Source organism: Vibrio porteresiae DSM 19223, from assembly GCF_024347055.1.
In the GTDB taxonomy this organism is placed as follows: Bacteria; Pseudomonadota; Gammaproteobacteria; order Enterobacterales; family Vibrionaceae; genus Vibrio; species Vibrio porteresiae.
The window spans coordinates 1,903,155-1,960,825 of sequence record NZ_AP024895.1; the positions used below are offsets into that span (position 1 = coordinate 1,903,155).

Below are 57,671 nucleotides of genomic sequence, written 5' to 3' on the forward strand. Positions count from 1 at the left end.
GTTTCAGCCAATATTGACGATCTTTTTCCCAAGTTGGGGAACTCAAGTAGGCATTTTCATCACTCATCACATCAGTGAAGGCAGTAAAGGAACAGGCAGGTAAAGGATGGTCGTGGTAAAAAGCGTTATAAAGTTCAGCCACACGCTGCATAAAAAGATGACTGCCGTATCCATCACTGATGATGTGATGCACGCAATGGTAAAGGTAATAACAAGTCGGTGAGATTTTGAAAAGTACGTATGAAAAAAGAGGTCCTGTTGCCAAAGACATCTCACTATCCATGTCTTGCTGCATCAAATCCAAAGCCACGCTGTGTGGATCTGACTCGGCAGAACAATCAACAAAACGCACTGACCATGATTGGTCTAGCAAAGCAGTCTGTACTGGCCCATTGTCAGTACTTTGAAAACACATGTTGTACGCTTGAGTATCGGCAACCGCTTGACGAATGGCTTGCGAAAGAGGTGCAAAGGCGACTTCATCATTGATGACCAAGTATTCCGCGATTTTAAACACCGAATTGGCCGCCATCGGATTCATCTGCTGAGCAAACCAGATCCCCTGCTGTGCTGCAGACATGGGAAACGTGTTCATAGTGTTACCTTGGGAAGCCTCTATAGGACTTTTATTACCGTGCATAAATCCACCACTGATTTATAAAATTGTAATACCGACTTTTTGGGCAAAGCATATCCAACCCCAAAATTAACGAGGAATGAAATTGATTACATGTAAATAAGCAACCTTCAATATAATGTTACAAATGCGTTATTAACCAAAAAATATAAGCATTCGCAGAACAAATAGTTTTTTAATTCTAGAAAGTGATATTTATCCAATAAGGAATTTACGACGAATATAACAAGAAATGATAAATAAACAAGTAATGTGATATTTAATAATTAGCTAATGCATGTGATATCGCTCCAAAAACAGCATGAATCAATGCAACATTTCCTAATTTAGAAAATCATTTCCCATGTCATGAAAGTTTCAAATATAAGTTAGAGCAATAATTATTGTGTGTGTTTTTAGATATAAATCCACATATTATCTAGTGCAAAAGCTCTAATTTAACAATAGCTATCAATATATCCATTAATAATAAGAATAAACTACCCCCTCTCTATAAATATCATTAATGATAATAGTTATCACTTTCACCAATCATACTTTTGAAGATAAAAGCACCACTTAATCTAACTATATGGATTTTAATGCTATAAAAATCACCATTATCTGGATTTTGATATGGAAAAATATCAATGATTTTATCAGTAAACCTATGAGATACAGTTTGGCAAAATACGATATGGATAGAAAAAGTAAGGTCAATCTGACCAATAAATATAATATGGACAGATAACGACCCCAAAAAGGACACAATGTGCTCCATAGCAGAATTGGCATGAAAATAAATTAGAATACACTTAGAATAGCTTCATTAAATGAAATGCTATTCTTTATATTTAAATAAGATTACATTGATATTTATTTAATATTAATTATTAAATTAATTAAATTCGCAGACAAGTGTGCAGATAGTATTTGTCACTTTACGTTTATTTACATTAAAGTATTTCACTGATATTTCTTTATTCCACTTCAATATCATTTCTAATTCTTCATGAAATTCAAATGTCATCACTTCATTCTTAACATCCAGTTGAATCAATTTGACCATATCAAAGTCTAATACTTTTTTTACGCTCGGATAAATAGCTTTATAGATGCTTTCTTTGGCGGAAAACAATAAAGAGAGGAGATAGTTGAAGGGTTGGTCTAATTGAGATAATAGTGCGAGTTCTTGCGGCTTAGCGATCATCGAGGCTATCTGCTGCGCGGTGCTGGTGCTCATCACCTCTTCACAATCCACCCCAAGCCACTTGGCTGTGTGGCTAACGACCGCAATCGCCACATCATGGCTATGTGCAATCGAACCGACGACACCTGTAGGCCATAGCGGCTGACCATGCTCACCTTTACCAATCACATAGTCTTGCCCGATCGCGAGTAACTGGTTAAGTGCGCGGTTCGCACAGTAACGTCCCGCGACATACTCAGCTTGTCGCTTTATTACCGCATGCTGCACTATTTGCCTATCGACGTAACCACACTTTAGCCACTCTGGATCAAAGTGTTGTACTTGATATTGCACCATAGCGACTTGGATCTTAGCATCCACCAACAGAGCGCACGGATGCTCATTGAGAAAGGTTGATGCTCCACTTGGTGGCGCAGTAATTAGGTTGAGCATAACGATGTAATGCTCCATTAGACACATATGAAATTGGCAGCACAGTACCACTATTACGCGATAACTCGTAATCCAACCGTCTCATTTGCGCGACAAGTCTAAAATTTATGAGAAAAAGAGAGAACTAATATACCCATTAGTTATGAAACATAATTAATATTCATATTAAATTATAGGCATATCAACCATGCAGAGCAGCAGAGTAAAGCCAATGGCTTAGGAGTACAGAACACTCGAAGATAAGGTAAATAGAAGCGGATAAAGAGGCAAAAAACCATCGGCCCTACCTGATACAAAGCAGATGCCGATGGTCAGTATCAGATTTACACCGCGACAGCGTCGTAAACAGGAGTTCCGGTCAGTTGGGTCACTTCATCAATGTATTGACGCACTAACGCTGGAAACTCAATCCCTTTCACTACGGTTAAATTACGTAAGAACGGATATAAGTTGATGTCGTCATAGCTAAGACGTTGCTCACGCGCACTTGGCAACTCTAACCAGTTAAGCTTATTAAGAGCCTGATTAACTTGTGTTACGTACTCAGAGGTACGACTGAGCGCGTCTTCAAAACTCATTGAAATCAATGCTGTTTTGTTTTTGGTAAACCACGCCTTAGCTTCTTCACATTGAAACTCAGGTAAATCGATTTTTAACCAGCGTGGGTAAAGCAGTGGCGAAATAGAAGGCATAGTGTCACTTAACCACTGCTTGATTTGCGCCTCGTGTTTTGACGACGTAATGGTTGGAACAGCGCTATTCGCTTTATCCAGATAAGCCACAATATCCAAGCTTTCTGCCATATAGCTACCGTCTTCTTTTTGCAAAATAGGCACCATGTTCGCACCTACTTTGACAATACGAGCATCAACGTCGTGGTTTTGCAAAAACTCCCACTCGATATCGAGTTGTTTGTAACCAGCGGCCATCATCGCCTTGACACAAAATGGGCAGTGATGGAAAAGAAATAGTTTCATGCAATAAGTCCTTATGGGTTGAGCATGGCTTCAGTCTACCCAGAGCATAACAAGACAACAAGCCCCGCATAGGAAACTTAAGCTCTCTATCTCTCTATGCTGGCGAGTATGACTCGGTTGCGCCCCTGCTCTTTGCCTCGATACAGTGCTCGGTCGGCCAATTTCAGCAGCTCAGGAATATTTGTTGCTTGTAACGAAGAGACCACCCCAATCGTTAAGGTGATGTTGAGGTGAGTTTCACCATGACGAATCTGATTCTGTTCCACCGTATCGCGGATTCGCTCAGCCACCAGCATCGCATCGGTAGCACTAGTGTTAGGCAACAAAATATCGAACTCTTCCCCACCCATTCGCGCCAAAATATCAGGCTCTCTAAGCAGTGGTTGTACAGCGTGCACTGTCTGTTTGAGCACTGCATCGCCCACATCATGCCCATAGGTATCATTAATGGTTTTGAAATGATCAAAATCGAGAGCCAGTATTGAAAACTCATGGGGATGGTCAGGGGTGAGCTCTCTAAGCAGTTTGATTTGATCCATAAAGAAGCGTCGGTTGTAGGTTCCGGTGAGAGGGTCTGTCGTAGACTCTTTTTCTAACTTAAGCACCATCTGTTTGCGTTCGGTAATGTCGATGATCTGCCCCGACCATAAGATAGCACCATCCACCTGTTTGGCTGGCGCGGCTTGGAAAAAATACCAGTGGGTCTCACCATCACGCTCAATGCGAAACTCACTTTCCATTTCACTCATCTCAATGCTGGATTGTTCGATCAATTTTTTAATCACTGACTCATCATCAGGATGAAGCACAGCGAAGACATGTTTGGCATCTTGTTGCGCCTCTTCTGGCGACACACCAAAAATATGTTCAAACTCTTGACTCACATAAGGGAAACTCATATGGCCCTCAGCATCTTGTTCAAACTGATAGATAATGCCAGGTGGCAATAAAGAGAGGGTTTTAAAGTGCTGATTTAAGGTGACAAACTCAGATAGGTCGATAACGGATCCAACAAAATAGGACTCACCTCCATCGCCATTTTCCACATAACGTAACCGGTCAACCAGCCACACCTCTTCCCCATTCCCTTTGGTAAAACGATATTCACAATCCATGATCGGATGGTAAGCACGCAACTTGGTCGATTGAGCACAGCGACGATACTCTTTGACATCTTCATGGCGAATCCGCGATGTCCACCAATGCTGCCCACCGATCACTTCATTGGGTGAGTAACCCAATAAGCTCTCGACACCTTTGGTGATAAAGCGAATCTCTTCGTTATGATCTGCGCTCATTTTGTAAATCACCGAAGGAGACAATTCCATAACATGATCAAGCTGTTGCTGGAGTTTTTCCAATTCGAGCTGCGCCATTTTTGAGCGGTGAATATCAATACGCGCGCCAAACACCCATTCCGGTTCACCATCGTCAGTACGAGAGACCACCCGCCCAATGTCCTTTACCCACACCCATTCACCATCATGGGTTAACACGGGCGATTCAAACTCAAAGTAGCTCTCTTTTCCTCGATAATGAGCCAACAGTTTTTGTTCCAAAAGTGGTCGGTAATCGGGGTGCAGATGAGAAAGCCAAGTGGCGTAAGTCACTGGCACGATATCCGCTAAGGTGTAGCCTAGGATATTGGCCCAGCGCTCGTTAACGTGCAGCTCATCAGAACAGACATTCCATTCCCAAGAGGCAATTTGCGCACTGTCTAAGATATTGATCATTTTATCGGTCGGCGCTGCACTGTTATCGGTCGAGTGCTTCAAACTAACGATGTACTCACTTTCCCCGTCAACCTTAGTGACACGAGTAACGTTACCCGCGTATTTCTGGCCGCGAAAAACGATGTCGACATCAATACGAAATTGCTTAGTCAAAATAGGCATCAAGTCAGCGAAGGCAATCGGCGTTGTTTGCCCGCGGTAGAACAAAACGATCTCATCAACATTGACAACCGATTGGTCAATAGAATGCGTGGACGCGGTTAATTGCCCCTGTTGATTAAACAGTAACGACATGGTGTGCATAGGAATTTCTCTCGTATCGTCATTGAATGAAGTGTAGCCAAAATTGCTTGATAACGAGGAAATCACAGTAAGGAAAAGTGACAAACAAAAGGGCCATCACATATGATGGCCCTAGATAACAATCGGTTAATAATCAATTCGCTGCTTAGATTCAGTTCGTTTGCTGCTTAGAAACTAATGAAGCCATGACCTTCTCTTTATGTAGCAAGTAATCATCAAGGCCAGCTTTACGCAATTTACAAGATGGGCATTCACCGCAGCCGTCGCCAATCACACCGTTATAACAAGTGAGCGTATGAGAGCGAACCAGATCCAACGCACCGTTTTGATCCGCCAGCGCCCATGTTTCCGCTTTGTTGAGCCACATCAGCGGAGTACGAATTTCAAACTGACGATCCATACCTTGAACAAGTGCGCTGTTCATGGCTTTCACAAAATCGTTACGACAATCTGGGTAGCCAGAAAAATCGGTTTCGCACACACCGGTTATCACCGACTGCGCGCCAATTTGGTAAGCGTAGATGCCAGCAAGAGTCAGGAACAGAATGTTACGGCCTGGCACAAATGAGTTTGGCAGACCATTGGCTTGCAACTCACCAGAGACAGGAATGTCATCACGAGTCAGAGAGCTGATCGCCAACTCATTTAGTAAACCAACATCCATGACTTTGTGCGCGGTAACGCCCAACTGTTTAGCAAGCTCTTGCGCCACTTCAATTTCCAGCTTATGGCGCTGACCATAATCGAAAGTAATCGCATGAACTTCATCAAATTCTTTCAGTGCTTGCACCAAACAAGTGGTTGAATCTTGACCACCACTAAACACAACAACGGCTTTTTTCATCGACATGAATCCTTACGCAATACTGAGGTATTTATGAGTTTGAATCGACAAGCGCCAGTTACGTGCAATGCAAGTATCAATACATAGCTGAGTGGCACGAGGTTTTTGACTGATCGGCTGTAGCGCGACAACGGTTTCTGCCGACACATTGGCACGCAGTAACAGTTCATCAAGATTTTCGATATCAGAATCGGTCGCCACTGGATGCTTAATTTCATTCGCACGTTGCAGCGCACTATCCAGCACAGGCAATTTGCCTTTCATCGCGACTTTTGGTGACACTGTAACCCATGTGTTTGGTGAAGTAATCACTTCACTAGTACCACTGGTTTCAATTTGACAACGGCAACCATGGGCTTCAAAGGCTTCAGTCAGTGGACGAAGATCATAAATACACGGCTCACCACCTGTGATCACGATATGTTTCGCCGTATACCCTTGAGTGCGATATCGCTCAACAATATCTTGCGCAGTCGCAGAGCACCATGTTGGGTTGTCTGCGGTTTTCGCTAAGATGAGATCAAAAGAGCGTTCATCTTGAGGGCTGGCATCCCACGTCTGCTTGGTATCGCACCAAGCGCAACCAACTGGGCATTCTTGAAGACGAACAAACACTGCGGGAACGCCGGTAAACACGCCCTCGCCCTGAATCGTCTCAAACATTTCGTTAACTTTATACAAGGTGATTTCTGCCTAACTTATCAATTACAAAAATTGCAGGGAGCAGACCTTAATAGAAGCTTGGGTAGAGGTCAATTTAAACCTGCAAATCTGGCGTATTTTATCCCTTTTGTCGCTCACTTCCCACCCCACAAACCATGGGGAAATTGAGTCACTAATAAATAGTGAAGGGACCGAAAACGATTGCCATTGATAAGCGAACCGATTGGATAAGCACATTGGTATTGCGCGCCAATACCATGTACTATGGAAGCGTTTTCTTAACACCATAACTAGGTTGTTATTTTACGTGGTGGTTGTTTTCTTTTGTTCACAACCCTTTGATACCCTCACAATTTCGTTCAGTTTAGTTATTAGGTCTACTATGTACAAAATTATCGCTCTGGATATGGATGGCACCCTGCTTAACAGCCAAAAGCAAATTACACCAAGAACTAAAGAAGCCATTACCAAAGCACGCCAACAAGGTATTCGTGTTGTGCTTGCCACTGGTCGCCCGATTGAAGGTATTCGTGATCACCTTGCGGAACTGAATATTCAATCCAACGACGACTACGTGTTGTTCTATAACGGTTCGATTGTGCAAAACGTTGGTACTGGTGAAGTGATTCATCAAGACATCATTACTGGTAAAGATGCAAAAGACATCTACCACATTGCGCAAAAACTCGGGGTTAACACCCACGCCTTCAGCCAACCTTTAGGGCTGATTACACCCCAAAACAGCCGCTACACCGAAGTGGAAGCGACTATTAACGGTATCGGTATCACCGAAATGGATTTCGATACCCTAGAAGACGATCATCCGATCATCAAATCGATGATCATTGATGAGCCAGAAAAACTCTCTGCGGCGATTAAACAGCTCCCTGCTGAGTTTTACGAGCGCTTCACTATTGTGCAAAGCTCACCTTTCTTCCTGGAATTTTTGAACCCTAACAGCAACAAAGGGGTTGGTCTTAAAGCGATTGCCGATCACCTCAATATCCCAGCGAGCGAAGTGATCAGTATGGGCGATGCGGGTAACGATCTGCATATGTTGCACTATGCCGGTTTAGGCGTTGCGATGGGCAACGCGATGGAAGAAGCCAAAGCAGCAGCCGATGTCATCACGCTATCAAACGATGAAGATGGTGTTGCGGTTGCCATCGAAAAGTACGCCTTGGTTTAAGATTTAACCGTGAGTCCTATTACGACCAATAGGTAATGGCGATTTATCATGAAAAAAGGGGCTGCAACATCAGCCCCTCTTCTATTTATGCTTCACAACAGTGCGCTTTACGCTAAACGCTCATTAGCCAAACCAATCACACGCTGACCTGATTGCAATAAGCTATAGGCTTGAGTACCTTGTGGAATAAAAATCACCACACGGGATTCTTCTTGTTTCAGCTCAGCCAGCCTTTGGCTAAGGGTGGTGTCATCTTTAAACAGCTCTCGCTCCGCATCACGGCGACACAAATCGATGAACTCAAACGGACACTGCTTCAGATACAGCACACGCTCGGCTCGCTGCATAATGCGTAGTGCCTTAAGTGACAGACGCTCCACATCTTGAGCAAACTCAATCCACACCACTTCAAGCTCACGCGGCTTATCTTGTTTGAGCAGCTCACTATATGCTTGTTCTAACACATCGCGACTGGTTGCCTGCTTCACTTCGGTCAAGGCAAAGAAACGCTCCCAAAATTGACGACGCAAATCCACGCTCGGCAATGCCTCTTTAATCGAATTACGTTTCGATGAACCGAACTCGGCCAGTAGGCCCAAGTTACTGGGCAACACCGCTTCTATCGTCTCACGCAAGTTACGCACCAATACCGGAGAAGCACCACCACTAGAGATGGCAATTTGAATACGACCGCGGTCAATCATCGAAGGGGTAATGAAATCGCAATAGGGTTGGTCATCAACCACATTCACCAGCAAACCGCGCTGTTTTGCTTCCTTATGGACTTGATGGTTGAGCTCTGGATTATCGGTCGTCGCCCAAACCTGAACAAACGGTTGGTCCAACACGCTAGATGAATAAAAATTCTTAATCCAAACACACTTGCCATCCTTGACTAAAGACTCAAGGTAAGGCGCCACCTTTGGCGACACCACAGTGACATAAGCGCCAGCCCTTAGCAGAGCGTCGATTTTACGGCACGCCACCTCTCCTCCGCCAACGACTAAGACAGGTTTGTTGTTCAGATCCATAAACAGAGGAAAATATCGCATTTAAATTAACTCACTTCGATCATTCGCTAAAAAACTATTTCGACCAATAAAGGTGCAGTAAAACCAGAAAAAAAGAAAAATGAAATAATTTATCACTGTATTTTCACATGAATGTAGTGATTAATTCCAAATCAACACATCTTCTGTGAACTGTTCACTAAGAAAAAACTGAGCAAACATTATCCGTTCTGTTGCACCAAAATCGAGCATAATTGCACTATTTACAATAGCATAACATTTCGCCATTCTAACCACAGCGGCGGTAAGAAAGAATAAACGAAAATCTTTTTAAATTATATGTTTGAGAAAAACTAAAACCTTACCTACGCTTATAAACAGTTGATTTATCAATAGTCGTTTCTTGGTAAAAACAACGTAAATAACGAATATAACGCAACATTTTCTGAACCTTGCATCAGGGAAACCTGATCAATCATGGATCATACAGGAAGGATACAAATGGCAAATAAACTAACACTTCTAGCGTCAGCAATAGCGGCTTCTTCTGCCCTCGTTGCAACTTCGGCGTCAGCAGCAGACAGTACTTTAGATAAAGTGTTGGCGAAAGGAGAAGTAACTTGTGGTGTGAGTACTGGTCTTCCAGGTTTCTCTAACCCAAACGCCAAAGGTCAATGGGAAGGTATCGACGTTGAATATTGTCAAGCAGTAGCAGCAGCTGTTCTAGGCGACAAAACAAAAGTTAAATACGTACCTCTTACCGCTAAAGAACGTTTCACTGCACTTCAATCTGGCGAAATCGACATTCTTTCTCGTAACACCACTTGGACTCTACAACGCGATACCGCGCTTGGTCTAAACTTCGCTGGCGTAACTTACTATGATGGTCAAGGCTTCATGGTGAAGAAAACACTAGGCGTGAAAAGTGCTAAAGAGCTAGATGGTGCATCTATCTGTGTTCAATCAGGTACAACTACCGAACTTAACCTAGCTGACTACTTCCGTAAAAATGGCATGAGCTACAAATCAGTGGTATTCGATACATCTGCACAAACTGTGAAAGGTTTCGAATCTGGTCGTTGTGACGCACTGACTACTGACCAATCTGGTCTATACGCTCTACGTCTAAACCTAGCGGATCCAAGCACAGCTGTGGTTTTACCAGAAATCATCTCTAAAGAACCTCTAGGTCCAGTTGTTCGTCAAGACGACGACAAATGGTTCAACGTAGCGAAATGGGTTCTATTCTCAATGATCAACGCCGAAGAGTACGGCATCACTTCAGCTAACGCTGATGAAATGCTGAAATCTGACGATCCAAACATCAAACGTATTCTTGGTGTAGACGGTCCTAAAGGTTCTGGCCTAGGCATTCGCGACGATTGGGGCTACCAAATCGTGAAACAAGTGGGTAACTACGGTGAAATGTTCGAACGCACCGTTGGTAAAGGTTCTCCACTGCAAATCGCTCGTGGCGTAAACGCATTATGGAACGCGGGCGGCTTCATGTACGCTCCACCAGTCCGTTAATAGAGCGCTATACCTAACCATTAATGAGTTGTGGCTGTGGATTTGGCCACAACTTTATTTCAACGAAGGTATAACAGGAGTGGCCTAGCTACTCCTATATCGAAAATGGATATGAGGTTATCGTTGTATGAAACCTACTAATAGTGCGATGAGCTCGCCATCAGCCGGCTCAGGGAAAAGCACAAACCTATTCTATAATCCAACCTTTCGATCAGTAGTTTTTCAGTTTTTGACTGTAGCTGCGCTGGTCTACTTCCTCTACAGCATCATCAGCAATGTTCTGACCAACCTAGACGCACGTGGTATTGCAACCGGTTTCGGTTTCTTAGACCAACCTGCGGGTTTTGGTATTGGTTTAAGTCTGATTGATTACAATGAAACTTACTCCTACGGAAGAACGTTTGTCGTTGGTCTGCTTAATACGGCCCTAGTGTCGATTTTGGGTATTATCTGTGCGACAACGCTTGGATTTGTGATTGGTGTTGCACGTTTGTCCAACAACTGGCTCGTGAGCCGTTTGGCAGCTGTCTATATCGAAATCTTCCGTAACATCCCATTGTTACTGCAAATTTTGTTCTGGTACTTCGCCGTTCTGCAAGCGCTGCCTTCAGCACGTCAAAGTTTTCACCTTGGCGAGAGCGTGTTCCTTAACGTACGTGGCCTATACATCCCTTCCCCAGTCTTTGGCCCGGGCAGTGGTTTTGTTATTGGTGCATTTATCCTCGGTATCATCGCAACCATCGCGATCGGTATTTGGGCGAAGAACAAGCAAAAGCTCACTGGCCATCAAACGCCTATGCTGCCTATCGGCTTAGGTTTAGTGATTGCGTTCCCAGTGGTTGTTTATTTCCTTGCTGGCATGCCTATTTCAGCGGATTATCCTCATCTACAAGGGTTTAACTTCCGTGGTGGTATGGCCATTATTCCTGAACTGGTTGCACTTTGGTTTGCTCTGTCTATCTACACCGCAGCGTTTATTGCCGAAATCGTGCGTTCAGGTATCAATGCCGTGAGTTATGGTCAAACCGAAGCGGCAATGTCGCTTGGTCTGCCAAAAACGAAGACATTGAAATTGGTGATCATTCCGCAAGCGATGCGCATCATCATTCCACCATTGACAAGTCAATACTTGAACTTGACCAAAAACTCATCCCTAGCCACTGCGATCGGTTATCCAGACTTGGTTTCCGTATTTGCTGGCACAACGATGAACCAGACAGGTCAAGCCATAGAGATTATTTCTATGACCATGGGTGTTTATCTAGCCTTGAGTATTATCACCTCAATCCTGATGAACTTGTATAACCGCAAAGTTGCCTTGGTGGAGAGATAATATGAAAGCGCAGAAAGTACATCAATTTCAACCTAGTCTGCCGCCACCAGAGAACACCACCGGTGTCGTTGGCTGGCTGAAGAAAAACTTGTTCAATGGTCCAGTTAACAGCATTGTTACTGTAGTGCTGTTATTCCTTGCAGTTCGCGCTGTGTGGGCACTCCTCGAATGGGCTGTGATTAACGCCGATTGGATTGGCGCAACGCGTGATGCTTGTACTCGTGATGGAGCCTGTTGGGTCTTTATTCGCGTACGTTGGGAACAGTTCATGTATGGTTTCTACCCTGCAGCAGAACTGTGGCGTCCACGTGTGTTCTTCGCTTCATTAGCCGTGCTCATTGCTGCGATGGCTTATGAGAAAACACCAGGGCGTAAGTGGATTTTCGGTTTCTTTATTCTGATCTATCCATTCCTTATTGCTGGTCTGCTATTTGGTGGTTACGCAGGTTTACCTGTGGTTGAAACCCACAAATGGGGCGGCTTGATGGTGACCTTAGTGATTGCCTTGGTGGGTATCGTCGTTTCACTACCAATTGGCGTATTTTTGGCTCTAGGTCGTCGTTCAACCATGCCGTTGATTCGTACCCTAAGTACCGTTTACATCGAAGTTTGGCGTGGCGTGCCACTGATTACCGTGCTGTTTATGGCATCGGTAATGATTCCACTCTTCCTTAGCCAAGGTCACGATATCGACAAACTATTACGTGCGTTGATTGGGGTTGCCCTATTTAGTGCAGCGTACATGGCGGAAGTCGTGCGTGGTGGCTTGCAAGCTATTCCTAAAGGCCAATACGAAGCAGCAGACGCCTTGGGCTTAAGCTTCTGGAAGAAAATGGGACTGATCATTTTGCCACAGGCATTGAAGATCACTATTCCTTCCATCGTAAACACCTTTATCGGTCTTTTTAAAGACACCAGTCTGGTGATGATCATCGGTATGTTTGACGTACTGGGTATTGGTCAATCAGCGACTACCGACCCTGCGTGGTTGGGCTTTGCAACGGAAAGTTATGTTTTTGTCGCGTTAGTGTTCTGGGTGTTCTGTTTTGGTATGTCGAGATACTCAATTTGGCTCGAAAACCGACTCAATACCGGCCACAAACGATAAGCAAGATTCAAGGAACGTATTATGACGCAACAAGATACTCATGATTTTATGATCCAGTTGAAGGACATGAACAAGTGGTACGGTGAGTTTCACGTACTGAAAAACATCAATCTGAACGTGAAAAAGGGCGAAAAAATCGTTATCTGTGGCCCATCTGGTTCAGGTAAATCAACCATGATTCGCTGTATTAACCGTTTGGAAGAACACCAAAAAGGTCAAATCATCGTTGCTGGCAACGAACTGACTGAAGATTTGAAAAACATCGAATTGGTGCGCCGTGAAGTCGGTATGTGTTTCCAACACTTTAACCTCTTCCCTCACCTCACCGTATTGGAAAACTGCACGTTAGCGCCAATTTGGGTGAAAAAGATGCCAAAAGAGGAAGCAGAAGCGATCGCGATGAAATACCTCAAACGCGTGAAGATTCCTGATCAGGCCGACAAATTCCCAGGTCAATTGTCAGGTGGTCAACAGCAGCGTGTGGCTATCGCTCGTTCACTTTGCATGAGCCCACAAGTGATGCTGTTCGATGAACCTACCTCTGCACTTGACCCAGAAATGGTGCGCGAAGTACTCGACGTTATGGTGGAACTGGCTGACGAAGGGATGACCATGTTGTGTGTAACGCACGAAATGGGCTTTGCTAAAGAAGTCGCAGACCGCGTTATCTTTATGGATGCGGGTGAGATCATCGAAGAGAACAATCCAAAAGATTTCTTCGAAAATCCACAATCGGATCGTACGCAAAATTTCCTATCGCAAATTTTGCACCACTGATTTTGGTATGCTCCAACCAAAGAAAAGAGGCTTTATGCCTCTTTTCTTTTTGCTTATCACACGGTTAGCATTATACTGAGTGCGACAGTTTAAATGTAATACTGCCCATAAGTAGCGATAAAAATGACATATAGTGTTACAACTTGGTCATACGTTTGTTACTTGAATTTTATTATGATTAAACACATAAATTGGATGCTAAACAGGGAGCTAGGTTTTCGATAGTCGTTCACACTAGACTTGAAAAAAACATTGTTAGCCCCCATTTAATTTGGCAATCGGTGCACTTGCCTAGTCGCAGTGCCAAACTAAGACCAGCAGTAACAATCCGTTGAACTTTTTGTTATGGCACGGTCTAAAAAGTAAATGGTAAACCTTTTACGAGGAAGAATATGAATAGTCCTATGTACTCACGCTCACGCACTTATGATGGTGCTTTGCAAACGAACAAGGTGCTAAGAAACACTTATGCACTACTGTCTATGACTCTACTTTGGTCAGCGATCGTGGCAGGCGTCTCCATGGCGATGAACCTTCCTCGTCCTGGCATCATCATCACCCTAGTTGGTTTCTACGGCTTGCTTTTCCTAACCGAAAAGAACCGTAACAACGGCATGGGCTTGGTGTTCACGTTCTTGTTTACCGGCTTCCTAGGTTACACCTTAGGTCCAATCCTAAACATGTACGTGGGTGCTGGTATGGGCGATGTGGTTCTGACTGCTCTTGGCGGTACAGCGCTTGCGTTCCTAGGTGCATCAGCGTATGCCCTAACCACTAAGCGTGATTTGTCTTTCATCGGCGGCCTATTGATGGCTGGCTTCGTGGTACTGCTGGTTGGTACTGTGGTGAACTTGTTCTTCCACATGCCTGCACTTTACCTAGCGATGAGTGGTCTGTTTGTGCTGTTCTCAACAGGTGCAATCATGTTGACCACACAACAAATCATCCGTGGTGGTGAAAACAACTACATCTCTGCGACCATTACTCTGTTCGTATCGATTTATAACTTGTTCATCAGCTTGCTAAGCATTCTAGGCGTTATGAACGACGACTAAGCTTATAGCAGCATAAGAGTTGAGCAAACAGCCCAGGAATTTCCTGGGCTTTTTTATTTCCCCTAGCTTTGTTTAAATGGCTTATTTCATCCTTAAACCTAATTAACCATCTAATATGCGTTTATTTGTGGAATTTAATTCCACTCTCAATCGACTGCCACCCCATTTATCTTTACCTCAAATTTGGCGATATTAGCCGCAACACAACGCAGAGATATCCCATTCGCGGTCACCGTGACTCACATGCTCTCGCCAACCCTGAATTCAACCCAATGGTGCTCATCTAAGCATCATTTGGTCACTTTGATAAAAAGCGGAAATCACATCATGAAATTATTCTCTCCAATTAAAATGGGACAGCTTGAACTCAGCAACCGTATCGCCATGGCGCCTATGACTCGCGCTCGAGTTAACAACGAATTTGATGCAGCAGATGACGATACTGCTATCTACTTTGCCCAACGTGCTTCAGCAGGCCTGTTGATTACCGAAGGCTCACAAATATCAAAACAAGGTCAGGGATTTCTCTTCATTCCCGGAATTTACAATGAAGAACAAGTCAAGGGCTGGCAGAAAACCACCCAAGCAGTGCACGACAAAGGCGGAAAAATCTTTATTCAGATTTGGCATGTGGGCCGCATGTCACACACCTCATTACAACCAAACAATCAAGCACCAGTAAGCTCGGTTGCAGAGAAAGCCAACGGCACTTGTTTTGCTTACGATGCACAAGGTAACGCGGGAAAAGTAGAAGTATCCGAACCAACCGCATTAACGCTAGAAGGCATCAAAGCCATTAAGCAAGACTATGTAAACGCTGCGAAGAACGCGATTCGTGCGGGCTTCGATGGTGTTGAAATCCACGGTGCGAATGGCTATTTACTTGAACAATTTATCAATGCAGGTTTAAACACTCGTGATGACCAATATGGCGGTCAAACCATAGAAAACCGTCTACGTCTGACTCTAGAGGTCGTAGACGAAATTGCAGCGGCTATCGGTTCAGAAAAAACCGCGATTCGTGTTGCCCCATTTGGCCGTTTCAGTGATATGCATGCGTTCGAAGGTGAAGAAGAAACTTGGTTAACCTTAGGTGATGAACTCAATAAGCGTAATCTTGCTTATGTACACCTCAGTGAGCAAGGTACCATTGGAGATGTCTTTACCATTCCCGAAGGCTTTACCGGAAAATTCCGCGAACACTACCAAGGTATCATTATGATTGCCGGTGGTTTCGATAAACAAAGCGCTGAAGAATACCTTCAACGTGGCGATGTTGATATGGTCGCTTTTGGTCGCCCATATATCGGTAACCCAGATCTAGTCGAAAGATTGCAAAACGATTGGCCCTTGGTCGAAGCCGATCGCGCCATCTTCTACGGTGGTGACAGTCACGGGTATATTGATTTCCCAGCTTATCAGCCAGAACACGCTGAATAAGCCTATTGATTAGCCAAGCCCCTTATCTTAGGGGCTTTTTGTCATAAAATTCTCTGATTTCTACTTGAGGCTCCCCTTTCCCTTCGCTACCCTATGCACATTACGATTGGGGACACTAAAAATGATTCAATACCAAGGCAAATCAATCGAAACTGACCAAGAAGGCTATCTATTAGATTCTTCGTTGTGGGAAGAAGAGATGATTGCAGTACTTGCACAAGCAGAAGGCATCGACCTTACCGATGCCCATCGTGAAGTAATCCTGTTTGTTCGTCACTTCTATGAAGAGTTCAATACTTCGCCAGCAATTCGTATGCTCGTGAAAGCGATGGAAAAAGAGTACGGCAAAGAGAAAGGCAATAGCATTTACCTCTTTAAGCTGTTTCCGAAAGGTCCTGCTAAGCAAGCAACCAAATTGGCTGGCTTACCCAAACCCGCAAAATGTTTGTAATCCTTGTAGGGCGCTCTGCCCTACAAGATTTCAAAACCGGTATAAACGACATCGCAAGGCACCGCTTCACGAAGCACGCTCTCCACCACTGCCGTTCGTGGCCCTTTAGCCAAAAACTCATACAGGGCATCAAGTTGTTCCGGACTGCCGTGTGCCACCACTTCCACACTGCCATCAAACAGATTTTTCGCATAGCCAGTTAACCCTAGCTTCAAACACTCGTGTGCGGTGAAATAGCGAAATCCGACAGCCTGCACCACACCCGAAACAGTAAATTTCTCACAAGTCATGATGTTCCCTCATAGCCATATCCGTATGAATCCATTGCAAATCAAATTCGATCTGTTCAGTGATTCTACCTGTGACCCTATGGAAGAAACCCAATCCAGATCAAAACTTGTCCGACCTTGTTTCTTCTTTTTCTCATTCATTCGCTTCGTCTAATATTAGTCAATATTCCAGTTTTTTGCGAAATGCTAGCATATTCCTCTACTCCTAAAGAGTTAGACATCTGCACTGCTGTTTTTTTGGCCTCATGCATTAAAACAGCTTTTTTATGCGGCTCTATTTGCTTTTCCCCAGCAGTTACATGACAATATCGCCCTTTATTAAATAGCGATATTGAGTAGCGTAATGACTCCTGCAATCTATCTGGCTAAAGGCCGTGACAAATCTGTTCTACGTCGTCACCCTTGGATCTTTTCTCGTGGTATCGACAAGTTAGAAGGTGAACCTCAATTAGGTGAAACGGTCGATGTTTTCTCTCACGAAGGACAATGGTTAGCGAAAGCGGCTTATTCTCCTAACTCTCAGATTCGTGCGCGTATTTGGAGCTTTACCAAACAACCTATCGACAAAGCCTTCTTTATTGAACGCATCGAGCAAGCACAAAGCTTACGTGATGAACTGATCGCGCGCGATGGCCTAACCGGCTACCGTTTAATTGCGGCAGAATCGGATGGTCTACCAGGCATCACTATCGATAAATACCAAGATTTCTTAGTGTGTCAGCTGCTTAGCGCTGGTGCAGAATATTGCAAAGAGATGCTTATTGAAGCATTAGTGCACTGTTTCCCAACTTGCTCCATCTACGAACGTTCTGACGTTGCTGTACGTAAGAAAGAAGGTTTGCAAGAGCGTGTGGGTCTGCTGCACGGTGAATTGCCACCAAAATCCGTCGTGATTGAAGAGAACGGCGTGAAAATCAGCGTTGATATCGTCGGCGGCCACAAAACTGGCTTCTACCTTGATCAACGTGATAGCCGCTTACGTTCTATGAAATACGTGCAAGATAAAGAAGTATTGAACTGCTTCTCTTACACTGGCGGTTTTGGCCTGTATGCCCTGAAAGGCGGCGCAAAACGTGTGATTAATGCCGACGTTTCACAGCCTGCTTTGGATACTGCGAAATATAACGCCGAGCTTAACGAGTTTGATATCTCGAAAAAACGCGCTGTGTTCCTTAACGCGGATGTGTTCAAACTGCTACGTGAATACCGCGACCAAGGTACGCAATTTGACGTGGTGGTGATGGACCCACCAAAATTTGCCGAATCAAAAGCACAATTGAACGGCGCTTGCCGCGGCTATAAAGATATCAACATGTTGGCGATGCAGATCATCAAACCTGGTGGCACGCTACTGACCTACTCCTGTTCTGGTTTGATGGATCAAGTATTGTTCCAAAAAATCATTGCGGATGCTGCTGTTGATGCTGGTCGTACCGTTAAATTTGTCGAACGTTTTGAACAAGCTGGTGACCACCCAGTGGATACCGCTTACCCAGAAGGTTTTTACTTGAAGGGCTTTGCGTGTAAGGTGCTATAACCTTTATCGCACTATATTGTCTTGATATAGCATCGCCAGCGTAAAACATGTGAGGCCAAACAGAATTTAACTCTCTGTTTGGCCTTGTTTTTGTTCTAAATCTTTGAGTACCGTTTGCTGCAGCTCTTCCATTTTTTCTAACAAATAATCGATAAACAGCCGCATGCGCGGTGATTGCTCACGATGTTTAGGATAAATCACACTGATCGGCGCCGAAGCAGTTGCTACTTGGGGCAGAATTTGCACCAACCGGCCTTGCAGTAAATCTTCTGCCACATCCCAATAGGATTTCAGAGCAATCCCCAAGCCTTGCAGTGCCAATTGATGACTGATTTCCCCATCACTGCATAAGAAGTGCCCGTGCACAGCAATTCGGTCATGATCGAACTGCCAAAAGGTATCCGCGGAAATCCCCATGGTAATGCAGCGATGCGCCGCCAACTCTTTTAGCGAGTGCAGTTCGCCATACTGCTCAAGATAACTTGGAGAAGCACACAACACGCGCCGATTCGGCAACAGCTGACGGGCAATCAAACGCGAGTCTGGCAACACGCCATAGCGAATCGCCAAATCCAAATCGTCGCCCAGCAGATCTTTCACCTCATCGCTAAAATCCAACTCAAATTTGAGCTGCGGATAACACTGGCAAAACTCGGTAAAAATAGGTAACAGTCGGCGCTGACCAAAGCTTTTGGGCGCGGTCATACGAATCGTTCCCGCCACGCGTTCTTGTTTTTCCAGCATGGCCTCTTGCGCGCGATGCATCTCATCCAATATCTTGCGCGCATATTGGTACAGCATCATTCCCTCTTCGCTAACCGACATCTGCCGCGTGCTGCGATGAATCAATTGCACGCCAGCGCGCTCTTCAAATTTGGCCAAACGCTTCGAGGCTGCCGCAAGCGACATGCCCAACTCCGAAGCCGCGGCCGTCATGCTACCCAGCGACACCATCTTTTCAAATACGCGTAAACCCACCACATCATCGGTCCAATTCATACTTAACCTTTTGGAAAGAGTCATTTGCAATTATGTCCATTTAATCAAGCTTCCGACCTTCTTACAATGAAACTACACGCATTATTAACTGCAAAAGGAAGACAGCATGAAGATTAGCTTTACTGGAAAAACGGCGCTTGTGACCGCATCAACGGGTGGTATAGGTTATGCGATTGCTAAGTTATTGGGTGAAAGTGGTGCTCAAGTGATCATCAATGGCCGCTCAGAAGAGAGCGTCCATCGTGCACTGGATCGTCTCCACACCGACGTTCCCGCTATGCATGTGAAAGGTATCGCCGCCGATTTGGGTAGCGATGCAGGTTGCCAGCGCCTAATTGATGCAGCAGGTCATGTCGATGTATTGGTTAACAATGCTGGCATCTACGGTCCTTTAGATTTCTTTGAAACCAGCGATGCAACGTGGGAACAATATTGGCAAACCAACGTGATGTCCGGAGTACGTCTTTCCCGCGCCTTCTTACCCGCCATGCAACAACAAGGCTGGGGGCGTGTGGTGTTCATCTCATCCGAATCCTCACGCAACATTCCTGCCGACATGATTCATTACGGCGTGTCTAAAACCGCGCAGCTCTCCTTATCTCGTGGCCTGGCGAAACGCTTTGCCGGCACCGGAGTGACCGTCAACAGTGTCTTACCAGGACCAACGCTATCGGATGGATTTCGTGACATGGTGAAAGAAGAGGTGGAAAGAACCGGCTTAAGCGCCGAAGAGATCGCGAAAAAGTTCATCAAAGCCAACCGACCAAGCTCCATTTTGCAGCGCGCAGCCACCGTTGAAGAGGTCGCCAACATGGTGGTGTACGTTTGCTCTGAACAAGCATCCGCAACCAGTGGTGCTGCTTTACGTGTCGATGGTGGTGTGGTTGACGACATTTTGTAATTCACTTTATCAGCGAAAAGGAAGTAGAAAATGAAACAAGTAACATTAGGTACAACCGGTTTTGATATTGTGCCTTTGGTGTTCGGTGGCAACGTGTTTGGTTGGACCATCGATGAAAAAACCAGTTTTGATATTTTAGATACCTTTGTTGGGCTTGGCTTTAACGCCATCGATACAGCGGATGTTTACTCTGCATGGGCTCCCGGCAATAAAGGCGGTGAATCCGAAACCATCATTGGCAACTGGCTCGCAGCGCGTCCCGGAATGCGCGACAAGGTGAAACTCTTTACCAAAGTGGGCTCCGATTTAGGTCAACCGGGCAAAAAAGGCTTATCCAAAAAATGGATCATGCAAGCGGTCGATGAGTCACTTGCTCGCCTTAAAACTGACCACATCGATCTCTATTTTTCTCACTGGCCTGATGAAGAAACCCCATACGAAGAGACCTTAAGCGCGTATCAAGCGCTGTTAAAACAGGGCAAAATTCTCTCCATTGGCGCATCAAACCTCAACGCCGCTCAACTAGGTAAATCAATTGCTGCAGCCAAAGCACATCACCTACCCGCTTACCAAGTGCTGCAACCAGAATACAACCTATTTGACCGCGATGGTTTTAATAGCGAACTTCAAGCCCTGTGCCTCAAAGAAAACATCGGTGTAGTGACTTACTACAGCTTGGCATCTGGCTTCTTGTCCGGCAAATACCGCACTAAAGATGATCTAAGTAAAAGTGCCCGCGGTGAAGGTATTGCAAAATACCTCAACGCCAAAGGCGAACGCATTCTTACCGCACTAGATCACATTGCAGAACAGCACAACTCAGAACCCGCGCAAGTGGCACTGGCTTGGCTTATTGCAGAAAAAGCGGTGACCGCCCCAATCGCCAGCGCAACCAAACGTACTCATGTTGAAAACTTCCGTAAAGCGATCGATCTCTCGCTCACTGCGCAAGAATTAGCCCTCTTAACTGAGGCAGGAAAAGCCTAATATGTTCAAACTGGACCGTCGTACCGCCACCTCCCTTTTGGTGGCGGGTACCATGTTTATGGAAATTCTCGATTCCACAGTCATCACCACGGCCTTGCCGGTGATGGCAAAAGATTTTCATACTGCAGCTGCACACCTCTCATTGGGGGTCTCCGCCTACTTAGTTGCGTTGACCATCTTTATTCCCATTAGTGGTTGGGCGGCCGATAAGTTCGGTCCCAAACGCATTTTTAGCTTAGCCATTATTATCTTTACCCTGTCGTCCCTTCTCTGTGCCGCCTGCAGTAACCTGACTGAATTTACCTTAGCGCGAATTTTGCAAGGATTAGGCGGCGCGATGATGGTTCCTGTGGGTCGCTTAGTGGTGCTGCGCCATACCCCCAAACATCGTTTGGTGCAGGCCATCGCCATTCTCACTTGGCCTGCCCTGTTCGCCCCACTGCTTGGCCCAGTGCTGGGGGGTTGGATTGCTACGCAATGGAGCTGGCACTGGATTTTTATTTTAAATCTCCCCCTTGGTCTCATCGCTCTAATGGTGGCATGGCACATCGTCGAAGATCATCATGAACCAGTACAACGCTTTGATACGATAGGTTTTATTCTCAGTGGCTTAGGTTTTGGTATCGTGATGGCAGGCCTTGAAGCCAGCAGTCGTGACGATGTCGCACTGAGTTTGTCACTGACCTTGTTGGTCGTTGGCGTGGTGTTACTGGGCTTTACCGCTTGGTACTTACAGCGCAGCTCACATCCCCTATTTAACCTTGCGCCGTTATCCATCAACACCTTCCGTCTGTCGATTGTCGGTGGGTCGCTGTTTCGTATCGCCATCAACACCGCGCCATTTCTGTTGCCATTGATGTTTCAAATTGGCATGGGTTATAGCCCTGTGCAATCGGGGGCGCTGTTACTGTGGCTCTTTGCTGGCAACCTATGCATGAAACCATTGACCACTCGCATCATGTATCAATTTGGTTTTAAACGAGTATTGATCGTCAATGGCTTAATGGTCGCCGCAGGGTTTGTCGCGATGGCGCAAATGACCGCGCAAACCTCCTATCTCACCATCGCTATCATTCTGTTTATTAGTGGCATTAATCGCTCGATGCACTTTACCGCAATCAATACCGTGAGTTTTGCCGATATGCCACAACAGCAAATGCGCGATGCCAACACCTTGCAAGCGGTATTTTTACAAATGAATGTCGGGACAGGGATTGCCTTGGGCGCTCTGTTTCTCACCATCGCCTGTCAATGGCATGGGCGTAGTGCCATTGAACCGATGACCGCCGATTTTCGTCTGGCATTGCTCTTTACCGCGGCACTCTCACTGGTCGCCATTATTGACTGTTTTACTCTACCGAGCGATGCCGGTTCGGCCGTTCTTGCTAAGAAAAAACAGCAGTGTCAGAGTTAAAACGATCACATTCTGTTCACATAACAGCCAGTAAAACATCAACAAAGTGTTACAAAAATCTGGCTGTTACTCCTTACCTAACATTATCTTATTCTAATTTTCATACGGTTAGCATTGATCGTTATTCACCTACTCACCTATCTCCTTTCCCTTCAAATTAGAGAGATCACTCTAATCTCGCGAATTACCACCAAAGAGCGACTCTCACTTGCGGCAGAATTGTCTAAATTCAATGTTGTTAAATATTGGTTACTTTTTTAACCATAATCTCATTATTAAGACGTAATGAACGACTTGCACTGAATTAGGGAATATACGAGGTCGCTATGGCGCTGAAGAAACATGTATCGTCACAGGAATTTGCAACGAAACTCTCTACCACTCCGTCTGCATCAGCCCAACCCAAAAAAGAAGCAGATGAGCTGCGTAAACAAGCACGAACGTTAGCGCGTAAACAGCAAGCAGCAGAACGGATTGCAACCGCAACCGCTGAACTGCTCGCAGGTTTAGAAGAGAACTCTTCAGCGATGAACCAGCTGCGTTCATCAATGGAACAAATTGCGGTGGGGGCAGAAGAATCGTCATCTGCCACCAAGCAAAGTGAATCCGCTGTGTCGCAGATGAGCCGTTTTATCGGTGAACAGGCGACCTATGCCCAGCAATCGAAAACCATCATTACGTCGGTGGAACAAGAGATCATCTCTGTAGCGCAAAAAATCTCAGACATGGTCGACAACGTTCAGCTCTCCTCCGAACGCCAGAACGACTCCGTGAAACGCATGGAAGAGTTAACGCAACAAGCCGCTAAAATTGGCGATGCAGTGAAACAAGTTATTCATATTGCCGACCAAACCAACCTGCTCGCGTTAAACGCCGCGATCGAAGCAGGACGCGCTGGTAAACACGGTAAAGGATTTGCGGTCGTCGCAGATACCGTGCGCACTCTCGCTGAAAAAGCTGAAACCAACGCTGCCAATATCGAAAGCTTGATTAAAGACATTTCCGATGGCGCCTCTATGGTATCGCAAGGGGTGAAATCGAGCTCAGAAAAAGCCGCGCAAGAGGTCGAAAAAGGTAAGGTTGTGAGTAGCCAACTGACCGATATTCGTGGAGAGATGGGCGATTTGGTTCGCGATGCTGACCTGCTGCTCAATGCAGCAAAAGAGATGTCGACTGCGGCGGAATTAGCGCTTAAAGGTTCTGAGATGGTCTCCCATTCTGCTCAAGAACAATCAGCCGCCTGTGAAGAGAGCTTAAAAACCCTCGACCAGCAGCAGATGGCGCTTGATGGCGCGGTCAATGCCGCTCAAGCATTAGATGAACTGGCAGACGACCTGCGTACCTCAACTGATATGTCAAAATCGGCAGAGGAAGTGGCCTCTGCAGCAGAAGAACTGTCAGCCAGCATTGAAGAGATCAGTCGTGCCTCTACTGAAATCATGGGGGCGCTGCGTCAAATCAACGATGGCGCGAAAGTAATGTCATCCAGCGTTGAAGAAGGGATCACGAGCCTGACTCAAATCGAGCAAGGAGCCAAACTGGGTAAAGAACGTTCCACCAGCGGCCTCACCTCTTGCCGTGCCATGCTTGAAAGTATTGATAGCAACAAAAACACCGTCGATGAGATGATTCTCGCCATCACTGAGTCAACCAATGCCGCGCGTGAAAACCTGCGTGAGATGGCCAATATGGAGCGCATCTCTCGTCAAATTGACAAAATCGTCGATGGCATTTCCAACGTATCGATTCAAACCGCGATGCTGGCGGTCAACGGCGCGGTAGAAGCCGCACGAGCGGGTGAGTTCGGTAAAGGTTTTGCGGTGGTTTCTACCGACATTCAAAATCTGGCGAATGATGCAGCAGAGAACGCAGAGCAGATCAAAGACCAAGTGAAAAATATCCAAGACCAAATCAACGCCGTGCGCAAAGATTTGTCCGACATTCTCAACTCGGTATTAGAAGAAGCCAACAAAGCGGCACTCACCACCAAACAGCTCGAAACGGTCAAAGAGAGCATGAATGGCGTAGTCGATGGCAGTATGAAGATCTCCCAAAGCGCGGAAGGTATTGAGCAATCGATCATCGAAGCTCGGGCTGGCATGCAACAAATTGGCTCTGCCGCAGAAGAAGCATCGCAAGCAACCAATGAGGCCTCTGCTGCTGCAAGACAACAGAGCTCAAGCACTGACGAGCTGGCTTCCGCCATTGAAAATATTGCTGCCGTAGCTGACGAACTCCAATCCTTCTGATCGAGGTGATGTATGAAGGAACAGACTCAAGACGCGATCATGGAAAACGAAGAGCAACTCACTCAATACGTCAACTTTGTATTGGGTGATGAATTCTTCGCGGTGCCAATGACCGAGGTAGAAGAGATCATTCGCCAACCGGTGACCTTTACCGTGCCACTGACGCCGGACTATCTCACCGGTTTGTCGAACCTACGTGGTCAAATTTTGCCCGTATTGTGCTTGCGCTCCATTTTGGAACAGCCTAAGGCCGAGTTAACCGATGCCACGCGCGTTATTGTGATGAAAATCGCTCACACTCACGTGGGGTTTACGGTCGACCGCGTGCTTAACGTCGCCACACCTGACCCCAGCACGATTAAAGAAACCAATACGGCCGGTGGCAATATTGATGCAGAGCTCATCATCAATACCATTCACTCCGACAACAATATTATCCAAGTACTTAACTCGCAAAAGCTACTGGGCGATTCCATCCATGCCGAGATTGAGCGCTGCTCAAAACGCTTTGGCAATTCGGCGATGCAAGCACACGATTTGGAAGAGTTGGATGATGATGACAGCTCGATGCGCCAATTGGTGTGCTGCCTTGTTGATGGTCAGGAGTACGCTTTCTATCTTGAAGACACCAAAGAGATTGTGCGCATTCCAGAAAACATCACGCGCGTACCTAAAGCAGCCAAGTCCATTTTGGGCTTGATGAATTTGCGTGATAAAACGCTGCCGTTGATGAGTCTGCGTTCTCTGTTCGGCTTGCCGCAAATCGCGTTTAACGAAAGCCACCGTGTTCTGGTCGTGAACTTTACCAATGAGGGGCATGTGATCCCCATCGGCATTGTGATTGATGCCGTACGGGAAGTGATTCGCCTACACGTTTCCCAATTAGACCCAGTCCCAGAAATCATGAAATCCATGGGGCAATCCACCGATATCTCAGCGATTTGCAATCTCGATGAAGGCGGTCGCACCTTGAGTGTTGTGGACGTAAACAATCTGTTTGATTCCGACACCGTTGGCTCACTAACGGATGTTGTACAGCAAGAGGGCTTAGAGATGAGTGACATGGACGACGACTTGTACAGCTCAGAGGATGACAGTACTGATACCCAGTTGGTCATTTTTAAATTGGACAAAGAAGAGTTCGGCATCTCCATCCATGCCGTACAAGAGATCATTCGCATTCCATCCAACATTAGCCGCGTACCACGCACAGACGATTTTATCGAAGGGGTGATTAACCTGCGCGGTAACGTATTACCAATTGTGGATTTGCGTAAACGCTTTCAACTCGATGAGATGGAACGCCACGATCGCCAACGCATTCTAGTGGTCAATTTAGACCGGGTATCGACCGGATTTGTGGTCGACTCGGTGAGTGAAGTGCTGCGTATTCCAGAATCACAACTGGAATTTGCGCCAACCCTAAGTGAAGAGCAGGCGAAACTGATGAAGCAGGTCGTCAACTACAATCAACGCATGATAGGCGTTCTGTCAGCCGACCAATTGCTCAACAATACCGAGATGTACAAGTTGTACATGGCAGCCAATGAGGCTGAAGGGTTAGTAAACTAATTGGTGCGATGAGATCAGGGAGAGAACAATGAAAATCTTAGTTGTCGATGACTCCGCGTTGATGCGTTACACCATCAGTCACATTTTGAGTGGCATTCCTAACGCGCAAATTCAAACATCGCGTGATGGCGTGGATGCGTTGTCCAAACTGCATTCGTGGCAGCCGGATGTCATTACCCTTGATATGAATATGCCCAAGATGGATGGCATGACCTGTTTAAGTCATATCATGGCAGAGCGTCCAACGCCTGTCGTGGTGCTCTCCTCCTTGACTGAAGAAGGTGCGTTGGTCACCTTAGAAGCGCTCTATTTAGGTGCAGTCGATTACGTCTGCAAACCAGGGGGAACGGTCTGTAATGGCCTAAATCAACTGGAAGAAGAGATTCGCCGCAAAGTAACTCAAGCGGCTGGCAGCAAAAAAGCCGCAGTCAAAGCCTCCAGTAGCGCGCATAGCGAACCATTACCCGCGCGCGAACCGGTACAGATAAGTTACGACCGCTGTCGTGGCGTGACCATTATTGGTGTCTCTACTGGCGGTCCTGGCTGTGTTGAACGCCTCGCTCGGCAGCTTCCGCTGGATTATCCCCAACCGGTGATCATCTGCCAGCATATGCCAGAAACCTTTACCGCCGCCTTTGCTAAACGGCTCGACAAAGTCCTCGATATTCCCGTATTGGAGATCACGGGGGCAACCGAACTCAAAGCGGGTTGCCTTTATGTGTGCAAAGGCGATCGCGATTGTATCGTTACCGAACGCAGCGGCAAGTTGGTCGCCATGCCTACCCCGCTTGATAGTCGGTTTGTTTGGCATCCTAGCGTTTCAAAGTTAGTCGAAAGTGCGCAGCGCACCTTAGGTGGCAAGCAGCTTATCTGCGTGATGATGACCGGACTTGGCAACGATGGCGCCCACGAAATGGCAAAAGTAGCGCAGCAGCACGGGATCGTCATGGCCCAATCGCCCAGCTCTTGTGTCGTTGATAGCATGCCCAAATCTTTGCTGACTTTGTGTCCCGAAGTCACTCATGCGCCGCCAGAAGAATTGGGTCGCCTGCTTTACCATCGTGCCCACACGTTCTCCCAAGAGGTGACCAATGGCGTTAATTAAGCAAAATAAATCTTTGGTGTCCAACGAGATTGAATTTGAAGATGTGCAACTGGCACCACTGACTTCCATCGCCAAGATTCAACCGCAGTTACAAAGTGGCACAGAAGAGGAAAAAATCGCAGCGCTGCACGACCTTGACCTCTTTGATAGCCAAGCCATCTTGCCGCTGCTTGATGACATCATCAAGCTTATCGAGGATGAAGAGTCTACCTATCTAGGTGAAGTGGCGTTCTCCTCATTGCAAACCCACTTATGTGATGATGTGGTACAGAAGCTGACCTGTTTTTTGGAGTCGGAAAGCCCTTTCATTCGTAACCAAGCGATTGAATTACTTCAAAATGCGCCGGATCTGCTTGCTCCTTATATGAGTGACCTGATTAACAACCACAATCCCGATGTGCGGATTTTCGCTGTGGATATATTGGGACTTCTACCTCACCAGAACGTTCCTGAGTGGATCAAACAGATTCTGCGCAAAGAAGATCACGTCAACGTCATCGGCGCGGCCATCGACCGTATCACCCAATTGGCAGACCCGTCGCTCTTGGACGATGTGAAGAAAACCAAGCAGCGCTTTGCTTCGGTCGCGTACATTCAGTTTGCCTGTAATGTGGCAATTAACCGCTTGTCGAGTGAAGGATGAATAGCATGAATGAGATTCATCTAGCCGAAGCAGATTTCTACCGGTTTCGTGATTTCTTTTACCAAAAAACCGGCATTTTCTTTGAAGACAACAAACGCTATTTCGTGGATAAGCGTATCGTGCAGCGAATTGAAGAGACCGATCATCACAGCTTTAGAGGCTATTTTACTTTCTTACGTTTTCAATCTTCGGGGGAAGAGCTGCAAGCGCTGATTAACTCGCTCACGGTCAACGAAACCTATTTCTTTCGTGAAACTGCGCAGTTGGAATCCCTGGTTGAAGAGACCTTAAACCAGCTGGTGCACGACAACCCAAATCAACTGCTGCGAATTTGGTCTATCCCTTGTTCTAGCGGTGAAGAGCCCTATTCGATTGTGCTGTTTTTATTGGAATACTGGCCACTGTTAAGCCAAGTCGATATTGAAATCGTCGCCTCTGATATCGATACCGAGATTTTAAAACGAGCCCATCAAGGCCGCTTTAGCGCCCGCGCCGTAAAAAATCTCTCAGCGGAACTGATCACCCGCTACTTCACTTTAGAAGCGGATGGGTTTTATCAGATTTGCCCTGAAATTCGCGAATCGGTGCGCTTTACTAAACTCAATTTAAGTAACCGTTTAGAAGCGAAGAAACTTGGACAGATGGACGTCATTTTCTGTCGCAACTTACTCATTTATTTCGATGATGTGTCGCGCCGCAACGCGATAGAACTTTTCTATGAACAGCTCAATCCCGGCGGGATCCTCTTTTTGGGTCACTCCGAATCGATGAGCCGGATTTCATCATCATTCAAAATTAAACGCTTTAAAAAATCGACGGGTTACATCAAACCGCTCAAGGAGAACATGTCATGAAAAAGGTCATGGTCGTAGATGATGCTTCAACAGTGCGTATGTATCACAAAGCCTTATTGGATGAGATCGGCGCGTTTGTCATTGAAGCGGCAAACGGTGTCGAAGCGTTAGAACGTGCTCTAGAGCAACCGGTCGATCTGTTTTTGGTTGATATCAACATGCCCAAAATGGATGGTTTCACCCTAGTGAAAGAGCTGCGCAGCCGGGAAAACTTAGCCGATATTCCGGTCATCATGATCTCAACGGAAGCGCAAGAAAATGACCAAATCAAAAGTATTGATGTTGGAGTCAATCTTTATCTGGTCAAACCGGTCAATCCAGAAGAATTACAACAAACTGTGACTTTAATGTTTGGGGGTCTGTAATGAATCCATTGATGCACAACTTTATCAATGAGAGTCGCGAACTGCTTGAGCAAGCCACCAAAACGTTTCTCGATTTGGAAAATAGCCCAGGCGACGCCACCATCATCAATGAACTGTTTCGTGGCATTCACACGGTGAAAGGCGCTTCTGGCGTTATCGAAGGCATTGAACCCTTTACCCAGCTCACCCATAAAATGGAAGATTTGCTGCAGAAAATTCGCGACGGCAAAATGAGCTTAGATGGCGCGCTGATTGACCTATTCCTCGGTGGCTGCGATCAACTCATGCTGTGGATTGATGAGTTAGAGAGCCAAGAAAAGCTCGATGCGAGCGCCTCGCAGATAAGTCAAACCATGATTGCGCAATTTCAGCAGGTCAATAGTGCCAATGTGCCAACCCCTGTCGATACCGCACCTGAAGCAACCGATGAGGATGCGGTCACTACGGTGGCGATCAACTGGTTAGCCGAACAGCTTGGCCGTGAACAGCTCACCGACATTGACGATGTAGAACAATACAGCGATGCGCTGCTCATTGTCTATCAACCGGACCGCCAATGCTTTTTCTCCGGCGATGACCCACTGGCGTGGATGAAAAGCGTACCCCAAGTGGTCTGGAAGAAGGTAGTGTTAACCCCAGACACAGAACCGTTTGATATTTACCAATCTCAGCTCACTTTTTATGTATTAACGCAATGCGATGCCACTACCATCGCAGCGCAACTTGAGCCGATTGAGAGCCAATATAAGCTCTATCGTTTCGCGCAAGATTTGGTGGCCGATGAGCCGGTCGATCAACGCATCGACTACGTAAAACAGATTGTCGCGCATCAGATTCGCTTGCTGGAAACCGAGCAGAGCTCGCCAGAGATCCGAATCGGCACCATTCGCTCGGTCATTCGCGTTTATCGCTCTTTGGCATGCCAGATCATTGATCGCCCAGAACCAGTCGATGAAACCATGCCGCCAGAGCAGATCATTACACTACTGCAGCGGATTATTCAGTCGTTTGACGACAAGAGAGCGGTGATTGAAACTGAGCAGATCGAACCCATCATTCCTGCGACTACCTCTGTGAACGACCAAATTGAGAAGGTAAAGAAGAAGCAGATCAAAACCCTCAAAGTTGACCAAGAGAAGGTTGATCTGTTGATGGATTTGGTTGGTGAACTGATCGTCGCCAAAAACTCAATGCAATACCTTGCCTATCGTGCTGAAAATGAGTTTGGCGTGCGTAAACTGGCGCAAGACATTAAATCTGAACAAACGGTAATTTCTCGCTTAGCCGAAGACTTACAGTCGGTGGTGATGCAAGTGCGCATGGTGCCACTGGCAACCGTGTTCCAGCGCTACCCACGTTTGATTCGTGATATTTCCAAAAAGCTCGGCAAACAGGTCGATTTGATTATTGAGGGAGAAGAGACCGAAGCGGATAAAAGTATCGTGGAAGATCTCTCTGAGCCATTGGTACACCTGATTCGTAACTCGCTCGATCACGGCATTGAAATGCCTCAAGACCGCGTACGTAACGGCAAAAATCCAACCGGGAAAATCACCCTCAGTGCTTACACCCACGACGATTCCGTCATCATCAAAATCAGTGATGATGGCAAAGGCATCGACGAGCAAAAAGTGCGTGCCAAAGCTCTTGAACGCCAGTTAGTGGATGCGAGCAAACTGGAGCGCATGAGCCAGCAAGAAGTGATCAATCTGATTTTTGAACCGGGCTTTTCCACCGCCGATCAGGTCAGTGATCTCTCTGGGCGCGGCGTGGGAATGGATGCGGTACGCTCTGCGATTGAACGCAACGGCGGCACGCTAACGCTCTCGTCTGAGGCGTCAAAAGGCAGCGAAGTGACCATGGTGTTACCACTGTCGATGACCATTTCACGAGTCATGATGTTTGAGCTGGCTGAGCAATCTTTTGCTATTCCTATCGAGACCGTGATTCAAACCCTTAAGATCGATCGCAGTAAAGACATTCGCCGCGTGAAGAATTTCGACACCTTTATCTTGCGTGGTGAAACAGTGCCAGTGCTCTATTTGAAAGATGTGTTTCACATGGGCGAACCCAATAACAAACCGGACATTCAGCCCGTTTTAGTTGTGCGTGTCGGTGATGACATTTTGGGCTTAGCCGTCGATAAACTTCAAGAAGGTCAAGACGTTATCATCAAGCCACTCGAAGGCGCGCTCGCTCCGTTTTCTATCTATCGCGGTGCCGCCATCATGGGTGATGGCCGCGTGTTATTGGTGCTCGATACAGAGGAGGTGATTCGCCATGCCCGTTGAATATAAGACTCGCGTAGCACATTTGATTGATAGTGTTTCAGTAGAAGAAGCTCAGGAGCTTTTTGAGTGGCTAGAGTCCACCCCGGCTTCTAGTATTAATTTCAAGCGGTGCACTCATATTCACACCGCAATATTGCAAACCTTAATGTTTGCCAAGCCCAAGATAACTGCCCTACCCAGCGACGAAACCTTTTTAAGCTGGCTATGCGCAGCGGATGTAGTTGTACCAGAAGGAGAACATAATGGCTAAAACGGTGTTTATTATTGATGACTCAAGTACGGTATTGATGAGCGTCGAATCTATCCTAACCCGCCTTGGCTTTACCGTGGAAAAAGCGCGTGATGGCGAAGAGGCTCTCAGTAAACTGACCGCGGGTCTGCGCCCTAATTTGATCATTACCGATATCAACATGCCACGTATGGATGGCATCACTTTCATTGGCAAAGCACGAACCATGGCTTCTTGCCGCTTTACGCCCATATTGGTGCTGACCACTGAACAGGAACAGCAAAAGCGTAACGAAGCGCGCGCCAAAGGAGCTACTGGCTATTTGGTCAAACCCGTTGCTGCTGAACAGTTAAAAGCCGTGATTAATCAGGTATTACCAGGAAGTATTGCGTGAGGTGTTTATGAAGCGTCACCTTTTCAACTGGCTAGATAATAAGAATAAACTCAAACTCTTGGTCTCTTTGGGGATCGGTAGTGCGGCTTGCACTTTGGCTGTGGAACTCTCTATTCCGCTTTTGCCAATATGGGCGCACTTACCTATGACCATAGCGATCATTTTGCTGTTCACCTCCACTATGGTGTTGCACTTTGGTACGTTGGCAATGCATATCGTGCAAAAAGAACATCACAGTGAAATGGATCGCCATCTGAGCACAGTGTCGGCGATTTGCGATTGGGTGGATGAGTACCGTGATTTAAACCGCGTAGTGGCAGACCACATTGAAAACGTCAATGGCGATGCCCAACGTGCCACGGAAGATATTCTTAGTCACATAGCTGGGTTAGATGACGCTGCAGCAAACTTTACCCATTACCTTAAAGACATGGAGTTTGACTCCAAAAACATGGTGGAAACCTTAGACGAGCACACCAATGTGATTTCCCATTTAGCCGATAACACGCGCAGTTTGATGGCCAACATTCAAACCGAACGTGAAGAGGTGAACAACGTGCTAAACCGCGTATTGGGCTTAAATGACATCACTGAAGTGATCTCTAACATCGCCAATGAAACCAACTTACTTGCGCTTAACGCCGCGATTGAAGCGGCTCGTTGTGGCGAAGCGGGCCGCGGCTTTGCAGTGGTTGCCGACGAAGTAAGACAACTCGCTCAGCGCTCAGCTACCGCTGCCGAACAAATTACCAAAGAGATTGAGAGCTTGCGCCAAGACGTTTCTGCCCGCTTTGAAAACGCCAATAAAGAGAGCAACGAACAAACGGTCAAAGCGGATCAAATGATTGAATCGGTGCAAAGTCTCCGCAACAGCTTTGGTGCGGTACGTGAACTCAGCGAAAGCCAGATCACACAAATTATGCTCTACACCAATGACTTAGAGCGCAATATCAGTGGCAGCATGGCCTGTACTCAGTTCCAAGATATTGTGCGGCAAAAACTCGACAGTATTGAACACCTAATGCGGGAAAAACACCTGCTGGTCGGTGACCTCTTCAACGGCATGCGCCTCAATGATATGCGTACTCGCGAATTGGAATACACCGAAACACTGCGCAAATTGGCCGATGAGTACAAACACGACTTTGAACGCCACTGTAACTACGTAGATAACGGCTTTACCTCAGTCGACTCCGCAACCACAGCAAATGGTTTACCAAAAGTCGAATTGTTTTAGTCAAAGTTTAAGCTCGTTAACACTTTCACTAAGCCACCTTAACATCGGGTGGCTTTTTGTTTAGCGTAGTTTGTATAGACGAAAATATTATTTGATTAGCACCATTACCGCCAATTTACCGCTAAAAATCATCATCAATAGTGAACGCATAATAATACGTTATCGGTAGCAATTTTCTTGCTAATCATATTTTCGTCATATTCAACGTTTATCTTCGGTTCCCAAATTCACACAGTGAAGTGGTTAAAAATGAAAAAACAGCCTTTATTAATTTCGGCACTCGCGGCCGTGTCTCTCTTCTCTTCATCTTTGTTGGCTGCAGAAGCCAACACGATTTGCCAAGCTAAAAGTTATGAAATGGCACTGCGTTATCAACAGCAGTCTGCTGAGATTGCTGCTCTGCAACTGCAAACTTACCATTTTGCCGAGCAACGCCTTGCGACTATTATCGAAAAAAGCAAAGCGCCACAAAAACTTGCGGTCGTGATGGACTTAGATGAAACCGTACTTGATAACTCGCCACTGTTGGTGCGCGACATGCAAAATTGCCACGATTACACCAGTTGGGATACTTGGTCTGATTGGGAAATAAAAGGTCATCCCAAACTGATTCCGGGTGCAAAAGAATTTACCCAATACGCAAACCAACAAGGCGTGGCTATTTTCTACGTATCAGATCGCTACAACGAAAATAAAGCATACACACTCAAAACTCTCAGCTCTTTAGGTTTGCCTCAAGTGCAAGAAGACCATGTTTTGTTATATGGCACTTCAAAAGAAGAGCGTCGTAATAGCATCAGCAAACACCACAAAATAGTGATGCTAATGGGTGATAGCCTACCAGATGTTTCCGCTCAATTTAAAAATAAGAAAGACACCCAATATAATCGCGACTTAGTTGAAAAAAGCCGTCAGCATTTTGGTGAAGACTGGATTGTCTTTCCTAACGCCAGCTACGGCGCTTGGACTAAAGCTCCGCTGACTGCTTGGCAAGAAAAGTAGCAAGTCAGTCAAGGCTCGGAAGCAAAATCCCGAGATAAGCGCAAAACTCACCACATGCTCGATCCGGTTCTCCCCCTTGGATTTTAAGGGGGAGTTAGAGGGGATCCTGCGCAAGAGCCAGAAATATCCTCGAAAACAGCTGAACCAATAAACACAGAAAATACCTCAAATACCGTAAGCTTAGTGCCCGCGATAGTCGCAAAATCCACCTCATTCTCGATCCGGTTCTCCCCCTTGGGTTTTAAGGGGGAGTTAGAGGGGGATCCTGCGCAAAAGCCTGCAATATTCTCGAAAATCGCTGAACCAATAAACGCCAAAAATACCTCAAATGACTTGGCGTTATACTTACCGTGCAGTAGATTTCCCCTGCTGTAAATAATGACGCCAGCTACCAAATGAGGTGATCTCTTCTGCGCCGGCCAATCCGCATGGTTCACAGATAAAGCCTTTAACCCAGCGACCATCTTCCAGTTCCACAGAACCTAAACCCAGCGGATGCGGGATCTGCTCAAGCAACTGCCCAACGCCACTTTGATTGACTTGCCACACTTCAATCTCAATCGCCGCGCCGTTTTGGTCATCACGCACTAAGCCAGGACGATAAGGAGGACCACCCGCCAATGCGTAACAGCGATAGTTGGCAGACGTGTTCATCCGCTGCAGCAGTGAACCACCAATCGCGGTCATTTGATGATTGAGTGGTAAGCCCGACATATGCGCGCCACACACCAAAATGTCCATCTTCGCCGTACAGTGCTGACCGGTTGCCCCTAATGGCAAATCGGACGCCTGCTGCCATGCGCTGGCAAGGCTTAACAAACGGTAATCGTTAAACGCTGTAGTAAAGAGCGTGACACCAAATGGTAAGCCACTTTCGGTGATTTCAACCGGCAACGCGACAGCGCAATAGTCGAGTAAATTCATAAAGTTAGTGTAGTAACCCAAATCGCTATTTTTCTGAATAGGATCACCATTCACTTGTTCGATGGTGTAGATAGTGCCTGCGGTCGGTGTCAGCACCACATCCACCTCTGCCATCAACGCATCACACTGCTGTTTGTAGGCTTGCAATTGATACATGGCTTTGAAGGTGTCAGCGGCGGTAATGCCCTTAGCACCACCAATAATGGTTTCAATCACAGGCAGACACGCTGTGGGCTGCGCGTCAAAAAATGCTTGAATTGCAGCGTAGCGCTCAGCCACCCAAGGGCCTTGATAAAGCAAACTCGCCGCATCAAGAAAGGGCTTAAGGTCAAATTCCACCACATGCGCGCCAAGCTGTTCGAGCTTTTCAACCGCATGAGTAAAGGCTTTTTGATAAGCCTCATTACCAAAGAACGCCAAATGATCTGGTGTAGGTACACCCACTTTTAACCCTTTAAACGAAGCAACAGAATCGGGCTGCGGCTCAACCGTGCGCGAATAGCAATCTTGTCCATCGTACTGCGCAGCCACCGGAAAGACCTGCTCAATATCTTCTGCGCTGCGGGCAAAAATGGTGACACAGTCCAAACTTTTACAGGCAGGCACAACACCAGAGCAGCTTAGTGCGCCGCGGCTACCTTTCATCCCATAAAGGTTATTGAATGAAGCCGGCACACGGCCAGACCCTGCGGTATCGGTCCCTAAAGAGAAAAACACTTGCCCTTTCGCAACGCTCACAGCGCTACCTGAACTTGAGCCACCAGAGACATAATCAGGATTAAAACTGTTATGACATTCGCCCCAAGGACTGCGCGTGCCCACTAAGCCCGTGGCAAATTGGTCCAAGTTAGCTTTGCCCAGCGGCACAGCGCCCGCTTCAATTAAACGCTGCACCACAAAGGCGCTCTCTTGCGGCTGATACGTGTATTCACGGCAACCCGCTGTGGTCGGCAAGTCAATCAAATCGATGTTGTCTTTAATGGCAAACGGCACACCGTACAAAGGTAAGCTCGCTGGCTTACTCTGTTCCAATACCCGCACATACGCGGCCAATTGCTCATCACTAATCAAACTGAGCCAAGCGTTGTGTTCATCATTGCGTGCCAGCTCCAACTGAGTGGCTAAGTAATCACCAACCGAGAGTTGGCCGCTTTGGTAAGCTTGCAGTAATTGGTCAATAGTTAAAGGGTTGGTCATCATGCTTCTCCTTGGCTTGATGGCTGAGTATTGAGAACAAACAGCGGTTGTCCTGCTTGAATTTGTTCACCTTCGTGATGGCAAATCAGGTCAATCACGCCAGACTCAGGCGCGGTGACTTCCAGTTCCATTTTCATCGCTTCTAACACCATGACAACGTCACCTTTTTTAACTCGCGCGCCCTCTTGCGCCACGGTTTGCCAGATGTTGCCCGCTACATGGCTTTCCACCACTTCTTGGCCCGGTTTAAGTTCCATGGTTTGGTCTTGCGCCACTTCCCCTTCTTCAGCGACAAAGTCCGCTTGTCCGGTGGCAATCCAGCGTTGGCGCTCAGCTTCAAAAGCGGTTTGTTGGCGAACTTTGCAGTGATGAATTTCATCGGCGTGTTCTGCTACCAGCGCGTCGTAATCGGCGAGCGAGAAGGTCGTTTCTTCAATCTTGAGTGGGTATTGACCCAGAGGATGTTTCGCGCGAATGTCGAGTAGCTCTTCAGCGCTCACTTCATAGAACTGAATTTGGTCAAAAAAGCGCAGTAGCCATGGCTGAGTGAACTCTTGAGTACGACGATAACGGTTCCACATTTGCAGCGTACGGCCGACAAATTGATAACCGCCCGGTCCTTCCATGCCATACACGCACAAATACGCACCGCCGATACCGACAGCATTTTCTGGCGTCCAAGTACGAGCTGGGTTGTATTTGGTGGTCACTAAGCGGTGACGAGGGTCCATCGGCGTAGCCACTGGCGCACCGAGGTACACATCCCCTAGCCCCATGACTAAGTAACTGGCTTCAAATAAAATGCGTTTCACTTCATCCACCGAATCTAGGCCGTTAATACGGCGGATAAATTCGATATTATCTGGGCACCAAGGGGCATCTTTACGCACTAACTCATCGTATTTACGAATCGCCAAACGGGTAGCGTGATCGTCCCAAGAGAGCGGCAGATGCACAATGCGCGCAGGTACGGTCATGGTGTCGATATCTTCGAGCTGTGCTTCGAGTTCTTCTAACATCTCCAGCAGTTTCGCTCTTGGTAACACCAAGTTATCAAAGTGAATTTGCAGCGAACGAATGCCCGGAGTGAGTTCGTGAATGCCGTTAATGTTGCGCTCTTCCAGTTTTAGCATCAGCGCATGAACACGAAAACGCAGGCGAATATCGAGCACTTGAGGCCCGTATTCAATCAGTAAGAAGTCTTCACCACTTGGGCGATACACCACTTCTTCCCCGTAACGTTCTGCTGGAATGGTTTTGATGACTGGCGTAGTAATCTCTTCTGCATCAAGCGCACTTGGCTGCCAAGTCAGTGCTTTGATTGCTGAGATTTGCGCGCGTTCGGCTTGTTCTGCTTGTGCCAATGAGACAGGAATAAAGCGCACTTTATCGCCCGCTTTTAGCTGACCCATTTTCCACAAATCGGCTTTAATGATCGTAGCTGGGCACACAAAGCCGCCCAAGCTGGGGCCGTCAGGGCCTAAAATCACCGGCATGTCGCCAGTAAAATCAATCGTGCCCACCGCATACGCGTTGTCGTGAATATTGGAGGGATGTAACCCCGCTTCGCCGCCATCGGCGCGCGCCCAATCCGGTTTTGGCCCAACTAAACGCACCCCAGTGCGGCTGGAATTAAAGTGCACTTTCCACGTTGCCGCAAAGAACGTCTTCATATCTTCTTGGGTGAAGAAATCCGGCGCGCCATGTGGTCCATACATCACATGGATTTGCCATTCTTCTTCAAAACTTGGCAATGCCGCGTGGTTGCCCGTTAACGCGGTATCGGCAGGCGCATCACTGACATGCAGCACATCGCCAGCGCGAATGGCTCGCCCAGCGTGACCACCAAACAAACCGAGGGTAAAGGTTGAACGGCTACCGAGATACTCTGGGCACTCAATCCCGCCTTCAATCGCAAGATAGGTGCGCGCACCAGCGCCTTGAATATGACCCAGTTTGAGCACTGCGCCTTTTTGCGCCAGATAGACACGCCCAAGTTCAATTGCTTCGCCATCCAGCTGGGCATCAATGATGGCCCCAGTGAGCACAAAGTGGCGGTCGTGGTTAAATTTCAGCGTTGGCCCAGAGATGATCATCTCTAACGCAGCAGTATCTTCGCTGTTATCGAGCAGCTGATTCGCCAGACGAAAACTCACCGAATCCATTGGGCCTGATGGTGGCACACCAATGTGCCAGTAACCGACGCGACCAGGATAATCTTGAATGGTGGTTTGCGTGCCGCCCGACAGCACATCAACAGTATGAGGTTGATAGGTAAAATCATTAAGCGAGTGAGTCACCACCGTGCCTTGCTGCACCGCATCAAAAGCGATCAGCTGTTGTAAGTAGGCTTGGTTGTGTTCTACACCATAGATTTGCGCTTGCTTGAGTGCTTGCGCCATAAAATCCAGCGCGTCAGCACGGTCACTGCCATGCACAATCAATTTCGCCAGCATGGGGTCGAAAAATGGCGACACTTCCACGCCCGCTTCAATCCAATGTTCAATACGCAAGCCAGCCAATTTTGGCCACTCAACATGGCTTAATAGCCCAGCACAAGGTTGGAACTGTTTATTGGCATCTTCGGCGTATAAACGCACCTGAATCGCATGACCTTTTGCGGTCAATTGCGCATGCTCGGCATAGTGCCAATCACCCGCGCCTAAACTCACCATCCAGTTAACTAGGTCAATGCCATACACCTCTTCGGTGACGCCATGTTCCACTTGCAAACGGGTATTCACTTCAAGGAAGTAAAACGCGTGAGTCTGCTGATCAAGAATAAATTCCACCGTACCAGCGTTACGGTAATTCACCGCGCTCGCCAAACGCACCGCCGTTTGATGCAGCGCTTCACGGGTTGCAGCACTTAAATTCGGCGCAGGACACTCTTCAATCACTTTTTGGTTACGGCGCTGGGCGGAACAATCGCGTTCGCCAATAGCAAGGACATTACCTTCGCCGTCACCAAAGATCTGCACTTCGACATGGCGAGCTTCTTCGATGTATTTCTCTAAAAATAATCCGCCATTGGAAAAGTTATTTTCGCTGAGACGTTTAACGCTTTCGTAAGCATCGCTTAGCTCTTGCGCGCTATAGCAGCGCTGCATGCCAATACCACCGCCACCAGCGGTACTTTTGAGCATCACCGGATAACCGACTTGCTCTGCTTTGGCTAGCGCTTCTTGTTTGTCGGCCAAAAGTCCGGTTCCGGGTAAGAGCGGCACATCCGCTTCTAGCGCAATAGCGCGAGCGGAATGTTTTAAACCAAAAGATTCGATTTGTTCGCTAGTCGGGCCAATAAACACCACGCCTTCTTGTTCGCAGCGGCGCACAAAATCGGGGTTTTCACTTAAAAAGCCGTAGCCGGGATGAATCGCATCTGCACCACTTTGTTTGGCAACGGCGATGATTTTTTCGATATCCAAATAGGTGGCACTTGCGCCACCTTCGCCCAATGAAAACGCTTCATCAGCTGCAGAAACATGCAGGCTTTGCGCGTCGGCTTCGCTGTACACAGCAACGCTGGCAATCTGCATCGCTTTTAAGGTGCGGATAATGCGGCACGCAATCGCTCCGCGGTTGGCAATCAAAACCTTATGTAACGTTCTTTTAGGTAACATCTTTATTTCCCATGTTCCGGGTCGTCCCGGAGGTCTTGCACGCTCAGTTAGAGGTCGTCCTCTGCGTGATTCGCCTAGTGGGTCAATTCATTCCCGTAATGCTATTGAGCATCCCATACCAGCACTTCCACCGGTGTTGGGTTATAAGCGTTACAAGGGTTGTTCAATTGTGGGCAGTTAGAAATCAGAACCAAGATGTCCATCTCAGCACGCATTTCCACGTATTTGCCCGGAGCGCTAATGCCATCTTCAAAGGTCAAACCGCCCTCTTCGGTGATCGGCACGTTCATAAAGAAGTTCACATTGTGGGTAATGTCGCGTTTATCCATGCCCAATTCTGGGTGTTCACTTAACGCCAATAACCAACTGTCGCGACACGCGTGCATGCATTTTTTCTCAATCGCATAACGCACTGTATTACTTTCTGTCGCACAAGCACCGCCTAGGGTGTCGTGACGACCGCAAGTATCTGCGACGATTTCTAACATCACATTGCCTTGGTCAGACAAAATCTTAGTGCCAGTAGAAAGGTAGACGTTGCCCTGTTCACGAATGGTATCAATCGCGCTGTAACGCTCAGCAGGATCATTGGCGTTATAAAACAGCGTATCCGCCGCTTGGTTACCTTCCGAGTCCAAAATGCGCATGGTTTGGCCTTTTTTGACCACTTTCAGATAGTAATCACCAGCAGGAACCACATCACGACGTACGGCATTGTCGGGTAATAGTGAGCTTTCAACGATCATGGTGGTTCTCCTTAGTGTTCCAAAATTGAGCTGGTCATGTGGTAACGGCGATTGTTTTCAAAGCCGCGGCGATTCTCTTCGCGAGAATTCAAACACACATCGTCTTCGGTCATAGGGTCTGCTTTTGCCACCGCGATTTCGACTGGTTTGTATGGGTATTTTTCTGCAGGATTCATTGGGTGTGGGCAGGTTGTCAGCACCACCAGCGTATCCATTTCAATGCGCAGTTCAATCACATCGCCTGCTTTACTATGGCCTTCTGCGAAGTGCATAAAGCCTTCTGAATCGGTGGAAACTTTGGTAAACAGGTTAAGGTTGGCGGCCAAATCACGTTGACCTAAACCGTATTTCGCCACTTCCACCACTAAGCTATCGTAACCATTCTGCTTCCAGTGATTACGTTCATGTTGATAATCGCGATCGCCCCATTGCGCCGCCACTTTGGCTTTATTGGCCACACCGGTCACCGTATCAATCCAACCGGTATCGTCGCGAACGATAGACGCAAATACGCGTCCCATATCCGAGTAAAGGCAGTTACCCGTGGTGAGCTTAAAGGTGTGTTGGCATTTCAACGTGTCGGGCGCGTTATAGCGCTCTAATAGATTCTTGGGGTTATAAAACAGCACGCTCAAGTTGGCTCCGCCTTGCACATCGGTAAAGCGGATCACATGTCCTTTAGGCACCACCAAAGACCAGTGCGAGGCACCGGGAATCAAATCGGTGGTGATGGGTTCAAAATTCGATGACATATCACATTCTCCTTAATCGCGTTTAATTTGCGCTGTGGTTGGTTTGGCTATGTTGAAAAAGTAAGCAAACAGTAAGCGCAAATAACGGCAGTGTGGCTAACCCGACAAGCATTAACGTTTTGCCAAGGCGAAATAACGCCAAGCAACACGGTTGCCTTACAGGGTTAAACTGGATGGGAATAATTGGTAATTGCATAGTGACCCTCCGTTAGTACACATCATCAGCGCATAGATGAGATGCTTGCATCTCATTGGCCTCCCGGGCTTTTGTCCCGCCGTGTGACCTCTAACTGAGGTTGATATCTCTCGGACCAGTCACCGCTTAACACGGTCGGAACCCTAGATATCCATTTGGATTTTCGTATTGTTCAGCATCTTGCTTTTTAACGATTAATAATAGGCAAATATAGTGCCAGCCCAAAAACAGCCGGCGGATTTACAAGCAAACTATCCACATAACTTGCTGTTTTCATTAATCTAAATGGTGACCTCGCGACTTTCTCGCCACCCAACAGCCTTGTTATAAGCACAAGAACTAACTCAAACAGAGGCTGCTTTTTGTCATATTTTTGTGCAGCCTTGCACCAATATAGGTTGTTAAGTAATACCAAATTAAATTTTAGTATTACCTGATATTTATCTAATTCTTTAAATATCATTAAGTTATAAATTTTATTTAAAAATGGAATGATGATTGCTTACTTGCACAGTATTACTAATTTTTAAATAAGTAATACCACATCAATCTAAGGAGAGATTATGTCTACTACCGGTAAGTCTTCATTTATTCGACGTGCAGTCTTAAAAGCGTTAGTCCCTGTGCTGGCGTCTTCTGCTGCATTTGCAACATTTGCTACTCAAGCCGACACATTAAAAATTGGTTACAGCGATTGGCCCGGCTGGGTTGCTTGGCAAATTGCCTTAGACAAAGGTTGGTTTAAACAAGCTGGCGTGGATGTGGATTTTGAGTGGTTTGACTACTCCGCTTCTATCGATGCGTTCGCCGCAGGGAAAATCGATGCAGTGACCATGACCAACGGCGACACGCTCGTCACTGGCGCATCCGGTGGTAAAGGCACCATGATTTTGGTCAACGACTACTCCAACGGTAACGACATGATCATCGGTAAGCCGGGCATTCGTAAAATCACCGATCTCAAAGGCAAGAAAGTTGCGGTTGAAAAAGGCTTTGTGGAACATCTTCTACTCCTAAAAGCCCTTGAAAAAAATGGCATGAAAGAGTCTGACGTTGAAATCGTGAACGCCAAAACCAACGAACTGCCACAAGTGCTTGGCTCAGGTGAAGTGGATGCGGTCGGTGCATGGCAACCTGTCTCTGGTCAATCAATGAAATTCACCCCAGGCGCTCGTCCTATTTTCACATCAGCCAATGAACCAGGCCTGATTTACGACACCCTAACCGTTAGCCCAACCAGCCTTGCTAAAGATCGCGCTGACTGGGTCAAAGTCGCCAAAGTGTGGGACCAAGTGGTCGCTTATATCAACGATCCCAAAACTCAAGCTGACGCGGTTAAGATCATGTCTGCTCGTGTAGGGGTAACGCCTCAAGAGTACCTACCGCTGCTTAAAGGCACCAAATTGCTGACGCTCGACGAAGGAATGAAAGTGATGAAACAAGGTCCAACCTTCTCTTCACTGTATGGCTCTTCTCAAATTTCCGACAAGTTTAACGTTGATAACGCGGTGTATAGCACTCCACAAAATGTCGCTAGCTACATCGACACCTCAATCACTAAAGACGCGTTGCAATAATATTGATACCTAGCGGAGAAGCAGGAATGAGCAAAACAAATTGGTTCGCTGTAAGAACCGAATTAGAACCAAGGAAAAGAGTCGTATTGGGAACCCTCTCATTCCTGCTACCGATCCTGATATGGGCAGCGATAAGTTACCTGCCCTTTATCTGGCACCCGAAAATGGAGATCACCGACCAAGGTGGTGTCGACTATTTTCAGGTGGGAATGCTCGTGGATAAATCGTTATTTAACGAAGAGTCCGCCAACATGAAACAGCAGCACCTTGCCCTACCGCAAGGCGCACCAGCAAACCCTATTTACCTACCCGGACCGATTGAAGTTGCCAAAGCGCTGTACACCGGTTTTACCCAAAAACCACTTCAGCCCGGCGCGCCTTGGCTGCATGAGAGCTTATGGCACAGTATCCAAATCATCTTCTGGGGCTTTGTGATTTCCTCCATCATCGGCGTGCCACTGGGGATCATTTGCGGTACTTACACCGCCATAGCCCGCCTATTTGAACCCTTTATTGAGTTTTTCCGCTACTTACCCGCACCAGCATTTGGTGCGTTAGCGGTAGCGATTTTAGGCATTTATGATGGCCCAAAAATCACCATTATCGTGATTGGTACGCTGTTTCAACAAGTGCTGATCATCTCCAATACGGCGCGCAAATTTGATTACACCTTACTGGAAGCAGCGCTCACTCTTGGCACTAAGAAAAGCCAACTGTTAACCAAAGTGGTGATTCCGGGCATTTTGCCCGACTTGTATCGCGACCAACGTATTTTGCTCGGCTGGGCATGGACTTACCTTATCGTGGCAGAACTGATTGGCACCAGCAGCGGCATCACTTGGTACATCACTCAACAGGCGCGTTATCAACATTTCGATAATGTGTTTGCCGCGATCTTCATCATCGGCTTTATCGGCCTTGGCTGCGATCTGCTCCTTGCCAAGCTGGGTAACAAGCTTTTCCCTTGGGTTATCACCAATAAATCTTAATGACTGGAACAGGAACGATTATGCAAACCACAACGGCGTTAACTAGCTATCTTGAGCAATCCGACGAAGTGAAAGCGCGCTTTGCGGCGATCAAAGAGCGTCCAGTCATTCTGGAAGTGAACCATTTAGGCAAAACCTACCCCTCACACCAAGGCACCGTGGAAGCGCTACGCGATGTGAACTTTAAAATTCATCGCCGTGAATTTGTCTGTGTGATTGGCCCTTCTGGCTGCGGTAAATCAAGTTTAATTCGTACCTTAGCAGGACTCGAAACCGTTACCTCCGGCGAGATTTTAATTGATGGCAATCCCATCGATGGCCCAGGACAAGACCGCGGCATGGTGTTTCAAGGCTACACCTTATTTCCTTGGCTCACAGTGAAGAAGAACGTGATGTTCGGACTCGAACGCGCTGGCAAAAGCCGCATTGAAGCAGAATCCGACGCCCTGATGTGGCTTGATTTGGTGGGGCTGGACAAATTTGCCGACGCCTATCCTCATCAACTCTCTGGCGGGATGAAACAGCGTGTTGCTATTGCCCGCTCTCTTGCCACACAGCCGCGTATTCTGTTGATGGATGAACCGTTTGGCGCGCTTGATGCGCAAACGCGCACCAAGATGCAATCGCACTTGCTGGATATCTGGAAAAACATCGACATCACCGTGCTGTTTATTACTCACGATTTAGATGAAGCGGTGTTTCTCGCCGACCGAATTTTGGTGCTCAAAGCGCACCCCGGTGAAGTGCAAGAACTGATTGAAGTGCCCGTACCGCGCCCTCGCACGTTAGATCAGCTCAATTCACCAGAATTTCTTGCCACCCGTGCGCGCGTCGATGAACTGATTCACCCGCCAGTTACCGAGGAAGAAGGCGAAGACATCAGCGCCCGCATTATTCGCCTCACCAAAGTGACCGACAACGTCGAATAGGATTAACCGATGCAATGGAATGAACTGAGCTGGCAAGAGATACCTGCCGTGCTGCAAGCCGTGAATGGCGCAGCGATTTTACCCGTTGGCGCGACTGAGCAACACGGCCCACACCTTGGCTGCGGCGTGGATGCAGTGATCGCCAGCAAACTGTGCCAAGTGGTATCGCAGCAGACCCAAGTCCCGATGCTACCGACCCTGCCTTATGGCTGCTCGCTAGGCCACAGCGCCAAATGGCCGGGTACGATCTCGCTCCAGCCGATTACCTTGATTGAAACCGTCAAACAGATTGGCGATTGGGCCTATCGCAGCGGCGTGCGCAGGCTGTTTATTGTCAATGCGCATGTGACCAATGAAGCGCCGCTGCGCTGCGCGTTAGAAATGTTGCGCGCGGAGTATGACGACTTTTATGTCAACCTCACCTGCACCGGCAAGCTGACTCAGCGCGTGACGGATTTTCACTGCGCCGATGCCGACGATTGGCACGCTAATGACGCCGAAACCTCACTGATGCTGGCCATCGCTCGTGAGCAAATTCGCCAGCACGATTTTGCCGCCGCCGATGACCCCGATCGCACCGAGCGTTTGGTGTTTGCGCATCCGGTCAATCACACCAGTTTAAACGGCGTTACTGGCACCCCCAGCGACGCCTCATTTGCCAAAGGCGAGCAAGGCTTTGCATGGATGGTCGATGATCTGTGCGAGCTGATTCGCCGTGGCATTGACGAACAAGCGCCACTTTAATCACCACGACCCATGTCGTGATGGCATTGCTCTTTTAGTCCGTTGCGATATTTCGCGAACGCATTCACTATTTCCCCAACGGGTAAGGATACCAAGATAATGTCACAGCAAGCCCTATCTGCAGAGCAGATTGCCCAAGTTCAAAACGATCTCAAACAGAAAGGCGTTAAGTACTGCATTGGTGCTTACGTCGATATTCACGGCGTGCAAAAAGGCAAAGTGGTCCCTATCGACCACCTACCACAGATGCTCAAAGGGTCAGAACGTTACACTGGCTATGCCCTTGATGGCCTTGGCCAAGCGCCCAATGATGAAGAGCTGGTTTCTGTGCCAGATTTAAGCAAAATCATCCAGTTACCTTGGGAGCCAAAACTCGCGTGGATGCCAGCCGACCTGCATTTTCAGGGCAAACCATACGAGCTGAGTACCCGCGTGGCATTGCAAAAGCAGATAGCAGAAGCCAACGCACTGGGCTTTGGTATGAACCTTGGCATTGAGTGTGAAATCTACCTGCTCAATCGCGATGAATCGGGCAAAATTTCCGTTCCACACCCACGCGATAACCTGACTAAGCCTTGTTATGACATGCAAGGATTTATCGATAACTTCTCTTGGCTCGATAAAGTGGCGACCACCATTAACGAGCTTGGTTGGGATCTCTACTCTTTCGACCATGAAGATGCTAACGGTCAGTTTGAGTTCGATTTCAAATACGCCGACGCCCTTGAAACCTGTGACCGCTTAACCTTCTTCCGCTTTATGGCGAAACACTTTGCCGACGAAGAGGGCTTGATCGCCACCATGATGCCGAAACCGTTCGCCAATAAAACCGGTAACGGCGCGCACTTTAATATGTCGCTCTATGACATTGAAACTAAGGCCAATCTCTTTGAGTGCGACCCAAAAGAGGACCCACGCGGTTTAGGCTTAACTGAACTCGGTTACTACTTTATCGGCGGCATTTTAAAACATGGCCGCGCTCTGTGTGCCGCGTTCGCACCTACGGTCAACAGCTATAAACGCTTAGTGCGCCGCGGAGAAATGGCGACATTCTCATGGGCACCAGTGTTTAACTCTTACGGTTCTAATAACCGCACTAACTCAGTGCGCGTTCCTTTTAATGGCGGACGCTGCGAATCGCGCAACGCCGATGGCGCAGTCAACCCCTACTTGGCGTGTACCCTTGCCTTAGCTGCTGGATTGGACGGCATTCGTAACAAAATCGACCCAGGTAAACCGAACGAAGATAACCTTTACGAAATCAATGATGCAGAACGAAGAGATAGAGGCATTGAATTTCTCCCGCATACGCTGCAAGATGCCATTAATGCGTTTGCAGCGGATCCTCTCGTCGAACAGGCGCTAGGAACAGAACTAAAACAAGAGTTTATCCGCTACAAAACCATGGAGTGGGAAGCGTACCATTTGACCATCAGTGAATGGGAACTCGAACGCTACATGGATATGTTTTAAAGATAAGAAGGGACTTGCATGGCACAAAACGTCGATAAATCTTCTAATTCGGTTAGCCGCATCAGTGTCTCGATGGACCCTGATGTGCTCACTGAGTTAGATGATATGGTAGAACTTCGCGGCTACAGCAGCCGCTCTCAGGCGATCAGTGACATGGTGAACCAACAGTTGATTGAGCAAAAAGCGCAACTGGGCAGCAATGTCATGGTTGGCACCATTACGCTCTTTTATGACCGCAATACCCGCGGCCTACAAAAGCGTTTGAGCGACTTACAGTTTGAGCACATTGACGAAGTGATCAGCTCGCTGCACGTACACCTGACCGAAGACAAAATCATGGAAGTGATTCTAGTCCAAGGCCCAGCGATTACGCTGCAAGAGATCTTAGACAAATTCGCCATTCTCAAAGGGGTGATTTCAGCCAAACTGCAATTAATGGCCGAAGCCAGCGCCATTTTGCCGCCATTGCATGGGAAGTAAGCACTCAACACGTATTTCTCTATAGGTAGTGCTCAATAAATTCACCACATTCTCAATCCAGTTCTCCCCCTAGCTTTTTCAGGGGGAGTTAAAAAAATCGTGCACCAAAGACAGCAATACCCGCGAAACCCCCTGAACAAATAAACCCCAAAATATCTCGAATGCCGTAATCTGAGTACCCGAGATAGTCGCCAAACTCCCCACATTCTCGATCCGGTTCTCCCCCTTGGGTTTTAAGGGGGAGTTAGAGCTGTCTCTTGATCACATCTCAAAGATCTAGAGACTTGGCAAGCAAGTAACCTTCAAGGATGGTTTGCAAAATAAACCATCCTTCCCAAAGCCGTTCCCAGCCAACTCGCCCGTTGCGTTTAGAATCATACCAACCGGCTAATTTCCCAAGATTAATGTATGCCCAATAGAGACTCGGTGCTTTCTTTGGCGGCTTTCTCTTTTCCTGTTTTGACCACAGGATCTTCCAGCTTTGAGGACTCAATATCATTTCACAACTCTGTTTCTCGGCTTCTTCTTTGTTCAGCCCAAGATAACGAAGTTGGTGCAACCGAACGGCAATGAAAGCCAGTATGACAACCATTCGCTCCAAGTTTTCTTTGCTTTGCATTCGTAAGTTTTCAACCTGAGTTCCACCACTCTTCCACGCTTTGTGGAACTCCTCAATTAGCCACCGCTTTTCGTAATAATCTAATATTCGTTCGGCCTCTTCTTTTGAGCGGACTGGCTCTGATGTGAGAATATGCCAGTTGAGACCTTTTTCCTGTTCACGCTCCTGACAGCCTACATAATAAAGCTCTACAGGTTCTCCCTTTTTGTTGGATGGAACCTTCACTGTAATGGGGGCGTAGCGAACTTCACACACAGCTCGTCGTGCCTTACGGCCGCCTTTTTGTCTGACCTGAACTGTTCTCATACCTGCATCAGTTAAGGACGCGCTGTACTGATAAAGTTTATCTTCACTCTCCAATATGCAGCGACTTTGCATCGAACGAACGACAAAACGTTGTTGATTAGATGTTTTGTAAGCCAAATATTCAATAAGGTCGGCTTCTCGGTCACACACGGAGATAATCTTGCTCATCCCTTCGCCAAGGCGAGTTTCCATAGCTCGAGATGCGCGTTCCCATTTGTAGCTCTCTTTTTCAAGATACGGTCTTTTCGCATGATTCTGACTCTTGCCGTAATCTTTGATATTTCGAGTCCAGCGCTCTTGTTCAATAAGACCAACGACATGCTGCTCGTGTGGTGCAAAAAGAAGGACGGAGTGGGCGAACATCCCTCGGGAGTAATTATTCGAGGTCGTATGCCCCATGTCTCCCCGGACAGTTGAATGGGAAAATTCAAGTGAAGTGGTATCTTCCAACGCCAGTAAGCACTCATAGTGCTTCGTATTTTCGACCGTTGCGGCAAAACCAGCCTCGGCAATGGCTTGAGGGTCAATGGCTTGATTGCGAGTAAAGCGATAAGCAGCTTCAATATCAGCGGGAGATTTCAAAGATTGCACAAGTGATTGTCCTAAATGATTAGCCAAAGAAGAGGCAAGTTGTACTAGGCGCTTGGAGCGACGGCGATCGCCTAACTCGGAGTGGTGAAAGGTATCTCTGGCCCATTGCTCTGTATCTGCTGAAAACATAGTAACCTACCTCAACTTGTCAGTTTTTGTTGAGATCAATCAGTGAGATAAAAGTTCAAAAAAATCCCTCAATTTTTATCGAGGGATTTGTGTAGGAAAGTCAGGAGTTAGAGGGGGATCCTGCGCAAGAGCCAGCAATATCCTCGAAAATCGCCATACCAATAAATGCCAAAAATATCTCGAATACCGTAAGCTCAGTGCCCGAGATAGTCGCCAAACTCTCCACATTCTCGATCCGGTTCTCCCCCTTGGGTTTTAAGGGGGAGTTAGAGGGGGATCCTGCGCAAGAGCCAAAAAATCCATCAGAATCATTACCTAAGCCTAAACTGATTTACATCATACTTTTTAGGGAAAACTGCATACCGGGCTAGCGATCGACTAGAGCCAAGCGTATATTGCCCTAAACCATATAAAACAAGTGGTTATTAGGAGACAGTCTTCTCTACTCTCGCAGAGGATGCCAACGCACCTCTACCCTAGTACTTATCACGCTTTTACTGCCCTCTAATAGCTCAGTTACAACGACTTAGAGGGGAATGCTAGTGTCTCACTGCTACTCAACGCGAACCCGCGCCCGTTTACTACTGATTAGCCTTGCGCTGCTCAATGCTGCGATTTGGATTTGGGCATTTTCTGTCTTTGGCGCTCATCCCGCCTTGATTGGCACTGCGGTGCTCGCATGGACCTACGGCCTACGCCACGCGGTCGATGCCGACCATATTGCCGCGATTGATAACGTAACCCGCAAAATGATGCAACAAGGCAAAGAGCCAGTTGCGGTGGGAGCGTATTTCTCACTCGGACACTCATCGATTGTTATATTGGCATCATTAGCTGTTGGTCTTGCTACCGCCCAATTTCGTCACGAACTCAGTTGGTTTCAAGATGTCGGCGGCACAATTGGCACCTCCGTTTCGGCGCTGTTTCTATTGATTTTGGCGTTGATCAACTTTCTGATCTTTAAAGATATCTGGAAAAAATATCAGCAAGTCAAACAAGGCAACACCAACGTACTGAGCCATGAGTTAGAAGAGCCATTAGGCGGTGGAATGATGACATGGATTTATCGCCGCCTGTTTCGCTTTATCAACCACAGCTGGCAAATGTACTTAGTCGGCTTTCTGTTTGGGTTGGGCTTTGATACCGCGACCGAAGTGGGACTGCTGGCGATCTCCGCCACCAGCTCATCCAACGGTTTACCCCTAAGCACGATTATGGTCTTCCCTGCTCTGTTCGCTGCGGGCATGGCGTTTGTCGACTCCGTCGATAACGTCATTATGGTAAAAGCCTACAGCTGGGCATTCGAACAACCGTTTCGTAAGCTCTATTACAATCTCACTATTACCGCTTCCTCATTGATTGTCGCCTTGGTGATCGGCGGCTTTGAAGCGCTAGGTTTACTTGTCGAAAAAGGCCACTGGCACTCCACTTTCAGCGATTGGGTAATGAGCGCCAACGACCAACTCGGCGATATCGGCTTCTGGATTGTCGGCATTATGATCGCCTGTTGGGTTGTGTCGCTGCTGAACTACCGCTTGCGCGGGTATCATAGGTTGGTTGGGTGAGGTTTTGGTTGTGGGGGTTGTGGGGAAAGGTGAAGCTGGGGCTTCACCGGGAATAGTTTTTCGGCAGAATCGACTTAGAGTGTTAACCCCAAGCCATTCTCTTTGGATAACCTTTGTTTGGGCAAAGCGAAGTAGACTATATTTTCGTACTACGATGATAACTTTAACGACTCTGGGCAAAAAACTGAGCTATACCTCTTTTTTATCAACAAGTCCCCAGAGTTCAGCAAGATCAACATCATCACTAGCAGGACGGCTTTCCTTGCTCTCGATGTAATCTACCTGCATTACAATCGGCAAATCAAAAGCAGTGCCAGTTACAACACATGCTCCTTTAGATAGGTTCGGTATCAAACTTTTAGACATTCGGTCTAGCGTGCTAATCGTATTGTCTATAAGGAACAAATCCTTATCATTGACAAGCCTATGTATAAAGAAGTTGTGAAGTTGAGACATTATCGTTGGCGAGATGTCCGCAGGTCTCTGACTTGATAGTGTCAGATACATCCCAAACTTACGCCCCTCTTTGATGATTTCTTCGAACATCTCGAGTCTGTAATCTTTCCAGATCTCGTGCTCTCTATTTGACTGTTGCGACAAAATGTTATGTGCTTCATCAATAATGAAGTGCAACGTATTTTTAGGGGGCGTATCGACATTATCTCTGTGTTCTTGATAAAACATTTTCGCCAACAGCAAAGGCACAATCTTCTTAGTTGCTTGATTGCATCCTCTCAATGAAACAACATTCAATAGCTTGAACTCATCATTTACATTTTCTTTGACGATAAAGATTTTTCTTAGGTCATTCACTGCACTTTCAACTCTCTTCAAAAGAGGTTGTATATGCTCAAATTGAATGTACCCGTAAGATAAATCTCTAAGCAATTGAACATTAATCCTCACAATTAGTTCATCTAGTGCGTCAATTTTCGATATATCTAAACCATTTAATATTGGTCTTAGATTACGATTAAACTCGCCATCAGTACCAAAATTATCCCACAAAGTTTTTCCATCAACTTTGCAAGCGAATTTTTCCCCTTTGTCATACCAAAATATGTCATTAAGCTTTTTTTCAAGAGGTTTGCAGGAAAGGTGAACTGCAATAATCTTAAGATGAGCCAAAGTCTCTTTGTTTTGTGCTGTATTAACAAAACACAAGTAAAACGTACCTATGATGTAGTCCTTTAAGTCTTCACCATTTTTATGATCTTTCATTCTCCGTTCAATAACACGATTGATGAATGGAGTTTGAGTATTGGACGTTGCTTGAAACAACAAAGCCAATATTTCTGTGTTCCACAATTGATCACTTGCTAATGGTAACTTTTCACCTATTTTTTTACCCGTACTTAGGTTGAATGATTTTTTGTTATCAGGGTTCTTGATAAGCTGGCTACCAGTGTATTCACCGTTAAAATCAATTAAGAGAAACTGACTTTTGTCTTTTAGTTTTTCTTCAAAATTGGAAAATAGCTCCGCATACAACCTAGTGAGCGTGTTGGATTTTCCACTACCCGTGTTGCCGAAAATACCAACGTGGCTATTAAAAATCTTGTTCCAAGGAAGTGACACAGGTAACTCCTCTTTCAAGGTTTTTCCTATTTTGAATGTACCATCGGTTCCCTGACTGAAAACACTGATCACTTGGCTCTCGTTAAGCAGATAAGCTTTGTCTTTGATCATCGGCATTAATTTGATGCCGTCTTTAAACTTACTCTGCTCAAAGTACCCTATGGGCTTGGCTTCTACTTTACGGATATATTGAATTTTTTTGTCTTCTAGTTCAAATCGGTTTTCATCCAGATATTCACCTTCAACAATACACACAATGAGACAAAATCCGCGCTTAATGCCAATGTATTCACGTATAGAAATTCCCTTATACTTCTTTCCATCGTGAAACATAGTTTCTAAGCTTGATTCATCAAAAATGCGAAGAGTGATTTGAGTACCACGAACCGCAATGACTTCACCAACGTTAATGCCCATTTAGTCGTCATCCCTAAGCAAATCCGCATTGAATACATCTTTGTTAAACTTAGTGAAGTCTAAGTTTTCACCGTCGAACTTTATGAGTTTGACATTCTTATAACCACTAAAGTAGCCATACATAGTTTCATGCTCTTTATCATTAAAGCAACAAACGAATACTTGTAGTGTGTAGTTAGACAGAGAACGTTTAATCAAGTTACGAATGTGCTCGTCAGCGAACGAAAAAGCGAAACTAATTAAAATCGAATTTTTTTCTTCCAAATGATAACTGAGTAAGCGAAGCATTTGGTAATAATGCTCCTCGAAGACAGTTTCATTAAACTTCCATTTAGTTGGGTTGACGATAGGGAGTTTATCGTAAGAACTCCAAAATGCAGTTCGGGTTCCTTCATTAATCTCGACTTTAAGGTCGAGTAAATCTTGTGTTGTTTTGGTTTCATCATTCAGAATTTCACTTAGCTGCTTAAGGCTATCGCGAGCTTCTTCTGGAATTGCCACGGCAGTGTCAAGGAAATTGTACTCTACCTTGATAGTGTCTTTTAATTTACGCCAATAAGCAGAGCCATGCAGATTGATAAAGTTGATTTGCGGTATATCAGATGAGTTTCGTCCGAACACCCCTGATTGACAAACATAATTATTGAAATTGCGTGCTGATAGGGTTCTTTCGAGGAAGCCACTTGCTCCGTCATTGATGTTGAATTCAAGATGCCCATTCTTAATCATCTTGTCTGCTACTAATGGTATACATCCATCGTAGTTAGTAGTGAAAAGGTTACAACGTCTTTGAAAATCACTCTTCTGTTGTAACAGCCTCACGATAGAGTCAATGAAAATTTCATAATTTTCGATAGTCTCTTTTCTTAGTGTTATTTTTTCACAAACTTTACACTTAGCGTCGTTCGTACATTCTTCATCATGAGGAATATAGATATCACTGAGCTGAAACTTACCTACTGGTTCGATGATGTTTTCGTAGTAGTACATAAATAGCAAAGCGTGATGACTTTTATACTGTTCCCCAAGCTGATCTAGCTTAGTTGCGAGTGTCTCAATCGTTTCGTTTTTTTCTTCATTATCAGAGTCTTTTAGGGGCAACCATAGAGTTGGGAATAGACCACTAGAGGCTCCTGCACCAATAAGAAAGTTAAGTTTGTGTTGATAGATATCGTTTAAAGGTATAGTTGCCATTTAGACTCGTTACAGAATTGATAGACGTATTGTTTCATAATAAATCTATTAGATAAATTCAGTCAAAGAGTTGCGTGAATAAATAGCACATATATCCTCTGAAACACAAAAAGAGGCAATTTCGTGCGTTCGAACCTCTAAAATTAAGCAGAAAAAACACGTTTAAAAGGTTGTTTATGACTAATTTAAAGATGTGTTTTCTTTATTGTGTTTGTTAGCAGTGGTACGGATAGTCCATTTGCTTGGCAATCTTAATTCGCGCATCCTTTCCGGCTAATCGCTCAACCAGAAATAATCCCAAATCAATAGAAGACGATACTCCCCTTCCGGTCACTACATCACCTTCATCCACTATGCGGCTATCATGTACCGTTTTGCGGTACGGTGCTAACTCTTCGAATGCATTATGGAGTAGTGGCATAGTTAATTTGGCTACTACATCACAACTTACAACCAAACGCGTATTAGAGCCTGCATCGGTCTCTTGACGCTCTTTAACAAACAACTATGCTTAATGTTGCATATTAAACACTTACTTTTCACTCACAGTTATATGAGGTAATGCAATGACTATATCCACTGTTTCTGTTGTTGGAGAGGTTAAAGAACTAACTCCAAGATATGACAATACATCCTCCCGATTTCAATCTGGTAAGGAGCTCCAATTACTACGCTTAATGCAAAATCTAACCGAGAACTATCTCGTAGGTGTTGAAGCTATTGGTGCTGGATATGATGTATTTGGAGATTACGCATCCGCGAGTAGTATCACCTACCAGTTATTTGACTGGAAAAAAGATAGAACTAACGAAGTATTGTTCAAGAAGGGGACCGTAGTACCGCAGAGTATTGACGTCCAGCAGCAAGATCTGGCCTCATATCGAAATTTTTCAGGAAGTAAAATAAGCACATATCAAGACGAGCTGTCTGCATCAGCAAAAATAGAAGGGGCCTACAATCTCTTTTCAGCTTCTGTCTCTAATGATTTTAACTCTTCATGTACGAGAAATGCGGAATATGAATTTTCAAGGATTCAGCAATCCATTGAACTGTGGTCGCTTAAAGTAAAACCTGACTACAGTGCTCTTAGACACTTGCTATTCGAGAATGTTCGCACTGCAATTGACAACGCAACAGATAAAGCTGCCTTCAATACTCTTTTTAGAACCTATGGTAGTCACTTCCTTACTGGAATGATTGTGGGTGGACGTGCAGTATTCTCTTCTTCCACAAACAAGGTAAGTGTAGATAAAACCTTTTCTAATGAAACAGCCGCTCAAGCGACCTATCAAGGGTTAACTGGGCAACTATCTTCTGAAGCAAAGCTAAAATATTCAACGTCCATTAGCAGCTTTCAAGAAAATTCCGAATCTAAGAACTTTGTCCAAGGGGGAGATGCGATCGCTGCTAGTAAGGTTTTTTCTGGTGATAAAACTGATTTTAATGCCTGGACTGATACAATTGCCACTTCTCCTGACTTGATCGATATTACTCATAATTCTCCATTTACAGGAATTTGGGAGTTATGCAAAGATAATAAGCAAAAGCAAGATATGCAAAACTACTTTGAACAGGAATGGGGTCCAGATGAATCTAAGAAGAGACAGATTCTTGCATCATATATTGATAGCCTAATAGTGATATATGGAAAGTCGTCAACTATCGTCCCCCCATTAGGATATACAAAAATTCCCAACGATTTAAATAAGGGCGCTGGAGGTAAATTCATTTATCTTTGCTACAGTAAATATACGCCCAAATCCACATACGATCATAATATGCCTGACTGCATTTCAGACATAACGACGATCGTAGGAGAGAACGCATCAGCACCAGATGGTTACACGAAGATAGATATAGATCTAAATATGGGCGCCGGTGGGAAATACATATATTTGTGTTATAAAAAAGAAAAATATAATGATGAGATAGCAATAAAGGATGTTACCGTGATTAGTGGTAGTAACAGCGATTTGCAACCTCCATATGGTTTTACAAAAGTCCAACAGGACCTCAATGAGGGCGCTGGTGGTGATTTTATTTATATTTGTTTCTCTCGAGATGCATAACACTAAATTAATGGTAATGTAAGTTATAGCGCAAGTGGTATTTATTTTAGATTAAAAACTTGCGCTAAATAATATTTATCATTTAGCGTGATTTTAGGCTGAATTAAAATAATCACATAAATAAAACAAACACTCATCATAATTATTAAAGATAACGAGGGTCACGTCTCGCATTTTGATAATCATAACTTTCCGTAGGGCAAACCTATACTAACAAGGCATTCATTAACGATATCGCTAACTTGAAATTGGCAATTCCGTGCGTTCGAACATCTCAAATTAAGCAGAAAACACACGTATAAAAGGTTGTTTATGACTAATTTAAAGATGTGTCTTTTCTTTGTCGTGTTTGTTAGCAGTGGTACGGATAGTCCATTTGGGAGGTAAAAATTAATTAGCGCTTCAAATCCATTTCCTTTTTGATAGCGTCATAGGTCTCAACAAATTTTGTTGTTGGAATCTCTAACCTCATTAATTTTGTTCTGAATAGACCATTCTCGTCTTTTACGCCGTATCCGGAAACACTAACGTCCATATTCAATGTATTGTTAAACATCTGACTGCTCTTCATTTTGTCATAGAATTTCACCACCTCACTAGGGGCGGAAATGAGAAAGGCCAAAAATATACCTACCTCGCCATTCCCAGCACAAGTCACAGAAGCGTTGATATCTCTGGAAAAATCCGACGCTCCCAATGGACGACCTTCCGTTGACCACATTTTGATTGGTTTTTCTTCATTAGCAGGAACGCATATGTTTTCATCGAATTCCTCAATGGTAATAAGTATATAGATAGTATCACCCTGTTCATAAGGTGAAACCGCTAATATC

At 46.2% G+C, this 57,671-nt stretch carries 49 protein-coding genes and 1 riboswitch (2 of these 50 cut by a window edge); of the genes, 31 read left to right on the forward strand and 18 right to left on the reverse strand.

All coding sequences use genetic code 11. From position 1 onward, the window contains the following. The 6 genes from OCV11_RS08525 to queE form a co-directional block, all read right to left on the reverse strand. Positions 1–595, reverse strand: partial view of a non-ribosomal peptide synthetase gene (locus OCV11_RS08525; RefSeq protein WP_261892159.1) — the start only. Its footprint begins 12,350 nt before the window's first position; only the first 595 of its 12,945 coding nucleotides appear in the window; it begins with the start codon at positions 593–595; the stop codon falls past the left edge of the window. A gap of 919 nt (positions 596–1,514) precedes the next feature. Next, positions 1,515–2,258, reverse strand: coding sequence for a 4'-phosphopantetheinyl transferase family protein (locus OCV11_RS08530; RefSeq protein WP_261892160.1), 744 nt, complete (start codon positions 2,256–2,258; stop codon positions 1,515–1,517). Positions 2,259–2,581: 323 nt separating this feature from the next. Continuing rightward, positions 2,582–3,235 (reverse strand): glutaredoxin 2, encoded by a 654-nt coding sequence (grxB, locus tag OCV11_RS08535; RefSeq protein WP_261892162.1) that lies wholly within the window; start codon positions 3,233–3,235, stop codon positions 2,582–2,584. Between the two features lie 86 nt (positions 3,236–3,321). Further along, positions 3,322–5,271, reverse strand: a complete 1,950-nt coding sequence (locus tag OCV11_RS08540; RefSeq protein ID WP_261892165.1) for a GGDEF domain-containing protein — start codon at positions 5,269–5,271, stop codon at positions 3,322–3,324. A gap of 151 nt (positions 5,272–5,422) precedes the next feature. Beyond that, entirely contained in the window at positions 5,423–6,115 is a 693-nt protein-coding gene (queC, locus tag OCV11_RS08545; protein ID WP_261892167.1) for a 7-cyano-7-deazaguanine synthase QueC, read from the reverse strand. 12 nt (positions 6,116–6,127) lie between these two features. Beyond that, positions 6,128–6,796, reverse strand: a complete 669-nt coding sequence (queE, locus tag OCV11_RS08550; RefSeq protein ID WP_261892169.1) for a 7-carboxy-7-deazaguanine synthase QueE — start codon at positions 6,794–6,796, stop codon at positions 6,128–6,130. Positions 6,797–7,160: 364 nt separating this feature from the next. Here queE and yidA point away from each other — a divergent pair, with 364 nt between their 5' ends. Next, positions 7,161–7,967: a sugar-phosphatase gene (gene yidA / locus OCV11_RS08555; RefSeq protein WP_261892171.1), complete on the forward strand. Its 807-nt coding sequence runs from the start codon at positions 7,161–7,163 to the stop codon at positions 7,965–7,967. Positions 7,968–8,074: 107 nt separating this feature from the next. Here the strand turns inward: yidA and OCV11_RS08560 are convergent, their stop codons facing one another. Continuing rightward, on the reverse strand, positions 8,075–9,019 hold the full coding sequence (locus OCV11_RS08560) for a precorrin-2 dehydrogenase/sirohydrochlorin ferrochelatase family protein (RefSeq protein WP_261892173.1): 945 nt from the start codon (positions 9,017–9,019) through the stop codon (positions 8,075–8,077). A 459-nt stretch (positions 9,020–9,478) separates the two neighbouring features. Between OCV11_RS08560 and OCV11_RS08565 the strand changes: the two genes are divergently transcribed. The 7 genes from OCV11_RS08565 to OCV11_RS08595 all read left to right on the forward strand — a co-directional run bounded on the left by OCV11_RS08565 (position 9,479) and on the right by OCV11_RS08595 (position 16,671). Continuing rightward, the gene (locus tag OCV11_RS08565) at positions 9,479–10,507 is read left to right on the forward strand and encodes an amino acid ABC transporter substrate-binding protein (RefSeq protein ID WP_261892175.1); all 1,029 of its coding nucleotides are present in this window, start codon (positions 9,479–9,481) and stop codon (positions 10,505–10,507) included. A gap of 127 nt (positions 10,508–10,634) precedes the next feature. Beyond that, on the forward strand, positions 10,635–11,840 hold the full coding sequence (locus tag OCV11_RS08570; RefSeq protein ID WP_261892177.1) for an amino acid ABC transporter permease: 1,206 nt from the start codon (positions 10,635–10,637) through the stop codon (positions 11,838–11,840). Position 11,841: 1 nt separating this feature from the next. Further along, on the forward strand, positions 11,842–12,948 hold the full coding sequence (locus OCV11_RS08575; RefSeq protein ID WP_261892179.1) for an amino acid ABC transporter permease: 1,107 nt from the start codon (positions 11,842–11,844) through the stop codon (positions 12,946–12,948). A gap of 21 nt (positions 12,949–12,969) precedes the next feature. Beyond that, positions 12,970–13,725, forward strand: coding sequence for an amino acid ABC transporter ATP-binding protein (locus OCV11_RS08580; protein ID WP_261892181.1), 756 nt, complete (start codon positions 12,970–12,972; stop codon positions 13,723–13,725). A 392-nt stretch (positions 13,726–14,117) separates the two neighbouring features. Next, positions 14,118–14,780 carry a Bax inhibitor-1/YccA family protein gene (locus OCV11_RS08585; protein WP_261892183.1) on the forward strand — a complete coding sequence of 221 codons (663 nt, stop codon included), beginning with the start codon at positions 14,118–14,120 and terminating at the stop codon, positions 14,778–14,780. A 327-nt stretch (positions 14,781–15,107) separates the two neighbouring features. Beyond that, positions 15,108–16,220, forward strand: coding sequence for an alkene reductase (locus OCV11_RS08590; protein ID WP_261892185.1), 1,113 nt, complete (start codon positions 15,108–15,110; stop codon positions 16,218–16,220). Between the two features lie 121 nt (positions 16,221–16,341). Further along, positions 16,342–16,671 carry a TusE/DsrC/DsvC family sulfur relay protein gene (locus tag OCV11_RS08595; protein WP_261892187.1) on the forward strand — a complete coding sequence of 110 codons (330 nt, stop codon included), beginning with the start codon at positions 16,342–16,344 and terminating at the stop codon, positions 16,669–16,671. Positions 16,672–16,691: 20 nt separating this feature from the next. Here the strand turns inward: OCV11_RS08595 and yccX are convergent, their stop codons facing one another. Then, on the reverse strand, positions 16,692–16,961 hold the full coding sequence (yccX, locus tag OCV11_RS08600) for an acylphosphatase (RefSeq protein WP_261892189.1): 270 nt from the start codon (positions 16,959–16,961) through the stop codon (positions 16,692–16,694). Positions 16,962–17,304: 343 nt separating this feature from the next. Here yccX and OCV11_RS08605 point away from each other — a divergent pair, with 343 nt between their 5' ends. After that, on the forward strand, positions 17,305–18,498 hold the full coding sequence (locus tag OCV11_RS08605) for a class I SAM-dependent methyltransferase (protein ID WP_261892191.1): 1,194 nt from the start codon (positions 17,305–17,307) through the stop codon (positions 18,496–18,498). A 66-nt stretch (positions 18,499–18,564) separates the two neighbouring features. On the opposite strand, the gene OCV11_RS08610 is transcribed toward OCV11_RS08605, so the two are convergent. Continuing rightward, on the reverse strand, positions 18,565–19,497 hold the full coding sequence (locus tag OCV11_RS08610; protein WP_261892193.1) for a LysR family transcriptional regulator: 933 nt from the start codon (positions 19,495–19,497) through the stop codon (positions 18,565–18,567). A gap of 106 nt (positions 19,498–19,603) precedes the next feature. On the opposite strand from OCV11_RS08610, the gene OCV11_RS08615 reads away from it, so the two are divergent. The 14 genes from OCV11_RS08615 to OCV11_RS08680 all read left to right on the forward strand — a co-directional run bounded on the left by OCV11_RS08615 (position 19,604) and on the right by OCV11_RS08680 (position 34,740). Beyond that, positions 19,604–20,398, forward strand: a complete 795-nt coding sequence (locus tag OCV11_RS08615) for an SDR family NAD(P)-dependent oxidoreductase (RefSeq protein WP_261892195.1) — start codon at positions 19,604–19,606, stop codon at positions 20,396–20,398. Between the two features lie 30 nt (positions 20,399–20,428). Continuing rightward, complete coding sequence (locus tag OCV11_RS08620; protein WP_261892197.1) at positions 20,429–21,385, forward strand: aldo/keto reductase; 957 nt, start codon at positions 20,429–20,431, stop codon at positions 21,383–21,385. Between the two features lies 1 nt (position 21,386). Further along, positions 21,387–22,799 carry a DHA2 family efflux MFS transporter permease subunit gene (locus OCV11_RS08625; RefSeq protein WP_261892199.1) on the forward strand — a complete coding sequence of 471 codons (1,413 nt, stop codon included), beginning with the start codon at positions 21,387–21,389 and terminating at the stop codon, positions 22,797–22,799. A gap of 326 nt (positions 22,800–23,125) precedes the next feature. After that, positions 23,126–25,048 carry a methyl-accepting chemotaxis protein gene (locus OCV11_RS08630; protein ID WP_261892201.1) on the forward strand — a complete coding sequence of 641 codons (1,923 nt, stop codon included), beginning with the start codon at positions 23,126–23,128 and terminating at the stop codon, positions 25,046–25,048. Between the two features lie 12 nt (positions 25,049–25,060). Further along, entirely contained in the window at positions 25,061–26,620 is a 1,560-nt protein-coding gene (locus OCV11_RS08635; RefSeq protein WP_261892203.1) for a chemotaxis protein CheW, read from the forward strand. Positions 26,621–26,648: 28 nt separating this feature from the next. Beyond that, positions 26,649–27,725, forward strand: a complete 1,077-nt coding sequence (locus OCV11_RS08640) for a chemotaxis protein CheB (protein ID WP_261892205.1) — start codon at positions 26,649–26,651, stop codon at positions 27,723–27,725. After that, the gene (locus OCV11_RS08645) at positions 27,712–28,368 is read left to right on the forward strand and encodes a HEAT repeat domain-containing protein (protein ID WP_261892207.1); all 657 of its coding nucleotides are present in this window, start codon (positions 27,712–27,714) and stop codon (positions 28,366–28,368) included. Before OCV11_RS08640 ends, OCV11_RS08645 begins: the two co-directional genes overlap by 14 nt. A 5-nt stretch (positions 28,369–28,373) precedes the next feature. Then, on the forward strand, positions 28,374–29,222 hold the full coding sequence (locus tag OCV11_RS08650) for a CheR family methyltransferase (RefSeq protein WP_261892208.1): 849 nt from the start codon (positions 28,374–28,376) through the stop codon (positions 29,220–29,222). Next, positions 29,219–29,587 carry a response regulator gene (locus tag OCV11_RS08655; RefSeq protein WP_261892210.1) on the forward strand — a complete coding sequence of 123 codons (369 nt, stop codon included), beginning with the start codon at positions 29,219–29,221 and terminating at the stop codon, positions 29,585–29,587. The genes OCV11_RS08650 and OCV11_RS08655 overlap by 4 nt, the downstream gene beginning before the upstream one ends. 11 nt (positions 29,588–29,598) lie before the next feature. Beyond that, the gene (locus OCV11_RS08660) at positions 29,599–31,878 is read left to right on the forward strand and encodes a chemotaxis protein CheA (RefSeq protein WP_261896261.1); all 2,280 of its coding nucleotides are present in this window, start codon (positions 29,599–29,601) and stop codon (positions 31,876–31,878) included. Beyond that, positions 31,868–32,128, forward strand: a complete 261-nt coding sequence (locus OCV11_RS08665; protein ID WP_261892211.1) for a hypothetical protein — start codon at positions 31,868–31,870, stop codon at positions 32,126–32,128. Before OCV11_RS08660 ends, OCV11_RS08665 begins: the two co-directional genes overlap by 11 nt. Then, positions 32,121–32,501, forward strand: a complete 381-nt coding sequence (locus OCV11_RS08670) for a response regulator (protein WP_261892213.1) — start codon at positions 32,121–32,123, stop codon at positions 32,499–32,501. The genes OCV11_RS08665 and OCV11_RS08670 overlap by 8 nt, the downstream gene beginning before the upstream one ends. A gap of 208 nt (positions 32,502–32,709) precedes the next feature. After that, a complete protein-coding gene (locus OCV11_RS24980; protein WP_373332822.1) occupies positions 32,710–33,738 on the forward strand; it encodes a methyl-accepting chemotaxis protein in 1,029 nt (342 codons plus the stop codon). A gap of 249 nt (positions 33,739–33,987) precedes the next feature. Further along, positions 33,988–34,740 (forward strand): 5'-nucleotidase, lipoprotein e(P4) family, encoded by a 753-nt coding sequence (locus OCV11_RS08680; protein WP_261892215.1) that lies wholly within the window; start codon positions 33,988–33,990, stop codon positions 34,738–34,740. Between the two features lie 345 nt (positions 34,741–35,085). On the opposite strand, the gene atzF is transcribed toward OCV11_RS08680, so the two are convergent. The 4 genes from atzF to OCV11_RS08700 form a co-directional block, all read right to left on the reverse strand. After that, the gene (gene atzF, locus OCV11_RS08685) at positions 35,086–36,864 is read right to left on the reverse strand and encodes an allophanate hydrolase (protein ID WP_261892217.1); all 1,779 of its coding nucleotides are present in this window, start codon (positions 36,862–36,864) and stop codon (positions 35,086–35,088) included. Next, positions 36,861–40,484 (reverse strand): urea carboxylase, encoded by a 3,624-nt coding sequence (uca, locus tag OCV11_RS08690; protein WP_261892219.1) that lies wholly within the window; start codon positions 40,482–40,484, stop codon positions 36,861–36,863. Before uca ends, atzF begins: the two co-directional genes overlap by 4 nt. 101 nt (positions 40,485–40,585) lie before the next feature. Further along, positions 40,586–41,230 (reverse strand): urea amidolyase associated protein UAAP2, encoded by a 645-nt coding sequence (locus OCV11_RS08695; RefSeq protein ID WP_261892221.1) that lies wholly within the window; start codon positions 41,228–41,230, stop codon positions 40,586–40,588. A gap of 11 nt (positions 41,231–41,241) precedes the next feature. Further along, positions 41,242–41,982 carry an urea amidolyase associated protein UAAP1 gene (locus OCV11_RS08700; protein ID WP_261892223.1) on the reverse strand — a complete coding sequence of 247 codons (741 nt, stop codon included), beginning with the start codon at positions 41,980–41,982 and terminating at the stop codon, positions 41,242–41,244. A 254-nt stretch (positions 41,983–42,236) separates the two neighbouring features. Beyond that, a riboswitch (guanidine-I (ykkC/yxkD leader) is annotated at positions 42,237–42,336 on the reverse strand. 405 nt (positions 42,337–42,741) lie between these two features. On the opposite strand from OCV11_RS08700, the gene OCV11_RS08705 reads away from it, so the two are divergent. The 6 genes from OCV11_RS08705 to nikR all read left to right on the forward strand — a co-directional run bounded on the left by OCV11_RS08705 (position 42,742) and on the right by nikR (position 48,370). Continuing rightward, a complete protein-coding gene (locus tag OCV11_RS08705; RefSeq protein WP_261892225.1) occupies positions 42,742–43,755 on the forward strand; it encodes an ABC transporter substrate-binding protein in 1,014 nt (337 codons plus the stop codon). 26 nt (positions 43,756–43,781) lie between these two features. Further along, the gene (locus tag OCV11_RS08710) at positions 43,782–44,744 is read left to right on the forward strand and encodes an ABC transporter permease (protein ID WP_261892247.1); all 963 of its coding nucleotides are present in this window, start codon (positions 43,782–43,784) and stop codon (positions 44,742–44,744) included. Between the two features lie 20 nt (positions 44,745–44,764). Beyond that, positions 44,765–45,673, forward strand: coding sequence for an ABC transporter ATP-binding protein (locus tag OCV11_RS08715; protein WP_315972728.1), 909 nt, complete (start codon positions 44,765–44,767; stop codon positions 45,671–45,673). 9 nt (positions 45,674–45,682) lie between these two features. Then, positions 45,683–46,417, forward strand: a complete 735-nt coding sequence (locus OCV11_RS08720) for a creatininase family protein (RefSeq protein ID WP_261892249.1) — start codon at positions 45,683–45,685, stop codon at positions 46,415–46,417. 99 nt (positions 46,418–46,516) lie between these two features. Next, complete coding sequence (gene glnT, locus OCV11_RS08725) at positions 46,517–47,890, forward strand: type III glutamate--ammonia ligase (protein WP_261892251.1); 1,374 nt, start codon at positions 46,517–46,519, stop codon at positions 47,888–47,890. Positions 47,891–47,908: 18 nt separating this feature from the next. Further along, on the forward strand, positions 47,909–48,370 hold the full coding sequence (gene nikR / locus OCV11_RS08730; RefSeq protein WP_261892253.1) for a nickel-responsive transcriptional regulator NikR: 462 nt from the start codon (positions 47,909–47,911) through the stop codon (positions 48,368–48,370). Between the two features lie 268 nt (positions 48,371–48,638). Here nikR and OCV11_RS08735 read toward each other — a convergent pair whose 3' ends face one another. Then, a complete protein-coding gene (locus OCV11_RS08735) occupies positions 48,639–50,015 on the reverse strand; it encodes an IS4 family transposase (protein ID WP_261892255.1) in 1,377 nt (458 codons plus the stop codon). A 536-nt stretch (positions 50,016–50,551) separates the two neighbouring features. Here OCV11_RS08735 and OCV11_RS08740 point away from each other — a divergent pair. After that, positions 50,552–51,580, forward strand: a complete 1,029-nt coding sequence (locus tag OCV11_RS08740; RefSeq protein ID WP_261892257.1) for a HoxN/HupN/NixA family nickel/cobalt transporter — start codon at positions 50,552–50,554, stop codon at positions 51,578–51,580. Positions 51,581–51,769: 189 nt separating this feature from the next. Here the strand turns inward: OCV11_RS08740 and OCV11_RS08745 are convergent, their stop codons facing one another. The 3 genes from OCV11_RS08745 to OCV11_RS08755 form a co-directional block, all read right to left on the reverse strand. Then, a complete protein-coding gene (locus OCV11_RS08745; RefSeq protein WP_261892259.1) occupies positions 51,770–53,575 on the reverse strand; it encodes an ATP-binding protein in 1,806 nt (601 codons plus the stop codon). Next, positions 53,576–54,769 (reverse strand): hypothetical protein, encoded by a 1,194-nt coding sequence (locus OCV11_RS08750; RefSeq protein WP_261892261.1) that lies wholly within the window; start codon positions 54,767–54,769, stop codon positions 53,576–53,578. 214 nt (positions 54,770–54,983) lie between these two features. Further along, on the reverse strand, positions 54,984–55,274 hold the full coding sequence (locus OCV11_RS08755; RefSeq protein ID WP_261892263.1) for a type 1 glutamine amidotransferase family protein: 291 nt from the start codon (positions 55,272–55,274) through the stop codon (positions 54,984–54,986). 61 nt (positions 55,275–55,335) lie between these two features. On the opposite strand from OCV11_RS08755, the gene OCV11_RS08760 reads away from it, so the two are divergent. Then, a complete protein-coding gene (locus OCV11_RS08760; RefSeq protein ID WP_261892267.1) occupies positions 55,336–56,838 on the forward strand; it encodes an MACPF domain-containing protein in 1,503 nt (500 codons plus the stop codon). A 394-nt stretch (positions 56,839–57,232) separates the two neighbouring features. Here OCV11_RS08760 and OCV11_RS08765 read toward each other — a convergent pair whose 3' ends face one another. After that, a protein-coding gene (locus OCV11_RS08765; RefSeq protein ID WP_261892269.1) for a hypothetical protein crosses the window boundary here: on the reverse strand, positions 57,233–57,671 show its 3' portion. It continues 599 nt past the right edge of the window; only the last 439 of its 1,038 coding nucleotides appear in the window; its start codon lies off the right edge, out of view; it ends in the stop codon at positions 57,233–57,235.

Coding starts and splice junctions, on each gene's coding strand:
- OCV11_RS08530 (WP_261892160.1), bottom strand. CDS start 2,258: ATGCTCAACCTAATTACTGCGCCACCAAGTGGAGCATCAACCTTTCTC.
- grxB (WP_261892162.1), bottom strand. CDS start 3,235: ATGAAACTATTTCTTTTCCATCACTGCCCATTTTGTGTCAAGGCGATG.
- OCV11_RS08540 (WP_261892165.1), bottom strand. CDS start 5,271: ATGCACACCATGTCGTTACTGTTTAATCAACAGGGGCAATTAACCGCG.
- queC (WP_261892167.1), bottom strand. CDS start 6,115: ATGAAAAAAGCCGTTGTTGTGTTTAGTGGTGGTCAAGATTCAACCACT.
- yidA (WP_261892171.1), top strand. CDS start 7,161: ATGTACAAAATTATCGCTCTGGATATGGATGGCACCCTGCTTAACAGC.
- OCV11_RS08560 (WP_261892173.1), bottom strand. CDS start 9,019: ATGCGATATTTTCCTCTGTTTATGGATCTGAACAACAAACCTGTCTTA.
- OCV11_RS08565 (WP_261892175.1), top strand. CDS start 9,479: ATGGCAAATAAACTAACACTTCTAGCGTCAGCAATAGCGGCTTCTTCT.
- OCV11_RS08570 (WP_261892177.1), top strand. CDS start 10,635: ATGAAACCTACTAATAGTGCGATGAGCTCGCCATCAGCCGGCTCAGGG.
- OCV11_RS08575 (WP_261892179.1), top strand. CDS start 11,842: ATGAAAGCGCAGAAAGTACATCAATTTCAACCTAGTCTGCCGCCACCA.
- OCV11_RS08580 (WP_261892181.1), top strand. CDS start 12,970: ATGACGCAACAAGATACTCATGATTTTATGATCCAGTTGAAGGACATG.
- OCV11_RS08585 (WP_261892183.1), top strand. CDS start 14,118: ATGAATAGTCCTATGTACTCACGCTCACGCACTTATGATGGTGCTTTG.
- OCV11_RS08590 (WP_261892185.1), top strand. CDS start 15,108: ATGAAATTATTCTCTCCAATTAAAATGGGACAGCTTGAACTCAGCAAC.
- OCV11_RS08595 (WP_261892187.1), top strand. CDS start 16,342: ATGATTCAATACCAAGGCAAATCAATCGAAACTGACCAAGAAGGCTAT.
- yccX (WP_261892189.1), bottom strand. CDS start 16,961: ATGACTTGTGAGAAATTTACTGTTTCGGGTGTGGTGCAGGCTGTCGGA.
- OCV11_RS08605 (WP_261892191.1), top strand. CDS start 17,305: ATGACTCCTGCAATCTATCTGGCTAAAGGCCGTGACAAATCTGTTCTA.
- OCV11_RS08610 (WP_261892193.1), bottom strand. CDS start 19,497: ATGAATTGGACCGATGATGTGGTGGGTTTACGCGTATTTGAAAAGATG.
- OCV11_RS08615 (WP_261892195.1), top strand. CDS start 19,604: ATGAAGATTAGCTTTACTGGAAAAACGGCGCTTGTGACCGCATCAACG.
- OCV11_RS08620 (WP_261892197.1), top strand. CDS start 20,429: ATGAAACAAGTAACATTAGGTACAACCGGTTTTGATATTGTGCCTTTG.
- OCV11_RS08625 (WP_261892199.1), top strand. CDS start 21,387: ATGTTCAAACTGGACCGTCGTACCGCCACCTCCCTTTTGGTGGCGGGT.
- OCV11_RS08630 (WP_261892201.1), top strand. CDS start 23,126: ATGGCGCTGAAGAAACATGTATCGTCACAGGAATTTGCAACGAAACTC.
- OCV11_RS08635 (WP_261892203.1), top strand. CDS start 25,061: ATGAAGGAACAGACTCAAGACGCGATCATGGAAAACGAAGAGCAACTC.
- OCV11_RS08640 (WP_261892205.1), top strand. CDS start 26,649: ATGAAAATCTTAGTTGTCGATGACTCCGCGTTGATGCGTTACACCATC.
- OCV11_RS08645 (WP_261892207.1), top strand. CDS start 27,712: ATGGCGTTAATTAAGCAAAATAAATCTTTGGTGTCCAACGAGATTGAA.
- OCV11_RS08650 (WP_261892208.1), top strand. CDS start 28,374: ATGAATGAGATTCATCTAGCCGAAGCAGATTTCTACCGGTTTCGTGAT.
- OCV11_RS08655 (WP_261892210.1), top strand. CDS start 29,219: ATGAAAAAGGTCATGGTCGTAGATGATGCTTCAACAGTGCGTATGTAT.
- OCV11_RS08660 (WP_261896261.1), top strand. CDS start 29,599: ATGCACAACTTTATCAATGAGAGTCGCGAACTGCTTGAGCAAGCCACC.
- OCV11_RS08665 (WP_261892211.1), top strand. CDS start 31,868: ATGCCCGTTGAATATAAGACTCGCGTAGCACATTTGATTGATAGTGTT.
- OCV11_RS08670 (WP_261892213.1), top strand. CDS start 32,121: ATGGCTAAAACGGTGTTTATTATTGATGACTCAAGTACGGTATTGATG.
- OCV11_RS24980 (WP_373332822.1), top strand. CDS start 32,710: ATGCATATCGTGCAAAAAGAACATCACAGTGAAATGGATCGCCATCTG.
- OCV11_RS08680 (WP_261892215.1), top strand. CDS start 33,988: ATGAAAAAACAGCCTTTATTAATTTCGGCACTCGCGGCCGTGTCTCTC.
- atzF (WP_261892217.1), bottom strand. CDS start 36,864: ATGATGACCAACCCTTTAACTATTGACCAATTACTGCAAGCTTACCAA.
- uca (WP_261892219.1), bottom strand. CDS start 40,484: ATGTTACCTAAAAGAACGTTACATAAGGTTTTGATTGCCAACCGCGGA.
- OCV11_RS08695 (WP_261892221.1), bottom strand. CDS start 41,230: ATGATCGTTGAAAGCTCACTATTACCCGACAATGCCGTACGTCGTGAT.
- OCV11_RS08700 (WP_261892223.1), bottom strand. CDS start 41,982: ATGTCATCGAATTTTGAACCCATCACCACCGATTTGATTCCCGGTGCC.
- OCV11_RS08705 (WP_261892225.1), top strand. CDS start 42,742: ATGTCTACTACCGGTAAGTCTTCATTTATTCGACGTGCAGTCTTAAAA.
- OCV11_RS08710 (WP_261892247.1), top strand. CDS start 43,782: ATGAGCAAAACAAATTGGTTCGCTGTAAGAACCGAATTAGAACCAAGG.
- OCV11_RS08715 (WP_315972728.1), top strand. CDS start 44,765: ATGCAAACCACAACGGCGTTAACTAGCTATCTTGAGCAATCCGACGAA.
- OCV11_RS08720 (WP_261892249.1), top strand. CDS start 45,683: ATGCAATGGAATGAACTGAGCTGGCAAGAGATACCTGCCGTGCTGCAA.
- glnT (WP_261892251.1), top strand. CDS start 46,517: ATGTCACAGCAAGCCCTATCTGCAGAGCAGATTGCCCAAGTTCAAAAC.
- nikR (WP_261892253.1), top strand. CDS start 47,909: ATGGCACAAAACGTCGATAAATCTTCTAATTCGGTTAGCCGCATCAGT.
- OCV11_RS08735 (WP_261892255.1), bottom strand. CDS start 50,015: ATGTTTTCAGCAGATACAGAGCAATGGGCCAGAGATACCTTTCACCAC.
- OCV11_RS08740 (WP_261892257.1), top strand. CDS start 50,552: ATGCTAGTGTCTCACTGCTACTCAACGCGAACCCGCGCCCGTTTACTA.
- OCV11_RS08745 (WP_261892259.1), bottom strand. CDS start 53,575: ATGGGCATTAACGTTGGTGAAGTCATTGCGGTTCGTGGTACTCAAATC.
- OCV11_RS08750 (WP_261892261.1), bottom strand. CDS start 54,769: ATGGCAACTATACCTTTAAACGATATCTATCAACACAAACTTAACTTT.
- OCV11_RS08760 (WP_261892267.1), top strand. CDS start 55,336: ATGACTATATCCACTGTTTCTGTTGTTGGAGAGGTTAAAGAACTAACT.